At 71.4% G+C, this 55026-nt stretch carries 53 protein-coding genes and 2 pseudogenes (1 of these 55 running past the window's edge); 26 read left to right on the forward strand and 29 right to left on the reverse strand.

Annotated elements, in window-relative coordinates; all coding sequences use genetic code 11:
- Positions 1-330: the 3' end of a lactonase family protein gene (locus ACZ7OO_RS24670; RefSeq protein WP_471507679.1), read on the forward strand. The gene continues 702 nt to the left of window position 1, outside the view; only the last 330 of its 1032 coding nucleotides appear in the window; the start codon falls outside the window, past its left edge; its stop codon occupies positions 328-330.
- A 60-nt stretch (positions 331-390) separates the two neighbouring features.
- Here the strand turns inward: ACZ7OO_RS24670 and ACZ7OO_RS24675 are convergent, their stop codons facing one another.
- Together ACZ7OO_RS24675 and ACZ7OO_RS24680 are read right to left on the reverse strand one after the other, a co-directional pair.
- On the reverse strand, positions 391-1317 hold the full coding sequence (locus ACZ7OO_RS24675; protein WP_471507681.1) for a sirohydrochlorin chelatase: 927 nt from the start codon (positions 1315-1317) through the stop codon (positions 391-393).
- 142 nt (positions 1318-1459) lie between these two features.
- Positions 1460-2500 carry an N-acetylglucosamine kinase gene (locus tag ACZ7OO_RS24680; RefSeq protein WP_471507683.1) on the reverse strand — a complete coding sequence of 347 codons (1041 nt, stop codon included), beginning with the start codon at positions 2498-2500 and terminating at the stop codon, positions 1460-1462.
- 226 nt (positions 2501-2726) lie between these two features.
- Between ACZ7OO_RS24680 and ACZ7OO_RS24685 the strand changes: the two genes are divergently transcribed.
- The gene (locus ACZ7OO_RS24685; RefSeq protein ID WP_471507684.1) at positions 2727-3404 is read left to right on the forward strand and encodes a uracil-DNA glycosylase; all 678 of its coding nucleotides are present in this window, start codon (positions 2727-2729) and stop codon (positions 3402-3404) included.
- 586 nt (positions 3405-3990) lie between these two features.
- Here the strand turns inward: ACZ7OO_RS24685 and ACZ7OO_RS24690 are convergent.
- Positions 3991-5064, reverse strand: a complete 1074-nt coding sequence (locus ACZ7OO_RS24690) for an alkene reductase (RefSeq protein ID WP_471507686.1) — start codon at positions 5062-5064, stop codon at positions 3991-3993.
- A 113-nt stretch (positions 5065-5177) separates the two neighbouring features.
- On the opposite strand from ACZ7OO_RS24690, the gene ACZ7OO_RS24695 reads away from it, so the two are divergent.
- The gene (locus ACZ7OO_RS24695) at positions 5178-5555 is read left to right on the forward strand and encodes a MerR family transcriptional regulator (protein WP_471507688.1); all 378 of its coding nucleotides are present in this window, start codon (positions 5178-5180) and stop codon (positions 5553-5555) included.
- A 154-nt stretch (positions 5556-5709) separates the two neighbouring features.
- On the opposite strand, the gene ACZ7OO_RS24700 is transcribed toward ACZ7OO_RS24695, so the two are convergent.
- From ACZ7OO_RS24700 to ACZ7OO_RS24720, 5 genes are read right to left on the reverse strand one after another with little or no spacing between them, the layout of a single operon-like run.
- A complete protein-coding gene (locus ACZ7OO_RS24700; protein WP_471507690.1) occupies positions 5710-6891 on the reverse strand; it encodes an MFS transporter in 1182 nt (393 codons plus the stop codon).
- Positions 6891-7439 carry a GNAT family N-acetyltransferase gene (locus ACZ7OO_RS24705; RefSeq protein WP_471507692.1) on the reverse strand — a complete coding sequence of 183 codons (549 nt, stop codon included), beginning with the start codon at positions 7437-7439 and terminating at the stop codon, positions 6891-6893. Before ACZ7OO_RS24705 ends, ACZ7OO_RS24700 begins: the two co-directional genes overlap by 1 nt.
- Positions 7436-8605 carry a type III PLP-dependent enzyme gene (locus ACZ7OO_RS24710; RefSeq protein WP_471507694.1) on the reverse strand — a complete coding sequence of 390 codons (1170 nt, stop codon included), beginning with the start codon at positions 8603-8605 and terminating at the stop codon, positions 7436-7438. The genes ACZ7OO_RS24705 and ACZ7OO_RS24710 overlap by 4 nt, the downstream gene beginning before the upstream one ends.
- Positions 8602-9921 carry a DUF6271 family protein gene (locus tag ACZ7OO_RS24715; RefSeq protein WP_471507696.1) on the reverse strand — a complete coding sequence of 440 codons (1320 nt, stop codon included), beginning with the start codon at positions 9919-9921 and terminating at the stop codon, positions 8602-8604. The genes ACZ7OO_RS24710 and ACZ7OO_RS24715 overlap by 4 nt, the downstream gene beginning before the upstream one ends.
- Entirely contained in the window at positions 9903-11003 is a 1101-nt protein-coding gene (locus ACZ7OO_RS24720; RefSeq protein WP_471507698.1) for a phytanoyl-CoA dioxygenase family protein, read from the reverse strand. Before ACZ7OO_RS24720 ends, ACZ7OO_RS24715 begins: the two co-directional genes overlap by 19 nt.
- Before the next feature lie 282 nt (positions 11004-11285).
- On the opposite strand from ACZ7OO_RS24720, the gene ACZ7OO_RS24725 reads away from it, so the two are divergent.
- Positions 11286-12797, forward strand: coding sequence for a glycoside hydrolase family 3 protein (locus ACZ7OO_RS24725; RefSeq protein WP_471507700.1), 1512 nt, complete (start codon positions 11286-11288; stop codon positions 12795-12797).
- Between the two features lie 78 nt (positions 12798-12875).
- Positions 12876-13244, forward strand: a pseudogene (locus ACZ7OO_RS24730) (glycoside hydrolase family 76 protein); the annotation flags it as partial.
- A 152-nt stretch (positions 13245-13396) separates the two neighbouring features.
- Here the strand turns inward: ACZ7OO_RS24730 and ACZ7OO_RS24735 are convergent.
- Positions 13397-14482 carry a WD40/YVTN/BNR-like repeat-containing protein gene (locus tag ACZ7OO_RS24735; RefSeq protein WP_471507702.1) on the reverse strand — a complete coding sequence of 362 codons (1086 nt, stop codon included), beginning with the start codon at positions 14480-14482 and terminating at the stop codon, positions 13397-13399.
- A gap of 274 nt (positions 14483-14756) precedes the next feature.
- Between ACZ7OO_RS24735 and ACZ7OO_RS24740 the strand changes: the two genes are divergently transcribed.
- Together ACZ7OO_RS24740 and ACZ7OO_RS24745 are read left to right on the forward strand one after the other, a co-directional pair.
- Complete coding sequence (locus tag ACZ7OO_RS24740) at positions 14757-15350, forward strand: Rv1733c family protein (protein ID WP_471507704.1); 594 nt, start codon at positions 14757-14759, stop codon at positions 15348-15350.
- A 287-nt stretch (positions 15351-15637) separates the two neighbouring features.
- Complete coding sequence (locus tag ACZ7OO_RS24745) at positions 15638-16177, forward strand: GNAT family N-acetyltransferase (protein WP_471507706.1); 540 nt, start codon at positions 15638-15640, stop codon at positions 16175-16177.
- Positions 16178-16292: 115 nt separating this feature from the next.
- Here ACZ7OO_RS24745 and ACZ7OO_RS24750 read toward each other — a convergent pair whose 3' ends face one another.
- Both ACZ7OO_RS24750 and ACZ7OO_RS24755 read right to left on the reverse strand, forming a co-directional pair.
- Positions 16293-18272, reverse strand: a complete 1980-nt coding sequence (locus tag ACZ7OO_RS24750) for a HEAT repeat domain-containing protein (protein WP_471507708.1) — start codon at positions 18270-18272, stop codon at positions 16293-16295.
- A gap of 128 nt (positions 18273-18400) precedes the next feature.
- Positions 18401-20062 (reverse strand): acyl-CoA dehydrogenase family protein, encoded by a 1662-nt coding sequence (locus ACZ7OO_RS24755; protein ID WP_471507710.1) that lies wholly within the window; start codon positions 20060-20062, stop codon positions 18401-18403.
- 71 nt (positions 20063-20133) lie between these two features.
- Here ACZ7OO_RS24755 and ACZ7OO_RS24760 point away from each other — a divergent pair, with 71 nt between their 5' ends.
- A complete protein-coding gene (locus ACZ7OO_RS24760) occupies positions 20134-20889 on the forward strand; it encodes a PaaX family transcriptional regulator C-terminal domain-containing protein (RefSeq protein ID WP_471507712.1) in 756 nt (251 codons plus the stop codon).
- 662 nt (positions 20890-21551) lie between these two features.
- Here the strand turns inward: ACZ7OO_RS24760 and ACZ7OO_RS24765 are convergent.
- The gene (locus ACZ7OO_RS24765) at positions 21552-22346 is read right to left on the reverse strand and encodes a pectate lyase (RefSeq protein WP_471507714.1); all 795 of its coding nucleotides are present in this window, start codon (positions 22344-22346) and stop codon (positions 21552-21554) included.
- A 366-nt stretch (positions 22347-22712) separates the two neighbouring features.
- On the opposite strand from ACZ7OO_RS24765, the gene ACZ7OO_RS24770 reads away from it, so the two are divergent.
- A complete protein-coding gene (locus tag ACZ7OO_RS24770) occupies positions 22713-23417 on the forward strand; it encodes a GDSL-type esterase/lipase family protein (RefSeq protein ID WP_471507715.1) in 705 nt (234 codons plus the stop codon).
- On the opposite strand, the gene ACZ7OO_RS24775 is transcribed toward ACZ7OO_RS24770, so the two are convergent.
- Together ACZ7OO_RS24775 and ACZ7OO_RS24780 are read right to left on the reverse strand one after the other, a co-directional pair.
- Positions 23418-24773, reverse strand: coding sequence for a nucleobase:cation symporter-2 family protein (locus ACZ7OO_RS24775; protein ID WP_471507717.1), 1356 nt, complete (start codon positions 24771-24773; stop codon positions 23418-23420). It abuts the gene before it with no gap.
- A 127-nt stretch (positions 24774-24900) separates the two neighbouring features.
- Entirely contained in the window at positions 24901-26247 is a 1347-nt protein-coding gene (locus ACZ7OO_RS24780) for an FAD-dependent oxidoreductase (RefSeq protein ID WP_471507719.1), read from the reverse strand.
- 186 nt (positions 26248-26433) lie between these two features.
- On the opposite strand from ACZ7OO_RS24780, the gene ACZ7OO_RS24785 reads away from it, so the two are divergent.
- On the forward strand, positions 26434-26970 hold the full coding sequence (locus ACZ7OO_RS24785; protein ID WP_471507720.1) for a DUF6214 family protein: 537 nt from the start codon (positions 26434-26436) through the stop codon (positions 26968-26970).
- On the opposite strand, the gene ACZ7OO_RS24790 is transcribed toward ACZ7OO_RS24785, so the two are convergent.
- From ACZ7OO_RS24790 to ACZ7OO_RS24810, 5 genes are all read right to left on the reverse strand, one after another.
- Positions 26971-27654, reverse strand: coding sequence for a TetR/AcrR family transcriptional regulator (locus ACZ7OO_RS24790; protein WP_471507722.1), 684 nt, complete (start codon positions 27652-27654; stop codon positions 26971-26973).
- A gap of 136 nt (positions 27655-27790) precedes the next feature.
- Positions 27791-28513: an HAD family hydrolase gene (locus ACZ7OO_RS24795; protein ID WP_471507724.1), complete on the reverse strand. Its 723-nt coding sequence runs from the start codon at positions 28511-28513 to the stop codon at positions 27791-27793.
- 234 nt (positions 28514-28747) lie between these two features.
- Positions 28748-29416, reverse strand: a complete 669-nt coding sequence (locus ACZ7OO_RS24800) for a phosphatase PAP2 family protein (protein ID WP_471507726.1) — start codon at positions 29414-29416, stop codon at positions 28748-28750.
- 56 nt (positions 29417-29472) lie between these two features.
- Positions 29473-30408 carry a M56 family metallopeptidase gene (locus ACZ7OO_RS24805; protein ID WP_471507728.1) on the reverse strand — a complete coding sequence of 312 codons (936 nt, stop codon included), beginning with the start codon at positions 30406-30408 and terminating at the stop codon, positions 29473-29475.
- A gap of 95 nt (positions 30409-30503) precedes the next feature.
- The gene (locus ACZ7OO_RS24810; RefSeq protein WP_471507730.1) at positions 30504-31049 is read right to left on the reverse strand and encodes a DUF5134 domain-containing protein; all 546 of its coding nucleotides are present in this window, start codon (positions 31047-31049) and stop codon (positions 30504-30506) included.
- Positions 31050-31249: 200 nt separating this feature from the next.
- On the opposite strand from ACZ7OO_RS24810, the gene ACZ7OO_RS24815 reads away from it, so the two are divergent.
- On the forward strand, positions 31250-32905 hold the full coding sequence (locus ACZ7OO_RS24815) for an FUSC family protein (RefSeq protein ID WP_471507732.1): 1656 nt from the start codon (positions 31250-31252) through the stop codon (positions 32903-32905).
- The gene (locus tag ACZ7OO_RS24820) at positions 32902-33462 is read left to right on the forward strand and encodes a MarR family winged helix-turn-helix transcriptional regulator (RefSeq protein WP_471507734.1); all 561 of its coding nucleotides are present in this window, start codon (positions 32902-32904) and stop codon (positions 33460-33462) included. Before ACZ7OO_RS24815 ends, ACZ7OO_RS24820 begins: the two co-directional genes overlap by 4 nt.
- Before the next feature lie 36 nt (positions 33463-33498).
- On the opposite strand, the gene ACZ7OO_RS24825 is transcribed toward ACZ7OO_RS24820, so the two are convergent.
- Positions 33499-34263, reverse strand: a complete 765-nt coding sequence (locus tag ACZ7OO_RS24825; protein ID WP_471507736.1) for a VOC family protein — start codon at positions 34261-34263, stop codon at positions 33499-33501.
- Between the two features lie 78 nt (positions 34264-34341).
- Positions 34342-34734 (reverse strand): VOC family protein, encoded by a 393-nt coding sequence (locus tag ACZ7OO_RS24830; protein WP_471507738.1) that lies wholly within the window; start codon positions 34732-34734, stop codon positions 34342-34344.
- Positions 34735-34860: 126 nt separating this feature from the next.
- Here ACZ7OO_RS24830 and ACZ7OO_RS24835 point away from each other — a divergent pair, with 126 nt between their 5' ends.
- The gene (locus ACZ7OO_RS24835; RefSeq protein ID WP_471507740.1) at positions 34861-35400 is read left to right on the forward strand and encodes a GNAT family N-acetyltransferase; all 540 of its coding nucleotides are present in this window, start codon (positions 34861-34863) and stop codon (positions 35398-35400) included.
- 22 nt (positions 35401-35422) lie between these two features.
- On the opposite strand, the gene ACZ7OO_RS24840 is transcribed toward ACZ7OO_RS24835, so the two are convergent.
- A complete protein-coding gene (locus tag ACZ7OO_RS24840; protein WP_471507742.1) occupies positions 35423-36106 on the reverse strand; it encodes a glycerophosphodiester phosphodiesterase in 684 nt (227 codons plus the stop codon).
- A 413-nt stretch (positions 36107-36519) separates the two neighbouring features.
- On the opposite strand from ACZ7OO_RS24840, the gene ACZ7OO_RS24845 reads away from it, so the two are divergent.
- The 5 genes from ACZ7OO_RS24845 to ACZ7OO_RS24865 all read left to right on the forward strand — a co-directional run bounded on the left by ACZ7OO_RS24845 (position 36520) and on the right by ACZ7OO_RS24865 (position 41172).
- Positions 36520-37917 carry a DUF6421 family protein gene (locus ACZ7OO_RS24845; RefSeq protein ID WP_471507744.1) on the forward strand — a complete coding sequence of 466 codons (1398 nt, stop codon included), beginning with the start codon at positions 36520-36522 and terminating at the stop codon, positions 37915-37917.
- 38 nt (positions 37918-37955) lie between these two features.
- Positions 37956-38714, forward strand: a complete 759-nt coding sequence (locus ACZ7OO_RS24850) for an SDR family NAD(P)-dependent oxidoreductase (protein ID WP_471507746.1) — start codon at positions 37956-37958, stop codon at positions 38712-38714.
- On the forward strand, positions 38711-39781 hold the full coding sequence (locus ACZ7OO_RS24855; protein WP_471507748.1) for a threonine aldolase family protein: 1071 nt from the start codon (positions 38711-38713) through the stop codon (positions 39779-39781). Before ACZ7OO_RS24850 ends, ACZ7OO_RS24855 begins: the two co-directional genes overlap by 4 nt.
- 85 nt (positions 39782-39866) lie before the next feature.
- The gene (locus tag ACZ7OO_RS24860; RefSeq protein ID WP_471507750.1) at positions 39867-40460 is read left to right on the forward strand and encodes a transglutaminase-like domain-containing protein; all 594 of its coding nucleotides are present in this window, start codon (positions 39867-39869) and stop codon (positions 40458-40460) included.
- Positions 40461-40470: 10 nt separating this feature from the next.
- Entirely contained in the window at positions 40471-41172 is a 702-nt protein-coding gene (locus ACZ7OO_RS24865) for a B3/B4 domain-containing protein (protein WP_471507752.1), read from the forward strand.
- A 3-nt stretch (positions 41173-41175) separates the two neighbouring features.
- Here the strand turns inward: ACZ7OO_RS24865 and ACZ7OO_RS24870 are convergent, their stop codons facing one another.
- A complete protein-coding gene (locus tag ACZ7OO_RS24870) occupies positions 41176-41904 on the reverse strand; it encodes a lysophospholipid acyltransferase family protein (protein ID WP_471507754.1) in 729 nt (242 codons plus the stop codon).
- 185 nt (positions 41905-42089) lie between these two features.
- Positions 42090-42506, reverse strand: coding sequence for a DUF4395 domain-containing protein (locus ACZ7OO_RS24875; RefSeq protein WP_471507756.1), 417 nt, complete (start codon positions 42504-42506; stop codon positions 42090-42092).
- 105 nt (positions 42507-42611) lie between these two features.
- Between ACZ7OO_RS24875 and ACZ7OO_RS24880 the strand changes: the two genes are divergently transcribed.
- The 4 genes from ACZ7OO_RS24880 (at position 42612) to ACZ7OO_RS24895 (ending at position 45774) form a co-directional block, all read left to right on the forward strand.
- The gene (locus tag ACZ7OO_RS24880; protein ID WP_471507758.1) at positions 42612-43034 is read left to right on the forward strand and encodes a thioredoxin family protein; all 423 of its coding nucleotides are present in this window, start codon (positions 42612-42614) and stop codon (positions 43032-43034) included.
- Between the two features lie 208 nt (positions 43035-43242).
- Complete coding sequence (locus ACZ7OO_RS24885) at positions 43243-43752, forward strand: flavin reductase family protein (RefSeq protein WP_471507760.1); 510 nt, start codon at positions 43243-43245, stop codon at positions 43750-43752.
- A gap of 218 nt (positions 43753-43970) precedes the next feature.
- Positions 43971-44759 carry an electron transfer flavoprotein subunit beta/FixA family protein gene (locus ACZ7OO_RS24890; protein WP_352222822.1) on the forward strand — a complete coding sequence of 263 codons (789 nt, stop codon included), beginning with the start codon at positions 43971-43973 and terminating at the stop codon, positions 44757-44759.
- A 52-nt stretch (positions 44760-44811) separates the two neighbouring features.
- Positions 44812-45774 (forward strand): electron transfer flavoprotein subunit alpha/FixB family protein, encoded by a 963-nt coding sequence (locus tag ACZ7OO_RS24895; protein WP_352222823.1) that lies wholly within the window; start codon positions 44812-44814, stop codon positions 45772-45774.
- Positions 45775-45833: 59 nt separating this feature from the next.
- Here the strand turns inward: ACZ7OO_RS24895 and ACZ7OO_RS24900 are convergent, their stop codons facing one another.
- Positions 45834-46784 carry an endonuclease/exonuclease/phosphatase family protein gene (locus ACZ7OO_RS24900; protein ID WP_471507762.1) on the reverse strand — a complete coding sequence of 317 codons (951 nt, stop codon included), beginning with the start codon at positions 46782-46784 and terminating at the stop codon, positions 45834-45836.
- A gap of 210 nt (positions 46785-46994) precedes the next feature.
- On the opposite strand from ACZ7OO_RS24900, the gene ACZ7OO_RS24905 reads away from it, so the two are divergent.
- Complete coding sequence (locus ACZ7OO_RS24905) at positions 46995-48299, forward strand: DUF6986 family protein (protein ID WP_471507763.1); 1305 nt, start codon at positions 46995-46997, stop codon at positions 48297-48299.
- 277 nt (positions 48300-48576) lie between these two features.
- A pseudogene (locus ACZ7OO_RS24910) lies at positions 48577-48888 on the forward strand (serine/threonine protein kinase); the annotation flags it as partial.
- Here ACZ7OO_RS24910 and ACZ7OO_RS24915 read toward each other — a convergent pair.
- Together ACZ7OO_RS24915 and ACZ7OO_RS24920 are read right to left on the reverse strand one after the other, a co-directional pair.
- Positions 48834-49631, reverse strand: coding sequence for a hypothetical protein (locus ACZ7OO_RS24915; RefSeq protein ID WP_471507764.1), 798 nt, complete (start codon positions 49629-49631; stop codon positions 48834-48836). The pseudogene ACZ7OO_RS24910 and the gene ACZ7OO_RS24915 sit on opposite strands and share 55 nt — an antisense overlap.
- Before the next feature lie 7 nt (positions 49632-49638).
- Positions 49639-50688, reverse strand: a complete 1050-nt coding sequence (locus ACZ7OO_RS24920) for a LacI family DNA-binding transcriptional regulator (RefSeq protein ID WP_471507876.1) — start codon at positions 50686-50688, stop codon at positions 49639-49641.
- A 222-nt stretch (positions 50689-50910) separates the two neighbouring features.
- On the opposite strand from ACZ7OO_RS24920, the gene ACZ7OO_RS24925 reads away from it, so the two are divergent.
- Positions 50911-51867, forward strand: a complete 957-nt coding sequence (locus tag ACZ7OO_RS24925) for an ROK family protein (RefSeq protein WP_471507765.1) — start codon at positions 50911-50913, stop codon at positions 51865-51867.
- Positions 51868-51969: 102 nt separating this feature from the next.
- On the opposite strand, the gene ACZ7OO_RS24930 is transcribed toward ACZ7OO_RS24925, so the two are convergent.
- Complete coding sequence (locus tag ACZ7OO_RS24930; RefSeq protein ID WP_471507766.1) at positions 51970-53985, reverse strand: NPCBM/NEW2 domain-containing protein; 2016 nt, start codon at positions 53983-53985, stop codon at positions 51970-51972.
- Positions 53986-54272: 287 nt separating this feature from the next.
- Positions 54273-54626: a hypothetical protein gene (locus tag ACZ7OO_RS24935; RefSeq protein ID WP_471507767.1), complete on the reverse strand. Its 354-nt coding sequence runs from the start codon at positions 54624-54626 to the stop codon at positions 54273-54275.
- 153 nt (positions 54627-54779) lie between these two features.
- Here ACZ7OO_RS24935 and ACZ7OO_RS24940 point away from each other — a divergent pair, with 153 nt between their 5' ends.
- Complete coding sequence (locus ACZ7OO_RS24940; protein ID WP_471507769.1) at positions 54780-54971, forward strand: hypothetical protein; 192 nt, start codon at positions 54780-54782, stop codon at positions 54969-54971.
- Positions 54972-55026: the final 55 nt, after the last annotated feature.

Consider the following 55026-nt stretch of genomic DNA (forward strand, 5'->3'; position numbering starts at 1 on the left):
GAGACCCCGGTACTGCCCGGCGCCCCGGCCGGCGACGCCTACCCGTCGGGCATCGTCGTGTCGCCCGACGGCCGCTTCGTCTGGACGGCGACCCGGGGCGAGGACATCCTGACGACATTCGCGGTCGACGAGGACCAACTGCATCTCACGGCGACGGTCCCGTGCGGAGGCCACTGGCCGCGGGCGCTCATGGAGTCCGACGGCTTCCTGTACTCGGCGAACGAACGCTCCGGCGACATCACGTGGTTCGCCATCGACCAGGAGGCGGGCGTACCGCGTTACGACGGCTCGGTGGAGGTCCCGGCAGCGTCCTGCATCGTTTTCGACTGAGGCCGCGTGCGGCGACGGGCCCCTTCCAGGAAAGGACCCGTCAGGACACACACGCCGACCTCAGCGCACCGGCGCACCCTGTGCCTGCTGCGGAGCGATCCCCAGCGACGTCGTGTACTTGGCCAGCGCCAGCTTGCCGATCGCCGGATACGCCCCCAGCGGCTCCGCGGTGGCGCACCCCGCCTCCTCGGCGGCCGCTGCCAGCAGTCCACCGTCGATCTCGGGACCGATCAGATACGGCGCCAGTGCCAGCTGCTGCGACCCCGAGCCCCGCAGCTGCTCCGCCACGGAGGCGATCGAACCCTCCTGGTCCAGCGCCGCGGCCATCACCGGCACGGCCAGGCGCGCGGCGAGCAGCATGCCGGTGATTCCGGCGGCCTGCACGGCCTCCTCGCCGCCCACGGAGGCGAGTACGATGCCGTCGGCGGCCGTCGCCACGGTGAACAGGCGGGCGCGGTCGGCGCGGGCCAGGCCGGCCTCCGAGAGGCGCACGTGCAGCGCCTCGGCGAGCAGCGGGTGCGGGCCGAGGACATCGGTCAGATCGGCGGCGACCCGGCTCTCCATGACGGCCTGGCGGACCTGGCGCAGCAGTGCGCTGTCCGGACCGGCCAGCAGCGGTACGACGACCGCGACCGGGCCGTCGGGCGCCTTGACGCCCTCGACACCGGCGGCGACGGCCTGCTCGTAGCGGGCGGCGCGCCCCTCCGCGGCACCGGTGAGCACGGACTGGAGGGTGGGGAACTCCGCGTCGTCCCCGTCCAGGTACCCGATCCGGGCGTCCAGGCCGGGCAGCTCGGAGCGGGCGATGCTCACGACCTCCTCGGCGAGGCCGCGCGTGGCCGCGCTGGGCCTCCCCGGCACCGCGAGGACGAGCGCGGGCGCGTCGTCGGGAGCCACCAGCGGCTCGGGTCGGCGGTGCCGCCCGGGCTGGCGAGGTCGCGGCATTCGTACTGGCAGGCCGGACGCGGGCCCAGTGGGGGAGCTCATGGCGACGCATGTTACTGGCTTATTGGGCTCCCCTGTTCGGGGAGGGTGCAGGTGAGCGGTGTCCGTCCGGTTTTGTCTGATGAGTTGCGCATGATTCGGGGGTGATCCCGCCACCTGTCGAACACTTCATGCCCTAGTCGGATCAATCACCTTTTGTGCGCGCCACGCAGAGCAGCTTTGTGTCACCCGGAAGAGTGAGCCGTCCGGTGATCAGATCACTTGCGACGCGTACCGCTCCGTGCAGCGGATCGCCCTCTGCCGGAACCTGCCGCGCCTGCGGCAGCAGACTCGTCAACTCCTCGGCCAGCGGTACGACAAGCGGGTCGCCCAGCTGCAGGAGGCCACCGGTGAGGGCGACTCTGGGCTCACCGGCCGTCGGGCAGACGGCGGCGGCCGACTCGGCCATGTGCCGGGCCGCCGCGCGCAGGATCGCGGCCGCGACCGGGTCGTGTGCGGCGCAGTCCGCGACCTGCGGGGCGAAGGAGGCCAGTACGGCGGGCCGGTCGGCGCGCGGATAGAGCTGCCCGGGCAGTCCGGCCAGCGGCCCGAACCGCTCCTCGGCGCAGGCCCGTAGCGCGGCCGAGCCGCCGTCCCGCCCGTCGAAGGCGCGCAGTGCCGCCTCGAGGCCCGCCCGGCCGATCCAGGCGCCGCCGCCGCAGTCGCCCAGCAGATGCCCCCAGCCGTCCGCCCGCCGCCACCCGGTCAGATCGGTGCCGATCGCGATCAGCCCCGTACCGGCGGCGACCACCGCGCCCGGGCGCGGGCCCAGGGCGCCGACGTACGCCGTCACGGCGTCGGCGGCCAACGCGACGGTCCGCACGCCGAGCTCGCGGGCCAGCGCGCCCGGCAGTTCGGCCCGCAGAGCGTCACCGAGACTGGCCAGCCCGGCGGCACCGACGACGACCGTCGTCACCCCCTCCAGCCCGTTCTCACCGATCAATGCCCGTGCCATGGGCAGCAGTTGCTCCAGCAGATGCCCGGGATCGATACCCTTCGCACCCGTACGCACCGGCTCCCGGGACTCGCACGGCACCGACGGCGCCCGCCCGGGCAGGCCTACGACGGCCCGCAGCCCGGAGCCGCCGGAGTCGACGGCGAGAAAGCCGGCCTCGGAGCCGCCGGAATCGAGAGGGTCGAGGGCGAGACTCTCCGCGCCACGGCCGTCGCCGTCCTCTCCGCTCATGGCCGACGCCGGCAGGCCGACATGGGCGAGGGGCGACCGTGGCGGAGCGGCTTGGTCACTGGATCCAACGGGGCTCCCCTCCTTCCCGGTGACCGGCGACGCGATCTCCCTTGACCGGCTCGATGACCTTGATGAGGAGGAAGAGTAGCGCCGAGGACGGTGTCTGTGCGTGGGAGGCTTCCGCGGCTGTGCGGAAGCCCGGCGTGTGCCAGTAGGGTGACGCTCTGTGGCACCACGACCCTTGCATGAACTTGTTGAGGCAGGCTGGGCGAAGGCTCTTGAACCTGCGGCCGAACGTATCGCCGCGATGGGGAACTTCCTGCGGTCCGAGATAGCGGCCGGCCGGACCTACCTTCCGTCCGGAGCGAATGTCCTGCGGGCCTTCCAGCAGCCCTTCGACGACGTCCGTGTCCTGATCGTCGGCCAGGATCCCTATCCCACGCCGGGGATGGCCATCGGGCTGAGTTTCGCGGTCTCGCCCGAGGTGCGTTCGTTGCCGGGCAGCCTCGAAAACATCTTCCGGGAGCTGAACACCGACCTGGGGCTGCCCAGGCCGTCCAACGGCGACCTCACCCCCTGGATCCAGCAGGGTGTGCTCTTGCTGAACAGGGCACTCACCACGGCTCCGCGCAGTCCGGCCGCGCACCGGGGCAAGGGCTGGGAGGAGGTCACCGAGCAGGCCATCCGGGCGCTGGCGGCGCGTGGCAAGCCGCTGGTGTCCATCCTCTGGGGGCGTGATGCCCGAAATCTGCGGCCGTTGCTCGGGGATCTTCCGGCGATCGAGAGCGCTCATCCCTCGCCGATGTCGGCGGACCGCGGGTTCTTCGGTTCGCGTCCGTTCAGTCGGGCCAACGACCTGCTGGTGCGGCAAGGGGGGCAGCCGGTGGACTGGCGTCTGCCGTAAGCCGTGGTGCGTGTGATGGCCCGGAGGGCGGCGGCCGTTCGGCCCACTCCCGTCCGGCGCGGGCCTCGCGCGTACGGCCCCGCAGCCGGATCGGGGCGGTGACACCGGCTGCGCTGCCGAACTGGAGTCGCGGTACCGCCGGCGCCTGCCCTTGCGGTGCCCGCGGAGGGACCGGTGCGGAGTGCGTGTAAGACGGGATTTTCAGCAGTCCGCTTCTTCGGGAGCGATCAATTCTCGCTGAGCGGTCTGACCCCCGGCACCTTCAGCCCCGAGGACCTCGCCGCGTATGCGGCGTCCTACAGAGGGCGGGAGCGGCTCCGCGGTGGCTTCGAGCGCTACCGCACCCTCCTGGCCGGCCGGCCAGGCCACTGCCCATGCCCGTCCTGGCCATCGGCAGCGAACGCTCCGGCACGGCCGCCGCACAGGCCCTCGGTCCCACGCGGACAGCGTGCAGGGCAAGGTGGCACCGACGGGACACTTCGTCGCCGAAGAGGACCCGCACTGGTTCACCAAGACCGTCACCGACTTCCTGGCCTGACCCCCGAGCGCCACGACCGAGGCCAGAGACAGCGGGGAGCGGAGGTCGTCAGGCCGTGTACTGATAGGCCGGGTACGTCAGATATCCGGCGTCACCACCCTGGTAGTACGTGGCCTCCTCGACGGGAGCGATCGGGACACCGGTGCGCAGGCGCTCGACCAGGTCGGGGTTGGCGATGAAGCCGCGGCCGAAGCTGATGAGCTCGGCACCCAGCCCGAGCCAGTGGTCGGCGTCGGCCCGGCCGGCCTGCTTGGGACCCATGGGAAGCACCGGGTTCATGATGAGGGTGCCCGGCCAGGTACGGCGCAGGCCGACGAGTACGTCTTCGGGGGCGGTGGCCGTCAGATGGACATAGGCCACGTCGAGGCGGGCCAGTTCGGTCAGGAGGGCGGTGTAGAGCTCGGGGACATCGCCTTCCTCGACGCCCCAGAACGTGCCACCCGGGGAGAGACGGATGCCGGTCCTGGCCCCGCCGACCGCCTCGACGGTGGCCGCCACCGCCTCGACGGCGAACCGGATCCGGTTGGTCACCGAGCCGCCATAGCGGTCCGTGCGGAGATTGGCGTTGGAGGAGAGGAACTGTGAGATCAGATAGCCGTTGGCGCCGTGCAGTTCCACGCCGTCGAATCCGGCGTCGACGGCGTGCCGGGCCGCCTGGGCGTACGACCGGGCGTGCTCGGGCACTTCGGCGGTGTCCAGGGCGCGTGGCGTCGGCGCGGGCTGGGGTCCGGTCGGGGTGAACACCTCGCCGACGGCCGGGACGGCCGAGGGACCGACCGGCTGCGTTCCGGTCGTGTCGGGGTGCGAGACCCGTCCGCTGTGCATGATCTGGGCGAAGATCCGGCCGCCGTTGGCGTGTACGGCGGCGGTCACGGGGCGCCACGAGGCGACGTGCTCGTCGCTGTGCAGTCCTGGCGTACCCGGATTCGACTGCCCGACCAGACTCGGCTGCACCCCCTCGGTCACGATCAGCCCGGCCGTCGCCCGCTGGGCGTAGTACGTCGCCATCGACGGCGTGGCCAGTCCGCCGGCGGCGGCCCGGACCCGTGACATCGGGGCCATCACCACCCGGTTGGGCAGCGTCAGTTCGCCGAGCTGGTAACTGTCGAAAAGGGTCGTCACGTCAGGACTCCATCGCGATCCACCGTGCCCGGCTCTCGGGTACGGCAGTTACGCTAAAACCTCACATGGATGTCAGAGGCAAGTCCTGTGTCGCAGGTCACAGAGGAGGCGGTATGCGCATCGGAGAACTCGCGTCGCGAACGGGAGTCAGCGTCAGATCCCTGCGTTACTACGAGGACCAGGGGCTCCTCAGCAGCTCCCGCAGCGTCAGCGGGCAGCGGCACTACAGCGAGGAGGAGGTCGAGCGGGTGGCGTTCATCCAGCGGCTGTACGCCGCGGGCCTGTCCAGCCGCACCATCGCCCAACTGCTGCCGTGCGTCGACGCGCCCAGCGAGGAGAACTCGGACGCCGCACTGGAGCGGATGGCACAGGAACGCGACCGGCTCTCCGAGCACATCGCCGACCTCATACGCACCCGGGACACCCTCGACGCGGTGATGGGCTCGGCCCGAAAGCACCGGGAAGGACTGCGGCCGGCAGCGGCCCGGTGATCGAGCAGCGTCCGGGCCGGTCGTGGGAGGCTGGGCGGACGTGCCCGAGGCCTCGGGCACGGCTTCCGTGGATCGTCGGGGCAGAGATCGACGCAGTCGGTGCCGAGGCGCGTGAGCAGGTCCAAAGGTCGGTGTCCGATGACGCGGCCGCCGGTCAGCCCCCGGCCGGCGTCCAGCGGATGCGCGTACTGGCCAGCGAGACCACGAGCGCCGCTGCCGCGACGACCGCCAGTCCCCACACCAGGCTGCTCGAGTTCGCCACGAACCCGATGAGCGGTGGCCCGGCCAGCAGGCCCGTCGTACCCATCGCGGCGACCAGGGCCAGCGCATCCGAGCCCTGTTTCGCCGCGGCCACATAGACGCACGGGGTGACGGCCGCACAGCCCAGCCCGACGCAGGCGAACCCGACGAGGGCTGCCGCCACGCCCCCGCTCACCAGGGCGAAGGCCAGCCCTGCGGCGGCCAGCGCGCTGCCCGACAGGACGACCCGTCCGTCGCCCCAGCGGGTGCGCCAGCCGTCGGCGAAGAGACGGGCCACCACCATCATGCCCGACACCACGGCGATGCCCGTCGGCGCCAACTCTACGGAGGCGTTGGCGACTTCCCTCAGGTAGAGGGCGGACCAGTCGTTCATGGCGCCCTCGGTCACCGTGCCGAACGCCATGGCGCAGCACATCCAGAGCGTCATACGGGACGGCAGGCTCCATGCGCCGCCGCTCTTCCTCTCCTTGGCGGGCTTCCCCTCGGCGGACGCGGCGGACGCGTCCTCGTCGAGCAGACCGGTGCGCGCCACGGCGGCCAGCAGGACGAGCAACACGGCGGCCACACCGAAGTGCACCGCCACCGACGAGGTCGCCGCGTTCATGCCGGAGGCGAGTAGGGCCGCGAGGAGGGAGCCGGCGCTGAACGTCGCGTGCAGTCGGGCCATGGCGTTGCGTTCGTACCGGGTCTCCAGGGCCGCTCCCTGCGCGTTCATGGCCACGTTCAGGCATCCCACGAACACCCCGTCAGCCAGCATGACAAGCAGGGCGACGGGATAGTCCGGCGCCGCGGCCAGTGCTGCCAGCAGCACGGTCAGACAGAGGGCCGACAGCAGCGCCAGCCGTGCCGAGCCCAGCCTCTTCGTGAGCACCGGCACCAGCGGGAACGACGCCACGGCACCTATGCCCGCGGCCATCAGCAGCACCCCCACCTCGGCCGCGGTCAGACCGAGGTCCGCCTTGAGGGCGGGGATCCGCGAGGCCCACGTCGCGTACTGGAAACCGAGCGAACAGAACAGTGCGGCTATGGCCAACTGGGCGCGGAGGAAAGGATCATGGACACGGAACACGCACATCAACTCGCTTGGTCGACTCGGCCGTCGCCTCGGGCATGGAGACGGGACAGGGAGCGGGACATGTAGACGGCGTTCGCGCCGTAACCGCCCGGGGAGATCCCCGGGCAGGCGGTGAATCCGCGCGCCGACCAGAACGGCTCGCTACGGCCGACGGCGATCAGCGAGATCTGCTCGAACCCGCGCGAACAGGCGGTCAGCGTCAGGTGGTTCAGAAGCCGCTGGCCCAGTCCCCGGCCGCGCAGCCGCTCCGTGACCACGATGTCGTGCAGGTGCAGATTGCGCGCGGAACGCGAGGGGAGCGCGGCCACCTCCGTCCGTTCGAGGTCCGGGTATCCGAAAGGCGGATACGGCAGCGCCAGCAGGTACCCGGCCGGCTCCGAGTCGACGTCCAGGACGAAACAGGTGTCCGGCGAGGCGTCCGCCCGGGACCGCAGTGCCGCGCGCCCCTCCGACAGGCCGAGTGCCGTGTAGGCGCGGGACTCCATCGCGACGACGGCGTCCCAGTCGGCGTCGGTGATGGGGCGTATGTGTATCTGGTCGCCGCTCATGGCCGTCCCCCGCCCGTGCAGACGTACGGGAGCGGGTCGAAGCCGTTGAACCCCTGGGTCGTGTAGCTGATCGCGTAGGCGCCGCTGGACAGTACCCAGACCGGGTCTCCCGACGCCAGATCCACGGGGACCTGCACGAGACCGTGCTCATGGGGGTAGGCGTCGTCGCTGTCGCAGGTGGGACCCGCGACGACGGCCGGGACGGACCCGGCGTCACGGTGCGTGGGGAAGACGAGCCGGTACTGCAAGGCGTCCATCTCGTACAGGCCGTTGAACTTGCCGCAGCTCAGGTAGAGCCAGTACTGCGGCTCGCCGTCGGGCCGGCGCCGCTTCGACAGCCTCGCCACATGGGCCCGGATGACCCCGTGGTCGGCGACGAGGTGGCGCCCCGGTTCCATGACGAACCCGAGGTGCTCGCCATGGACATTCCTGAGGTGGCGCATGCCCTCGCGGATCACGGCGAAGATCTTGTCGAGCGGGGGGTCCAGAGGCGTGCCGTAGCGGTCGAGGTATCCGAGGGCCGGCAGACCGCCGCCGAGGTTGACGTGATCCAGCAGGATCCCGCGCCGGCCCAGCGCGGTCAGGACGTCCGCCAGGCGCTCGACGGCACTGTGCCAGGCGTCGGCCGTCATCTGCTGGGAGCCGACGTGCACGGACAGCCCGGCGGGGGTCAGTCCCTTCTCCCGCGCCGCCGCGAGGATCCGCACCGCATCCGCGGGCGCGCAGCCGAACTTGTCGCTGAGCCCCCACAGCGCCCCTTCGCCGCCGGTCGCCAGCCTGACGAACACCCGGGCTCCCGGAGCGTGGGCCGCGATCGCCGCCATGTCCTCCAGGCTGTCGGTGGCGAAGTCCCGGACCCCGAGCCGGTGGGCGGCGGCGATGTCCCGGTCCGACTTGACGGTGTTGCCGTAGTGCATCCGGTCGACGGGCACGCCCGCGCGCAGCGCCTGCTCCAGTTCGCGGGGGCTTGCCCCGTCGACTCCGGCGCCCTTCCCCGCGAGGCACGCGAGTACCTCGTCGACCGGGCAGGCCTTCATGGCGAAACGGACGTCGACGCCGGGCAGTTCACGCCGCAGCCGGTCGTAGCCGTCCTCGATTCCGGTCAGGTCGAAGACGATCCGGTCCTCGGTGGCGCCTTCCAGTACGGTGGTCAGGGGTGATCTCACCGCTGCTGCCCGGGCGTCGCAGGGACGGAGGTGAGTCTCGCCGCACGCACCAACGGTTCCCAAGCTTCCGTCAGCAGGGCGAAGTCCTCGATGTCGCGGCGCGCTTCGTCGAGGAGCCGTTCGCGGCGCCGCCACAGGAGATCGGCGAACTCGGCGTATCTGCCGCCCAGTTTCCGGTAGGCCGAGTCGAGGATGTCCAGCCGCCGGACGTTCTCACCCGGATCCAACCGCGCGCTCTCCCGCGCCAGCCGGACGACGGCGGACGCGCGCACCTGTCCGTGGTCGCCGACCAACCGCGCATCGGGGCGGGCCATTTCGGCGTAGATGAAGTTGAAGTAGAGCATGGACAGAAGGAACTTGACGAAACGCAGCTGGTACGCGATCAGACCCGAGTCGGTCCTGCGCTCACCGGTGTAGAAGTTGACGATGTTCCGGTTGTGCAGGACGCCCGGCAGTGCGGCGTCGTGGACCAGGTGGATCAGGAAGTAGTCGCTGCCGATCGTGTCGGTCGCGGGCGGCAACGGCACGCGTTCGTGTACTCCGTGGAAGCTGATGTTGCACATGTCCACGCGCATGGGATCGACCAGGGCCAGCGTGGAGTGATCCGCGGTGAAGGCGGCCGAGCCCGCGCCTCGGAAGGACTCGTCGACCAGTTGTCGCCTTTGCTCGTCGGACCACTCGCCGGGCGCCCACAGACCGACCACCTCGTGGTAGACGGCGGGGTCGGTCCGGAGTATCTCGCCGATGTCCACGGACAGTTCACCCACGAACGAGCTGCCCACCATCGCGACCCGCTTGCTCATGTGTTCGGCGGCCAGCGCGTTCTCGGTGACGACGTGCGCGGCGTCGGTCGCGCGCCTGCCGAGCGACAGGAGTTCGTGGTGGACGGGGAAAACGTTGTCGCCGTTCACGACCTGATAGCGGCTGTCGGAGTCCCTGCGGTGGACGGACTCGCAGCCGAGCGCGGCGGCGATGAGGAACGCGCGGTTGGTGCAGGCGCCGTAGGAGACGCCGGCCGGGAGCATCAGGTCCAGCAGCAGATCGGGCTTCATGACTTCGGCCCGCTCGATCAGCCGCCGGAGAAAGTCCCGCTGCCGGTCCTCGTCGAGATGGTGTACGACGATCCGCGGATCGCCAGGGATGCGGCGCACGGCCTCGGCGTGTTCCGCATGGACCGGTGGGGTGCAGGAGTCCAGGATCAGCAGGTGCACCTCTGTGTCGAAGCGCTCGGCCGCGTACGCCGCTTCCTCGGCAACGGCGGCGATCGTCGCGGAGCAGGCCCTGTTGGTGGGCAGGGTCAGACAGATTCGGCGCATGTCTCTTCTCCGACCGGTATCTCTCCTCCGACCGGCTCAGCCGGCTCGAGCGTCTCGTCGGGGTCCGTCCCGTGCCAGGACGTGCGGCCCAGCAACTTCGCCCCCAGGTCGGTGAGTTCGGCCCTGCCGTACCGCAAGGACTCGTGCCGGGTGGCGTCGCCGAGCAGCGTCGGGTTCCAGTCCGGCGTACTGAGCGTGCGCCATGACTCGATCCGGGAACGCCTGAGCGCCTGGTGCGACTCCAGCGCCGGCATCATCGACAGGTACTGGGCCGCACGCACCGCCCCGTCGGAGGTGTTGGGCGCCACGCCGTGCGCCAGCAGGCCGTTGAAGATCAGCAGATCGCCGGCCTCGAGTTCCGGTCGCACCACGGGGAACTCCGCACGGTCGATCCTGGGCCGGATCGGGTCGCGGTCGTCGGGCTGGAAGGCCTTCCACTGGTCGAACCGTTTGAACAGCTCGGGGCAGCACTGGAATCCGCCGAGTTCCGGCCGGGTGTCGGTCAGGGCGATGATTCCCTGGACCCGCTGCGGCAGCACCCCGAGGGTGGTGTCGACATCCCAGTGGAGCTCGATGTCGAACCCCTCCTGCGTGCTCGGGATCAGCGCCCGGTCGCGGTTCTTGATGTTCGGCGGGTTGAGGTTGAGCCGGTCGAGCGTCACCCACAGCTCTTCGCAGTTCCACACGTCGACGAACGCGTCGTAGACGCGCTGCGTCTGGCGGCTGTCCCACAGGAGCTGGTGGTGGTAGGCCTCGACGAAGCCGTAGATGTGCAGTTCCCGGTCCAGGTCCGAGCGGTATTCACGGTCCTCGTACCAGGTCTCCGGACGATCGGGGTCGAGACCCTGGAACTCCCAGGCGAAGTCAAGCAGCCGACGGGCCGACGAGGCGGGGATCGCCTCCTTCACCACGACGTATCCGTAGGTCTGCCAGAAGGCGAAGTCCTCGTCGGAGAGGACTCTGAGGGGGCGGGTCTTCTGCAGGTCCCGCAGGGGTGTCTGGGCGAGATAGGTCTCGCCGTCCGAACTGAAGTAGGGGAGGTTCGACGGGGCTCGATGGAGATAACGGTCAGTCGTGGGCATGCGGTGCTCCAGACCTCGATCTCAGGTGGCGGCGACCCCGACCGGGTCACCAGATGCGCGGAGCGAGGGCGGTGGTCGTTCCCGCAGGATCACTGCACCACGTGACACACCAGCCCCGGTTCGAACTCGCGCAGCCCTAACTTGGACTAGACCATCTCGCCGTGTCAAACATGGCAGTTGAGGGCGTGTTTTCGTCAAGAAGGCGGAAATCGAACCCACTTGACACGAGCGGTTAGCCTGAGCGGAGACTCATTGGTCTGTACCAACAGAAGGGCATGCGCGATGGTCTCCAGCGCACACGGCAAGGGCTTGCGACGACTTGCGCTCTCCGTTCTGCAGCCGGGGTTCGTGGGCACCAACGCGCCGGACTGGGTGCTGCGCGACATCGGTGACGGGCTGGCCTCGGTCGTGCTCTTCGCCCGGAACATCGTCTCGATCGACCAGGTCGCCCGGCTGACCGGCCGACTACGCGCGGAGAACCCCGAGTTGGTCATCGCGATCGACGAGGAGGCCGGCGACGTCACCCGGATCGAGTCCGCGACCGGCTCCACCCGGCCCGGCAACTTCGCCCTCGGCACCGTCGACGACACCGACCTCACCGAGGCCGTCGCCGCCGACCTGGGCCGACAGCTGCGCGCCGCCGGCATCAGCCTCGACTACGCGCCCAGCGCGGACGTCAACTCCAACCCCGACAACCCGATCATCGGGGTCAGGTCCTTCGGCGTCGACCCCAAGGTGGTGTCCCGGCACACCGGCGCATGGATCCGGGGCCTCCAGTCGGCCGGGGTCGCCGCCTGCGCCAAGCACTTCCCCGGCCACGGCGATGTCGCCGTCGACTCCCACCACGGCCTGCCCACCTACGGCGCCGACCGCGAACAGATCGCCGCCCAGGCCCTGCCGCCGTTCCGCGCCGCCCTGGAGGCCGGCGTGCGCGCGGTGATGACCGGCCATCTGCTGGTCCCCGCCTACGACACCGACCTGCCCGCCACGCTCAGCCGGCGCATCCTGGACGGACTGCTCCGGCAGGAGCTCGGGTTCGACGGCATGGTCGTCACCGACGCCATCGAGATGGGTGCCGTCGCCGACCGCTACGGCATCGGCGGGGCCACCGTCCGAGCCGTCGCCGCCGGTGCCGACGCCGTCTGCGTGGGCGGCGAGAACGCCGAGGAGGCCACCGTCGGCCTGCTCGCCGACACCCTGGCCGACGCCGTGGCGTCCGGGGACCTCACGGAGGCGCGGCTCGCCGAGGCGAGCGGTCGCGTGCGGGAGTTCGCGGCCTGGTCGGCAGGCCTGCGTCCGGCAGGCCCAGTCGACACGAACGGCAGCCGCATCGGCTTCGCGGCCGCCCGCAGGGCCATCCGGCTGACCGGTGCCGTGCAGGACACCGTACCCCTGTCCGCCGCGCCGCACGTGGTGGAGCTGGTGCCCACCACCAACCTGGCCATCGGCAAGGAGACGCCCTGGGGCGTGGCCGCCCCGCTGGTCGAGCGACTGCCCGGCACGACGTCCGTCCGGGTGCGCCATGAGGACCTGCGGTCACGCACCGCCACCCTGGAGACGCACGCCCTGACCCCCGCCGCGGGACGCCCCCTGGTCGTCGTCGTCAGGGACGCCTCCCGGCACGGATGGATGGCGCGCGCCCTCGCCGAACTCATCGCCGCGCGGCCCGACGCGATCGTCGTGGAGATGGGCCTGCCGGGCGCCCCCGTCCCCGCGGCCGCCCATATCTTCACCCACGGCGCCACCGCCGCCTCCGGAGTGGCCGCCGCGGAAGTCCTGGCGGGGGTCCGTTAGCGCCAGGCGCGGTTCAACTTCCGTACGCGCCCGCAACGTCGACGCGCGCTCGGCTCCTTCCTACCTTCTGGGAGCGCTCTCACATCCATGTACCAGGTCACCGGCGACGGCGGACTGCTCACCAGGGCAGGGCAGATCGCCGACGCCGCCACCACGACCACCCTGCTCCACACCTCCGACGGCATCCTGCGCGATCCGTGCGAGAGCGGCGACTGCGGAGGCGACGGGCCGTCCTTCAAGGGCGCCCACGTGCGCGGCCTCGGCAAACTCAACTCCGTGCTCCCGGACCACCCGTACACCGCCTACCTCAAACGCCAGGCCGACCGCGCCCACGCGAGCGACCGCAACGCCCTCGACCAGTACGGGCTGCGCTGGTACGGCCCGCTCGACCAGGTGGACGCCGCCCGTCAGCAGAGCGCCCTCGACCTGCTCAACACCGGGTCATGACCGGTCGACAACGTTATCCGGGTGCGACCACCCACACCTGCCCGAGCCGCCTCGCGGCCCGGGACGTTGTCCCGCGGTGATCTCCCCGGCCACGGGTTTGCAGGGCCTTTGCCCGGCCCGGACAGAATCCCCCTTCTCTCCGGGCCCTGGGCTCAGGCGACGACCGCCGCCCGGACGCACAGCACGTCCGGCAGATGGGAGGCCAACTGGCGCCAGCTGTCTCCGTCGTCGGCCGAGGCGAACACCTCGCCGTTGCGGTTGCCGAAGTACACCCCGGCCGGATCCGCGTCGTCGGTGCAGAGCGCGTCGCGCAGCACCGTGCCGTAGTGGTCCTCCACCGGGAGCCCCGCCGACAGCGGCTCCCAGGTGCCACCCGCGTCGGGGGTTCGGAAGACCCGGCAGCGGTGCTGGGCCGGCACCCGGTCGGCGTCGGCGTTGATCGGGAAGACGTACGCCGTCTCCGCACGGTGCGGATGGGCGGCCGCCGCGAACCCGAAGGTGGACGGCAGCCCCTCGCCGATGTCGGTCCAGTGCGCTCCCGCGTCGTCGCTTCGGTACACGCCCCAGTGGTTCTGCAGATACAGCCGGTCCGGACTGCCCGCGTCCTGGGCGATCTTGTGCACGCATTGGCCGAACTCCGGGTCGGGGTCCGGCAGGAACACCGCGGAGACGCCGGAGTTGGACGGCGTCCAGCTCGCGCCGCCGTCGGTGGTGCGGAACACCCCGGCCGTCGAGACGGCGACCGTCACCGCCTTGGGGTCGCGCTGGTCCGTGACGACGGTGTGCAGGCCCTCACCGCCGCCGCCCGGCACCCACTTGTCGCGCGTGGGGTGCTCCCACAGCGGCCGGACGAGGTCGAAGCTCTCCCCGCGGTCCTCGGAGCGGTACAGCGCGGCCGGTTCCGTACCCGCGTACACCACGTCCGGTTCGGCGGCCGCCGGGTGCAGCTGCCAGACCCGCTCCAGCGAGGCCCGGGTGTCCTTGGGGAACTTCACGGCGGGCCGGGCCGGTTCGGTCCAGGTGCGGCCCAGGTCGTCGGAGTGGAACACCGAAGGCCCCCAGTGCGTGCTGTCCCCGCCCGCCAGCAGCCGGGGCCGCTCGCCCCGGGTGTCGATGGCGACCGAATAGATCGCCTGTGCGTTGAAGTAGGGACTCTCGTCGAAGTCCCAGGTGCCACCTCGCCGCCGCCCCAGGAACAGGCCCTTGCGGGTCCCCACGGCGAGCAGTACCTCGGTCATGCCCATCACCTCCATGACGTCTGTGTCACAGCCGGCCCTCAGATATCGGCCAGTCTGCACCTCACCACTGACAACGACCTCTGGACCGTCCGTCTTCGCAGGTGGGAGTCGTCGTGTCGGCCCGGTTGAACAGGGTGACGGGACTCGTTCCGGAAGACGCCTGCGCAAGCGGGGTCAGTCGTGCGACCGTCGAGTAGGAGGTTCGCCGTGAGCAACGGGGCGGCCTCTCCCGTATGGGAGGGCGGTCCGGGCTGTCCGTGCGCGCGTGAGGAGGATGCCTTTGAAGGCGTTCCGTGGTCCGAAGGTCTGGTTGTGGCGCTGGCGGCGCAACCCGCTGAAGCGTCGCGCCGACACGCTGGAGGCCTGGGTGCTGCTCGGCGCCTGGCTGTTCACCGTCCTGGCCGGGGTGCTCGGCGGGCTCGCGGCGGCCCGGTCGGTCGAGGACAGCCTGGCCCGCGAGCGCGTGGAATGGCACCCGGTCGTGGCCCATGTCATGGACAGGGCCCCAGGAGGGTCCGGGCCGAAGTCCGAGTCCTCCGGCGGTGAACGGGTCTGGGCGAGGGTGGGCTGGACCGTCGCCGACGGCTCCGCGCACACCGGCCAGGCCCGGGTCGCGGCCGGCAGCAAGGTCGGCACCCCGGTCACCGTCTGGTCGGACCCCCAGGGCCATCTCGTCACCCGGCCCGTCACCGCGTCCGAGGCCCACTTCCGCTCCGCGCTGATCGGCGGTCTGGTCGGGCTGAGCGCGGCCGCCGTCCCCTTCGTCGCCGGGCTCGTCCTGCGCGGCCGGCTGGAGCGGCGGCGGATGGACCGCTGGGACGCTGAGTGGTCGCGGCTCGGGCCGCAATGGGGCCGGACGACAGGCTGAGGCGTCGGGGGGAGGCGTCCGGCAGATCATGCCGGCGCCGCGGGCCTTGGGGCACGCACTCCCTCGGAGGGACCACCCCCCAGCCGCGTTGTCGTCACCCGCAGACGTCCCCCAGCCCTGGGGGCGCCTCCACCGCGGTAGCGGCTGACTGTCCACGCATCCTCCGCCTTGCGGTTGCACGCTCGAACAAGCTCGGGCGGGGGCACTCCCATCGCCCCCGCTCGGCTCGACCGAGAAGTAGAAGAGTTTCCTTTTCGGTTGGGTTGACCACCTGTTAGCGTGCGCGGATGGAAGATCTGGGGTCCGTGGCCTGGCCGCCCGAGCCGATCAGGACCGAGAGGCTCGTGCTCCGTGAGCCCGAGACCCGGGACCGAGCGGCGTTCATCGAGCTGCTCGCCTCGCCAGAGGTGCACACCTACCTCGGCGGCCCGCGGCCGCGTGACGAACTTGAGCGCGAGATGCCCGGGGTGCCCGAGCGGTGGCCCGGGAGCTTCGTCGTTGATCTCGACGGGTCGATGATCGGCCAGATCCTGCTCAGAAGAGCAACGGGGCACCGTCGCCCGGCTGCCGCCGGGAAGGCCGATCTCGGCTATCTGTTCCTGCCGCGGGCGTGGGGATTCGGGTACGCAGCCGAGGCGTGCGCGGCGGCACTCGGCTGGCTCGCCGGCGCGCTTCCCGGCGAGCCGGTGGTGCTCACCACCCAGACCGCCAACGCCGGCTCGATGCGTCTCGCGGCGAAGCTGGGGTTCACCGAGGTAGAGCGGTTCGAGGCCTGGGGCGCCGAGCAGTGGCTCGGCATGTGGTCCCCGGTCACGCCGTCCAGGTGACTGACCGGCAGCGGTTGGCGGGATGTACCGGAGGTGGTGATCATGTGGTTGAGGTGAGGAGCTTTACTCACATGATCGAGCCGCGGAGCTCCCGGTCCGCTCCGGGGCTCCGAGGTCAGTGACTCGCCAGCGCCGTACGGCAGTTGGCGAGCAGCCGCTCGTCCTGGGCGATGTCGTGGCTGCCGTACCCGCCCGGCCGTGCCGTGTGCCGTCGGGCGGTGGCGAGTTCGGCCGTCACCAGGTCGTGCAGCGGTGCGCCCGCCGGGCCCATCGCGGCCAGGCACTCGGCGATCGCGCCGCGGGCGTACGGATTCTCCGACCAGGCGGCCCGGAACACCGGCAGTACGGGATCCGCATCCCCGTCGATCCGCCACAGCGCCTGCGCCCCCGCGGTCCGTTCCCGCACCCGGCCGGATCCGGCCAGGGCGCGCAGCGCGGGCAGCGCGTCCCGTGCGGCGGTGCCGAGCCGCCCCAGCTGCTCGGCCGCCGTACGGGCACTGCGGCTGCGACCGTGTGTCAACTCCCGCAGCAGCGCGGGGAGTACGGCGTCCGCGTCGCCTTCCGCCGACCACAGGGCCCCCGCCGCCAGGGCCGCGTGCCGGGTGTCGAGGAGCCCGCGCAGCACCGGCGCCGCCGCCCGGGAGGCCGTACCCAGGGCGTCGAGCGCCCGTACCGTCTGCCCGACGAGGGCCTCCCGGGTCCCGAGCCCGTCCGGTGCGCCGCGCAGCAGCCGCAGCACCTCCGGCACCGCCGCCGGGTCCTTGAGTGCGGTGAGCGCCGCCAGCAGTGGAGCGGCCAGCTCGGCGGCCTCGGGCGAGTCCAGCGGGACCTGGCCGAGCCGGTGCCGCAGCGCGGGGGCGAGCGGAGCCGCCGCCGGGCCCAGATGCACCACCTCGAAGCCCAGACCGGCGGGAACCACCGGGCCCGCCAGTAACTGCGCCAGGACCGGGACCGCGCGCCGGTCCCCGCTCCTGGCCAGTCCCTTGAGCGGCCCGCCCAGCGAGGGTCTGCCGCGCTCCCAGGTATGCACCCACAGGTCGGGCCGTGCGATCACCAGCGCGTGCAGCTCGTCGGCGGCGGGCGCGGCCAGCCCGAACAGCTCCGCGAGCACCGAGCCGGCCGCATCACGCAACTGGTCCTCCTGGCAGCCCAGTTGGGCGCCGATCAATGAGACGGGCGCGCTGAAGTCCGCCCGCCACTCACGGAACAGCCCGGCCGACATCCGCACCGCGTTGCACCGGTCCATCGCGTCCGGACAGCTCAACTGGCCCACGAGCAGGGCGATCCGGTCGGCCACCCGGTCGTCCAGCGCCCGGTGGAGGGTGCGCAGCAGATACGAACCCTCTTCGTCCGACGGCCGCAGCCGCCGTATCCGGCCGACGAGCGTGTCCGGGTCCACCCGGTCCGGACCCGTCGCGCGCCGCTCGGACCGCTCCCTGAGCAGCCGGACCGCCGTCGGCACCACATCGGCGGGCAGCCGCTCCGGCGCGCCCAGCGCCAGCTGGCCGAGCGCGGCGAGCCGCATCCCCGGGGAGTGCGGCGGTTCGCTCTGCGTGCCCAGCAGCTCCACCGCCCCGGCCGCATGGGCGGGATGGCGCCGTACGAACAGGCCGAGAGCCGCGGCCAGGGTCGGCAGCACCTGCTCGTCGCGCTCCATCGTGATCCGCCGGCGCAGCAACTCCAGCACCCGGGCGGGTTCGTCGAGGAACCGGACCAGCGCCCCCGCGGCCGCCCGCCGCACCCCGGGGCACGGGTCGTCGGCCAGCGGCACAAAGGCCTCCGCACCCGCGCGCACGGCGGCCTGAGCGGGCGGACCGGCGCTCTCCGCCCCGATGCTGACCAGCAGTTCGACTATGGCGCCACGGTCCCGCACCTCCGCGCGGGAAGCGAGCGCGAAGAGGAACGGGACACAGGCGAGCGTCGAGTCGTACACGTTCCCCTGGTGGTGCACCGAGCCGTACATCCCGTCGAGCGCGACCTCCCGTTCGGCCGCGTCCGCCGAGGCCAGTCCGCGCAGCAGACCGGGCACGTCCTCCGCGCTGCCGTACGCGTGCCGCAGCGAGGCCCAGTCGACCTCGTCGATCCCCGTGAACACGTTGTCCTCCCCAGGCGAGTACCACCTGATCAGGAGTCTGCACCACGGCACTGACAACGATGCGGAATCGGACGACGACTGTGTGCGATCCGTCGACGCTCACCGGCCAACGACACCCCGCGGAGGGATCAGTTCCCGTCAGGCAGCGCCCGCTCCAGGATCGCGTCCAGCCCGGCCCCGGCGGGCAGCGTGCCGAACGCGTGCCCCCAGTCGCCGCCGAGCCGGGTCGCGCAGAAGGCGTCCGCTACGGCGGCGGGGGAGTACCGGACCAGCAGGGAGGCCTGGAGGGCGAGCGCCATCCGCTCGACCAGCCGGCGGGCGCCCACCTGATCGGTTTCCGCCCATTCGGTCTTCAGCCGGCTCACGGTGGCGTCCAGCCGCGCGTCCGCTCCGCGCGCGTGGGCGAGCTCCCCGAACAGGGCGTCGGCGGCGCCGGCTTCGCGGGTGAGGGCCCGCAGCACGTCGAGCGCGTTGACGTTCCCGGAGCCCTCCCAGATCGACAGCAGGGGCGCCTCGCGGTAGTGGCGGGGCATACCGGAGTCCTCTACGTAGCCGTTGCCGCCCAGGCACTCCAGGGCCTCGGCCGTGAACGCCGGGCCGCGCTTGGTGACCCAGTACTTGCCGACGGCGGTCGCGATCCGCCGGAAGGCCCGCTCCTGTTCGTCCCCGCGCACCGCGCGGTCGGCGGCCCCGGCCAGCCGCAGCGTGAGGGCGGTCGCGGCCTCCGACTCCAGGGCCAGGTCGGCGAGAACGTTGCGCATCAGCGGCTGGTCGACGAGCCGCGCGCCGAACGCGCTGCGGTGCCGCACATGATGACCGGCCTCGACGAGTGTCTTGCGCATCAGGGTCGCCGAGTTCATCACACAGTCCAGCCGGGTGCAGTTGACCATCTCGATGATGGTCTTCACACCCCGTCCCTCGGGCCCGACGAGCCAGGCCATGGTTCCGTCGAACTCCGGCTCGGAGGACGCGTTCGACCGGTTGCCGAGTTTGTCCTTGAGCCGCTGGATGCGGAACGTGTTGCGGCTGCCGTCCGGCAGCACGCGCGGGAGAAGGAAGCAGGACAGCCCGCCCGGGGCCTGCGCCAGCACCAGGAAGACGTCGCACATGGGCGCCGACGTGAACCACTTGTGCCCGCGCAGGGTGTAGACGCCCGGCTCGGCGGTGGGCGTGGCGGCCGTCGTGTTCGTCCGTACGTCGGAGCCGCCCTGCTTCTCGGTCATCCCCATCCCCGCGAGCAGCCCCGGCTTCTCGGTCGGCACGCGCAGCTCCGGGTCGTACTCCCGGCTGGTCAGCAGCGGTTCGTACACCTTGGCCAGTTCCGGGGTGGCGCGCAGCGCGGGGACGGCCGCATAGGTCATCGAGGTGGGACAACCGTGGCCGGATTCGGTGTGCCCCCACACCAGCCCGCCGGCCGACCGCGCCACGTGGGCTCCGGGCCGGTCGTCCGCCCAGGCGGCCCCCGCCAGCCCCTCGGCCACGGCCGTCCGCATCAGCTGATGCCAGCTGGGGTGGAAGTCGATTTCGTCGATCCGGTTGCCGTACCGGTCGTGGCTGCGCAGCTCCGGCTCGTGCCGGTTGGCCAGCTCGCCCCACTCCTGGGCCTCCGCGCTCCCGGCCCGCACCCCGAGCCGCCGGATCCCCTCCTCGGCCCATTCGGCGCCCTCCCGGCGCAGCCCCTCAAGGAGGGCCGGGTCGTCGGAGGCGTCGTACGGGGCGAGCGGCGGCGCCTGATTGGTGACGTCGTGAGTGGCGTACTGCGGCTGCGGAAACGCGGCGGTCGAGTCCATGCCTCCATGTTGCACTCTCGCTACGGCTGTAGCAATGATGCAATAATGAGCCGCACGTACAGTACGTGACCATGCGCATGAACGTGTCCGCCGAGCCAGTCGGCGTCGACCTGCGGCCGATGTCCGCCCGGTCGGTCGTGCTGAGCCTGCTGCTGGGCACGCATCCGCCACAGCTGCCGGTGAAGGACCTGCTCCGCCTCGTGGAGCCGTTCGGCGTCGGCGGCTCCGCACTCCGGGCCGCGCTCAGCCGTATGACGGCGGCCGGTGACCTGCGTCGCACCGACGACGCCGTCTACGGCCTCAGCGACCGGCTCCTTGCCCGCCAGCGCCGCCAGGACGAGGCGGTACGGCCCCGCACGCGCGTGTGGCACGGCGACTGGGAGATGCTGATCATCACGGCCACGGGCCGCGGCCCCGCCGAACGCGCCGACCTGCGCACCCGTTTGACCTCCCTCCGCCTGGCAGAACTCCGCGAGGGCGTCTGGCTCCGCCCGGCGAACCTGGCCAGGCCCCTCCCGGGTGACGTGCTGGCGATCGCCGAGCCCTGCACGGCGCGTCCGTCCCGTCCCGCCCAGGAACTGGCGTCCGCACTCTGGCCGTTGACGACCTGGGCCACCACCGCCCGCACCCTCCTGACCCACGCGGCCCAATCCCGCCGCCCACCCGACCGCTTCACGGTCTTCGCGGCGGCCGTACGCCACCTGCTGACGGACCCTGTCCTGCCGCCGGAACTCCTGCCCCCCGACTGGCCGGGCGACGAACTGCGCACCGCTTACGCGGCCTACCGGACGGAACTGGGGGAGCCGAGAGGGGACCCGGCCGACTGACGTCACCGGAACACGCCACCTCAGCCAACGCGGCCGAATCAGCCAGTTCAGCCAGTGAAGAGCTTCGGGACCGGGCAGGGCCCCAAACCGCCGTACAACTCGTCCGACCACCGCCACCAGACATGTCGGCTGTCGCAGGCCGAGACCACCCGGCAGACGCGCCGGCCGTCCTCCTTGCGCCTGCAGAGCGCCATGGCGGCAGCCGTGAGGTGCCCATCGCACGGGGGACAGGTCAGCGGTTCTCGTCCGGCATGGCGCGCAGCGTACCGGCCGATCCGGTGCGCGGCGGCGGATATCGCGGCGGGAGTGCCTTCGCCCCCTGGGCGGGTCCGGAAGATCATGCGAGAGTGGGCCCATGACGGCACCACAGGCCACGGTTGCGGCGGTCGGCGAGGTCGAGGGACTCGCGGTGGACGGGCTGCGGTGGCTGGCCGAGTCCGCGCGAGAGACCTCCGCAGGAGGGCTCGCCTGGACGCCCCGGCGCTCCGACGACGAACTCGACCCCATTTTCTCGTTCGGCCCCGGACAGGGACTGTTGTCCGTAGTGCCGAACGACAGCCCTGCCCTACCACCGCACACCGGGGAGGGTCCCCGCCCTGGAGGAGACGCGAACCCTCTGGGGTGGGGCCGTCCCAGTCCGGCGACGGCCCCACCGCTCAGGCTCACTTGTAGGTGATGTCCGAGCTTGCGTACTTGCAGTAAGTCCCGTCTGGCCCGCTTCCGTTCGTGGGAGGCTCCGCGCCCGTGTTGTTGCCGATGTACTTCTGGCACGGCACGATCTTCTTGCCGCTGTCCCCGACGATCGTGATGTTCTTCAGGGTCGCGCTGTCGCCGTAGTTGGTGTTGATCCCGACGAGCGCGCTGCCCTTGTAGGTGGCCTCGATGGTGTTGAGGTTGATCGTGCGCTTGTACTGCGTGGAGCAGTTGCCGCACGAGCGGACCAGCTTGCCGAAGTTCTGCACGGCGAAGTTGGACACGTTGAGCGTCCCGGCGCCGTTGAACTGGAACACCTTGTCGCTGGCTTCCCTCGCACCACCGCCGGAGACGGTGTAGACGTTGGACGACGAGGAGCCGCGGAAGGTCGCCGCGTCCTCGCCGACGTCCTCCCACCACACGTTCTGCAGGGTGCAGCTGCCCTCGCAGTGGATGCCGTCGGCGGCGGGCGCGCCGATGATGACGTTCTTCAGGACCGTGCCGGCCGCCAGGTCGAGGATCGGGTCCTGGTCCTCGTTCTGGCCGCCGCTGCCGAGGGCGCCGCTGCCGTACAGGCGCAGCATCCCGTAGTCCTTCGTGCCCGACAGCTTGATGGTCGCGGTGACGGCCTGGCTGCCGCTCGCGGTCGGCCAGGTGGCCGCGTTCGCCCGGGTCTCATCGATCATGGTCATGCCAAGCGAGAGGCCGAGGGCCGCCAGCCCGCCCGCCAGTGCGCGCGTACTGGTCAGTGCTCGTGAGGTCATGTCTCGTATGCCTTCTGCCGAGGTGGGGGGTCCTTGCGCGGGTTCAGCAGTTAGACGTACATGTGAACAACGTCCAATCTGCAAAACCGAAAATGCCGACACCGGTCCGAATGGGCGCTGTCGCGTCCCAGCGGTCACGCTGCTGAACGGAACGTAGGATGCAAGCGCTTTCTAGTCAACGCCTCGCGCAACATCCGTTGTCGCCGAATCCTGGGTCGGCAAAGTCGTGTGGGAGCGCTTCCATGACCGCCATGTCCATGCCACGATGCCGGACCAGTGCGTCCCTCACCGCGTACACCCCAACGGCACCACCTGCGCGGTCAGTTGACGACGGTCCCACCGTCGCCCCTCGTCAGGAAGGCCCCCGTGAAGCCGCAGCCCAGCAGAACGCCGATCGCCGCGCTCCTCAGCGCCTGCGTCCTCGCTCTCGCCCTGGTCGTGACCGCCACGGCCCTCACCGCGCTGGTCCGCAGCCCCCGGCAGGCCACCGCGCAGCCGGACCGGGGCGGCCACTGGGTGAACACCTGGACCGGGATGCCGCAGCTCACCGAGGTCGGCAATCTGCCGCCCGCGCCCTTCACGGGGGAGAAGTCGGTGCTGGCCGACACCACCCTGCGCCAGACCGTCCGCGTCACCACCGGCGGCCATCGCCTGCGACTGCGCTTCTCCAACGCCTACGGCGACACCCCGCTCCCGCTGACCTCGGTGACCGCAGCCGCCACCCCGGACGCCCAACGCGCCGTCGCCGACGATCTGATCGCCGCCTACCGGCAGATCGTCGTCCGCGCCCATGCCCAGGACATCCGGGTCTACGGCGCCACCCTGCTGCCCTTCGGCGGCAACGCGTACGACGACGGAGCGGGCGTGCGCGAGGCGGCCCGGCAGCGCGTCAACGCCTGGATCCGCGGTCACTTCGACGCCGTGATCGACTTCGACCGGGTGGTACGGGATCCGGCCGATCCGAGCCGACTGCGGGCCGAGCTCCAGGTGGGGGACTGGCTGCACCTCAACCCGGCCGGGTACGGGGCGCTGGCCGGGGCGGTGCCGACGAGGCTCTTCGGCCAGAGGTGATCAGGCGGACTCGGCTGCGGTCACGCTCTCCGGGGCCGGACCAGCCTTCGCCGGAAGGTGGTTGAAGAGCAGGTTCAGGACGATCGCCGTCAGACAGCCCGCGCTGATACCGCTGTTCATCACCGTCTGGAACCAGTCGGGGAACTTCTCGTAGACCGTCGGCACACCCACCGGAAGCACCCCGACCGCCACCGAGACGGCCACCACCGTCAGGTTGTTGTTGCGCTTGAACTCGACGGTCGCGAGGGTGCGCAGGCCGCTCGCCGCGACCGTTCCGAACATCACCAGGCCAGCGCCGCCGAGCACCGGCGCCGGAATCGCCGCGACCACCGCGCCCAGCTTGGGCAGCAGGCCGAGCAGCACCAGGATGCCGCCGGCCGCCGCGACCACCCAGCGGCTGCGCACCCGGGTCATGCCGACCAGGCCCACGTTCTGCGCGTACGCCGTGTACGGGAACGTGTTGAAGACACCGCCCAGGACGGTCGAGAGGCCGTCGGCGCGCAGACCGTCGGAGAGGGAGCGCGGCTCGACCTTGCGGCCGGTCATCTCGCCGACCGCGATCAGGTCACCGGTCGTCTCCGTCATGGTGACCAGGGCCACCACCAGCATGGAGACGATCGCGGACGCCTTGAACGTCGGCGCGCCGAAGTGGAACGGTGTGCTGATGCCCAGCCAGTCGGCGTCGCCGACCCCGCCGAAGTCCGTGAACCCGAAGGGGACCGCCACGGCCACGCCGACCGCGATGCCGATCAGGACCGCGATCCGGGCGAGGTAGGCCGGGGCGAACCGCTGCACGCCTGTCACCACCGCCAGCACGAAGGCCGCCAGCGCCAGGTTCTTCGGCTCCCCGAAGTCCTTCGCACCTGCGCCGCCCGCGGCCCAGTTGCCCGCGACCGGCAGCAGCGAGACCCCGATGATCAGGATCACCGTGCCGGTGACCAGCGGCGGGAAGAAGCGCAGCAGCCTTCCGAAGACCGGGGCCAGGAGCATGATCGCCAGACCCGCGACGATCACCGAGCCGTAGATCGCGGGCAGTCCGCCGCCCGTCGTACCGATGAGGACCATCGGCGACACCGCCGCGAACGTGCAACCCTGCATGATCGGCAGTCGGACACCGAAGCGCCAGAAGCCGACGCACTGGATGAGCGTCGCGATCCCGCACACCAACAGGTCGGCGGTGATCAGATACGCCAGGTCGGCGGGCGACAGCTTCATCGCGCCGCCCACGATCAGCGGGACGGCGACGGCACCCGCGTACATCGCGAGCACGTGTTGCAGGCCGAAGGCGGCCAGCTGCCGTACGGGTGGGACCTCGTCGACGGGATGGACGGGGACGGGGGCGGTGGTCGTGGACACGGGAACTCCAGAGCGGCGGCGGGGGACGACATCCGGTCAGGACGAGACCGTAAGCGGATTGAACAGTTTGTTGATTTCCGCGGTGTTGCCGCTGCGTGTCCTGCCCACCTGGTCGCGGTCGACTCCGCTACGACCCTGATCGCGCCGCCGTCAGCAGGGCGTCCCAGTCGGCCAGCTTGACCACACTGCGGCCCAGCCGGGCGCCGAGCGCCGCCTCGGCCCGCTCGATCGCCTGCCAGCCCGACCACTCGACCGGCTGGATGCCCAGCGAGCGCAGCGCGGTGACCGGGTCGTCCGGCACTTCCCTGCCCAGCAGCGTGGGCGCGTCCGCCAGGAGGGACGTCACCGTCTCCTTGGCGTCGGGACGGTTGGTGCCGATGACGCCGGTCGGGCCGCGTTTGATCCAGCCGGCCACGTAGTCGCCCGGCACCTGGGCTTGACCGTGCAGGACACGGCCGGCCGCGTGGGGCACGGTGCCGGTCTCGGGGTCGAACGGGAGGCCGGCCAGCGGTACTCCGCGATAGCCCACCGAACGCAGTACCAGCTGGGCGTCGAGGGTCTCGTACCGGCCGGTGCCCCGCACCCCGCCGCGCTCGTCCGGCTCCGTCCGCTCGAAGCGCACCGCGCCCACCCGCCCGCCGTCCGCGAGCAGTTCGACCGGGCGCAGGAAGAACCGCAGCCAGATGGCGCGCTCCGCGCCACGGGCGCCGGCCTCGCTCCAGCCGCGCAGCACCTCCACGTTGCGGCGCTGGGCGGCGGGCAGCGCGGATGGGTCGGCGTAGGCCGGGTCGAGTGCCAACTCGGCCGGATCGACGCGGACCTCGGTGTCTGGCAGGGCGCCCAGCTCCCGCAGTTCCTTGGTGGTGAAGCGGGCCTGGGACGGGCCGCGCCGGCCCACCACGTGGACCGCTCTTATCCGGCTCGCCGCCAGCGCGGTCAGCGCCGCCTGCGGCATGTCGGTCGGGCTCAGCTCGGCCACGCCGCGGGCCAGCATCCGGGCCACGTCCACCGCGACGTTGCCGACGCCGATGACCACCGCCGAGCGGGCGTCGCGCACGAATCCGGTGTCGATCGCGTCCGGATGGGCGCTGTACCAGGACACGAACTCGGTCGCCGACCAGCTGCCCGGCAGCTCCTCGCCCGGGATGCCGAGCCGCCGGTCGCCGGCGGCACCCACGCAGTACACCACCGCGTGGTACAGCTGGCGCAGTCGCTCCACCGGGAGCTCGCCGGGACCGCCGCCGATCCGGACCCCGCCGAGGAACCGCACCCGCTCGTGTTCGAGGACCGTGCGCAGATTGCCCTGCAGCGACTTGATCTTCTCGTGGTCCGGGGCGACTCCGTACCGCACCAGTCCGTACGGGCACGGCAGCCGGTCCAGGACGTCCACGACCACTGTGGGGTCGAGCTGGACGAGGCTCTGGGCGGTGTAGCACCCGCTCGGCCCGGAGCCGACGACGGCGACACGCAACACGGGGTGACTCCTTGCCCGAGGGGCTGGTGTCTCCAGCATCCCACCGGCATGGCCGCCTCGACAGGGGCCGCTGGGGTGAAGCGGACGCGTGTCCCTTCGCAGGGAGTGTGATCATGCGGTTACGTTGCGTGTGTGCTAGAAGCATCCTTTCTTAATCTTTCTGATCGGCGCGCGGAGGACGGCACGGTGTCCGTGACGCCGGCCTGGGAGGTGCAGGAGCACACCGGGGCCACGTCGTGGTTCCAGGTCAGCCTCTCCTTCGGGGACGGCGCGCAGGTCGACGCGCTCGCCGTGGTGGCCGAGGGGCGGGTGTCGATCGAGGACGTCAAGGCGCGGCCCGCGCTGTCCCTGGCCGATCTGACGGCGCTCGCCGACTGGATCGAGGAGCCGCTGTTCAGGGCGTGCGGGATGGAGTCGTACGCGGACGAGGAGCCCGCCGGGGAGGATCCCGAAGACGACGCCGAGGGCACGCAGGGCGCCGAGTGCGCCGAAGGCGCTGAGGGTGCGGAGGCCGTCGGATCGCGGCGCGCCCGGGCCGCCTGGCCGCGGGGCATCGAGGGGCGGTGGCTGGTCGCCCAGAACTACCGGGCCGCGCAGGAGAAGGGCATCGACCCCGTCCTCGCCGTCATGTGGGCGACCGGGCACAGCCGCCGGCGATCGCTGCGGCTCATCGCGCAGGCGCGCGACGCGGGCTTTCTGACACCCCGTCACGCACGCCGCTGACTACGACGGGCCGGCCCCGGTCCGGTCCTCCGTCGCGAAGAACCGGGACAGGTCCTGCTGCCCGGCCGCGGCCGCGGCCGCGGACTCCGGGGACTCCGGGGGGACGCCCAGCTCCCAGTCGAGCCCGTAGCGCTCGAACAGCTCCGCCCGCAGCACCGGGACCGGCATCGGTACCCCGGGCACCAGTGCCGCGTACACCGCCCCCATCAGCAGGGCGCGCAGCATCGGGTAGTCGGCCGTCACGTTCTGCGAGCCGTAGCGGGCGACGGTGTCACCCAGCAGCTCCGACAGCCGGCGCTGCTCCGGGCACTGCACGAAGCCCTCCGCCTGGAGCAGGCCCGCCATGTGCTGGCGCATCAGCACCGGCCGGTCGCGTGCGAGACCCAGGATCGCGTCGATGGCCCGGGCCAGCCGCTCCCGGCCGTCCTCCGTGCGCGGCTCGCGCTCCAGGCCCTCCTCCAGCGTGCGGTGCATCAGCCGGTGCACCGCGGACTGGACCAGCTGGCGCTTGCCGGGAAAGTAGTACGACACCAGTCCGCGCGCCGACCCGGCCCGGTCGGCGATGGCACCCAGCGTGGTGGCCTCGAAACCGTGCTCGTCGACCAGCTCGACCGCGGCCTGCAGAAGCCGCTCCCGGGAACGCCTCCGCAACTCTTCATTGACCGAGGCGCTGCGAGGGGACATGCTGGAACTCCTGCGTTGACTGGCTGCCAGCCAACTATAATGGACGCAGCGGGCACCGCCTTGCGCGGGGCCTGTTCAGGGCTGCCGTCCGTCCGGGGCGACACGGGGGAGCGTCTCGGGCGGACGGCGCAGCAGGTCAGGCCTGCGTGGGCGTGGCCGGTCGGCGGGCCACGCCCACCAGGTCGAGCACCGGCAGCAGCGCGTCGGGCCGTTCGGTCACCGGCAGATGGTCCACGAAGTGCACCCGGCAGCCCAGCGCCGCCGCCCCGCCGTCGGCGGGCCTGCTGTCCCCGACCATCAGCGTTTCGGCGGGCGCGGCCCCGAGCACCTCCAGGGCGACCGTGAAGAGCCGCGGATCCGGCTTCTGCACGCCGTGTTCGTACGACAGGACGTACGCGTCCACATACGCGTCGAGCCCGTGGGTGCGGAACACCGGGCGCAGATCCCAGCCGATGTTGCTGATCACACCGACCCCGATGCCCTGCGCGCGCAGCGTTCGCAGCACCTCCGCGGCGTCCGGGTACGGCGTCCAGGCGGCGGGGGCCATGTGCCGCTCGTACAGCGCGTCGTGCAGTGCCGGGTGAGGCAGCGGCACCCGGCGGGACAGCCCGGTGTAGGCGGCCCGGTGCAGCTCCGCGCTCTCGTCGCGCACCGCCCACACGCCGGCCAGGTCATCGGGCAGTTCCACCGGGTTCGCCCCGCCGGGCTGGGCCCCGGCCACCTCCAGCGCCCGCGCGGCCGCCGCCAGTTCCGCCTCGGCGAGCTTCGCCTCGGAGTCGGCGAGCACGGCCCGCAGCCAGGATTCGGTGGACTCGATACGGAAGAGGGTCCCGGAGAAGTCGAAGAGCACGGCAGCCATGCGCTGGACCTTACCCGGGGGTCTGTCCGCGTACGGCTGCCGTCGTGGGATGTCAGTTCAGCTGGGCCGGCGGCGGTGCACGCACTCTCGCCGCACCGGGCGCCGACCCAAGTACGTCCAGTAGGAGGGCCTACGCCAGGCACTCCCCAAGCCTCCGGCCGGGGGGACCCCAGAGCACGCGCCTGACGCCGCGAGGCGGCCCTCCGGGCGACGACGGGAATCGTCACACAGGCCCTAGTGAGGGTGCCCCCGGCCGCCGCGCTCCCACTCGTACGCCACCACCGCCAGCGCTACCACCAGGGCCCCGAGCAGCCAGCCGCCCAGTACGTCCGAGGGCCAGTGGACGCCGAGCCACACCCGGGTCAGGCCGACGCCGAGGACCGACACCCCGGCCGCGATCAGCGCCGTCCGCCGCAGTGCGCGGCCGGTGCCGCAGCGGTGCAGCAGCCACAGCAGGAGGCCGCAGACCACGGTGGCCGTCATGGTGTGCCCGGAGGGGAAGGCGGCGTAGCGGGCGGGGTCGACCGGGTCGGGCCACTCCGGGCGCGGGCGGCCGACGGCGGCCTTCAGGGTCTGCTGCGCGACCGTGCCGAGCGCGCAGGTCAGGGCCAGCCACAGGGCGGTCCACCACGCCGAGTGCCGCCACACCAGCCACACCGCGACAGCCGCGCACAACAGGCGCATGGCCAGCGGGTCCCAGACCCGGTCCGTCAGGATGCCCAGGACACGGGTGGTGCCGTGGTGTGCGACGGCCCAGCCGTGGGCGGTGTCGGCGATGTCCTCGTCCAGTGCGACCAGGGGAGGCCACTCGCCGGCGACGAGGGCGAGCAGCAGCGCCGAGGACAGGGCGAGGACGGCGGTCACGAGAAGCGGAGCAGGACGGTCGCTGGACGGGGGGCGCATGACGTGATCTTTGCCGAATCATTGCCCGAAGGCCAATTCCGCTGACGGGTACGGCTTTACCCGAGCGCGCGCAGTCCCGGCACGAGCGCCACCAGGACCGGGATCACGGGGACCAGCGCGGCGGTCGCGGTCAGCCGCAGCCGGTGCCGGGCGGGGAGCCGGTCCGGCGCGGTGAGCAACCGGTGCACGCGCTGCGGAACATGGGCGTGCGGGGCCGGTCCAGGGCCGAACACGCCGCGGTCCTCGTTGAGTTCGACCAGGGCGAGCGCGGTGGTGAGGCGCCCGTGGCGCCGGGAGGCCATGTCGTCGGCAGCCAGTTCGACCAGCCGGTGCATCTCGTCCCGGAACGCGGCGAACACCGGGATCTGCGGAAATCCCCCGGCCAGTGCGGCCGAGCAGTGCAGCAGCCAGTCGTGCCGGGCCTGGGCGTGCCCCTGTTCATGGGCGAGGACCGCGTCCAGCTGACGCCCCTTCAGCCGACGCAACGCGGCGGTGGTCACGACGAGTCGGGGTGCCGCGCCGGGCAGCCACCAGGCGTCGGGGCGCTCGCCCTCAAGGACCACGAGGCGGTCGGCGGACCTCTCCTCGCCGGGCAACAGAGGTGCGCGGACCAGCAGTTCGGTCCGCCGCTGCCGGCGCCGGGCCCTGGCCCGTGCGATCTCGCGCACCAGCATCGCCCCGCTCCACAGCCCGGCGCAGGCGAGGGTCACCGCCGTCGTCGCCGCCCAAGGGCCGGTCGTGGCGAGCGGATAGGCGTCAGCCACCCCGCTCGGGGCGGTCGCGAACAGATGCCCCCGCGCCGCCTGCCAGGCCGCCGCCGCGCTCAGTGTCATCGACAGTGCACAGCACAGCAGTACGGCAGCCACCACGCACTGCCACACCCACAGGGCGACCACCGGCTCGCGGTCCGTCCAGTCGGCCCGGGCGAGCAGCCGGGGACCGGCCACGGCCGTCAGGGTGGCGAGCAGCAGCAGTGCCACGGGGACCATCATGGCCAGCACCCTATGAGCGGGAAAGCGCTCAGGGGTACAGCCCATTGCGCCAAAGTGACGCAAGCAACGTGTGCGCCGCGCGTGCCGTCATCCGCTCACAGCGCCAGCAGCATCGCCACCATGCCGATCCCCATCGACAGCCGGCACGCCCGCGCCAGCTCGGGCCGGTCGGCCCATCCGGCCGTTCCGGTCCCGGTCGCCGCCATCGCGACCGGAACCAGACGTGCACCGGACAGCAGGACGTAGCCGGTGAAGTAGAGGAGCAGCAGCCCGGTCACCGGCGGGACCCCGGCGCCGCCGTGGTGGTGGCCGCCGGGGGAGGCAGCCATGACCACGGCCATGTAGACCATCGCGGTCGCCCCTACCAGGTGGTGCAGATGGTGCATGCCGGCGCGGGCGCTCCACAGCGCACGCAGCGCGGCCGCGCCGAACACCGCCGCGTACAGCGGCCATGTCCAGGCCGGCGGGGTGAAGACGGTCGCGGGCACGGCCATCGCGGCCATGCCGAACCCCATCAGCGCCTCGCCGCCCGCGGCGCGCCGCTGTTCCTCGACGCCGCTGCGCAGGCGCAGCAGACAGTAGGCCCCGGTCGCCGCGCACAGCGCGACCAGCAGCCACCCGGGCGAAGCCGGTCCGTGCACGCGCACCTCCCCGCTCGACGACGCGTCGATGGATGCGATGCCCCGCCCGCACGGCGCGCACGCGAGCGCAAGGGTGTACACGGGGAGCACTCGGCGGAGTACAGCAGGTGAGAGGACCTGTTTCCGACGGTGGCCGACAGGTGGCCGGGCGGCGCGTTCGCAATTGCTTTACGAGTAAAACACATGCTAAATTGATGACTATGAGCACCGCGACCCCGACCACCCGCCGTCTGCCCCTCGCCGGTGCGTTGCGCCTCGGCCGGCCCTCCGACATCTGGTTCAAGCCCGCGCTCAGCGCGGTCGCCGCGGTCGCCCCGCCCAACCTGACCCTGCTGGCCCTCGGCCGCCTCGACCTGGCGATGTACACGATGGCCGGATCGCTGTGCGCCCTCTACGGCCACAACCGTCCCTACCCCGCCCGCGCGCGCACCCTGGCCCGGGTCGTGCTCGGCATGACCGGCGGTCTGGCCGTCGCCCTGCTCGCCGCCTCGCTCACCACGAACGCGGTCGCCCTGGTCACCGTCGGCGCCCTGATGGCCGCCGCGCAGAAGGTGCTGTGCGATGCCACCCGGGTCGGCCCGCCCGGGAACGTGGTCCTCACCTTCATCAGCTCCGCCTCCCTGTTCGCCCCGCAGACCCTCGGTCAGGTCCCCGGCCATGTCGGACTGGCCCTGCTCGCGGGTGCCTGGGCCTGGCTGGTCGGCATGGCACCCGGGCTGCTGCGCCCATACGGCCCGGAGCGCCGGGCCACCGCCCAGGCCCTGAACGCCACCGCCGCCTACGCCGGCGTCCGGGGCGCCGGGGAGGGCCAGGCCCGGCCCCGGGCCGCCGCGGCCGCCGCCGTACAGGCCGCCTGGCAGTCCCTGCTCGCCACCGGCGCCCGCACCGACCGCACCCGCCGCGCCCTCGAACACCTCGTCGTCCGCGCCGAGGTCGCCCTCGCCGCCCCCGCCGACGCCGACCCCGAGCGGCTGCGCGGCTGGGCGCGGGAGCTGCGCGGCACCGGACGCGTCCCACGGGTGGCCGGGGCCGACGACGAACTCCTCGGCGTAGACGCCGAACGCGCCGTACCGCACCGCCCGCTGTGGCGCCGGCTCGGCCCGCTCGCCCCGCTGGCCGCCCGCACCGCGCTCGGCTGCGCCCTCGCCGGATACGCCTCCCTGGCCCTCGGCGTCGGCCGCCCCTACTGGGCGCTGGTCACCGCCGCATCCCTCTACCAGGCCAACGTCACCCTCACCTGGAGCCGGGGCGTCCAGCGCGTCGTGGGCAACCTTCTCGGCGTCCTGGTCTTCGCCGCCGTAGTGCCGCTCGCCCATCTGCACCCGGCTGTCCTGGTGCTGAGCTGCCTCGTCTTCAACTTCGGCGCAGAGGCGCTGATCAGCCGCAACTACTGGCTCGGCAGCGTCTGTGTCACCCCGATGGCCCTGCTCATCACCGAGTTCGCCCGCACCCAGGACTCCGGGCAGCTGATCACCGAACGGGTCCTGGACACCCTGGTCGGCGCACTCGTCGGCTTCGTCGCCGCCGTCGTGGTCACCAACCGCCGGGCCGGCGATCGCATCGAAAACGCCCTGGCCGCCGTGGAGCGGGCCAGGGAGGAGGCCGCCCGGCTGCTGGCCGAGCCGCACCCGGCTCCGCGTGCCCTGGAGACGGCCCGACGCACCCTGTCCGCCGCCCTCGCCGAACTGCGCGCCACGGCCGACGCCGCGTCCGGCGAGTGGTGGCAGCGCGCACTGCCCCAGGAGCGGGTCGTGCTCGCCGAGCAGTCCGGACACCGTACGCTCGCCGCGACGGTGCGACGCCAGGGACCGCACTCCTGGGGCGGCACGAGGACTACGGAGGACGTACGGCCATGACGGCGACCAACGGACGACCGGCGGCCGACAGCGACGCGGGCAGAGACGCGGGCAGGGACGACACGGTCGCCGCCGTCGTGCGGCAGTGGCAGGCCGTCCATCCCGAGCTGGACACCGGGCCCATGGAGGTCATCGGCCGGATCAACCGCTGCGCCGCCCTGCTCCAGCAGGCCGAGGACACCCCGCTGCGCCGGGCGGGCCTCAGCCGCCCCGAGTTCGACCTGCTCGGCGCGCTGCGACGCACCGGCCACGAGCTGACCCCGAGCGAGCTCGCCAAGGAGACCTTCTCCTCCGGCGCCGCCGTCACCAAGCGCCTCAAGCAGCTGACCGAGCGGGGCCTGGTCGAACGGCGCGGCGACGCCCGGGACCGGCGGGTCGCCCACCTCCGCCTCACCGACGCGGGCCGCGACCTGGTCGACGGCATCCTGCCCGAGCAACTCGCCCACGAGACGGCGGTACTGTCCGTCCTCGCTCCCGACGGGCAGAGCCAACTCGCCGGTCTCCTCGCCGAGTTGCTGGGGCGGCTGGAGGGCAGGATGGGCGCACTGCGGGCCTGACCGCGGGAGGCCGTGGACGGTACGGTGATCCCCGGCTCAGCCCTTCTCGTCCGCCCGGAAGACGCCGAACACCGCGCCCTGCGGGTCGGCCAGTACGGCGATACGCGGGCCGTCCGGCACCGTCATCGGCTCCGCCCGCACGGCACCGCCCGCCGCGACCGCCACCTCGGCCGTCGCGTCCACGTCCTCGACCGCGAAGTACGGCAGCCAGTGCGGCGGCGCCTCGGGCGGGAACCGGTCGCCCATCTCGGCCATCCCCCCGAACTCCTGCCCGCCGACGGCGAACTCCGTGTACCACTCGGAGGCCTCGGCACTCCAGCCGAAGACCGTGGTGTAGAAGCCCCTGGCCCGGCCGGTGTCCCGGGTCGCCAGCTCCACCCAGCCCAGCGCACCCGGTGCGTTGAGCAGCCCGGCGCCCGGGAAGGCCCCCGCCTCCCACAGCTGGAAGGCGGCGCCGGTGGGGTCGAGGGCGACCGAGAAGCGGCCCACGTCGAAGATGTCCATCGGGCCGACCACCACCGTGCCGCCGGCCTCCTCCACCAGCCGCGCGGTCGCGTCGGCGTCCGTCACCGCGAACGACACGTTCCACGCGACCGGTTGGGACTCCTGGTACCGCGGGGTGATGGCCGCGACCGCCGCGTCCCCGAGATGCGCCACGGTGTAGCCGCCGGCCTCCTGCCGGGGATCCGTCTCCGGACGCCAGCCGAACAACTCCGCGTAGAACCGCTTGGCGCCCTCCAGGTCGTCGGTCCCCAGCTCCGTCCAGCAGGGGCCGCCCGTCACCGGCTTGTCGAACTCCATGGCCACTCCTCCAGGGGGATCTCTCCTCCGAACGCTAGACCCCGCCACTGACAGCGGCCATCGGACGCTCCCGCGTCCTCAGATCCCCGGCCGGTACCGCATCGGATGGTCGGCCGGCACCTCCACCAGCACGATCCTGATGCCGTCCGGATCCGCGATCCACATCTCGACCAGACCCCACGGCTCCTTCACCGGCGGACGCACGATCTCGACGCCGTTCGCCACCAGCTCCTCGTGCGCCGCGCCGGCGTCCGCGACCTGCAGCCACAGCTGCACGGAGGGGGAAGCGGGAGCGTCCGTGCGCCCAGAGACCTCCAGGAAACCGCCGCCCAGGAAGTAGACCGTGCCGCGCTCGGGGCCCGTACCGAACTCGCGGTAGACGGGGAGGCCGAGTTGCTCGCCGTAGAAGGCGCGGGAGCGCTCGGGGTCGGTGGGGTGGACAAGGGTACGACTGCTCAGTACGTGCACCATGCGGCCGGAGCGTAGTGCCACCCGGAGCAGGAACCCCGCACCCCCGGACCACCGGTCGACCGGCGTCCGACCGGCGGCGATAGGGTCGTGCCCGGCTCAGCCTGCCCGAGATCGGAGAACCCGCCCATGGAGAACGCCGCAGCCGGACTGACCTTCCGCGACGCCACCGACGCCGACGTGGACGTACTGGTCGCGCTGATCGAGTCGGCGTACCGGGGCGATGCCAGCCGGGTCGGCTGGACCACCGAGGCGGACATCCTGGAGGGTCAGCGGACCGACCCCGAGGGCGTCCTCGACGTCATCAAGGCGCCGGACGGCAAGCTGCTCACCGTCGAGCGGGACGGCCGGGTCGTCGCCTGCTGCCAGCTGGAACACCGCGGTACCCACGCCTACTTCGGCATGTTCGCGGTCAGCCCCGACCTCCAGGGCGCCGGGCTCGGCAAGGTCGTCATCGCCGAGGCGGAGCGCCGGGCCCGGCAGGACTGGGGCGCCACGGAGATGCACATGACGGTGATCTCCGTGCGCGACGACCTGATCGCCTGGTACGAGCGACGCGGCTACCGCCGTACGGGAAAGATGACCCCGTTCCCGTACGGCGACGAGCGCTTCGGTATCCCGCAACGCGCCGACCTGCAGTTCGAGCTGCTGGTCAAGCCGCTGGTGTGACACACACCGCCGGGATGACGGCTCATGCGGTGAAGCGGGCGGTGCGCTTGATCTCCGGGTAGTCGGTCGTCGCGCCGTCCAGCTGGAGGGCGCGCACCAGCCGCAGGTGGTCCTGGGTGTTCACCACCCACCCGATCACCCTGAGGTCCGCCTTGCGGGCGTGCTCGACGACCTCCAGGGTCAGCCGCCGGATGTTGAGGCAGAGGGTCGCCGCCCCCGCCTCCTGGGCCCGCTCCACCACGTCGGTGCCGTAGCGGCTGGCGATCAGCGCGGTGCGCACCCCCGGCACCAGCCGGCCGATCTCGGCGACGGCCTCGTCATGGAACGAGGACACCTCCACCCGGGACACCAGGTCCCGCCGCTGCATCAGCCCGGCCAGTGCGCGGGCCGCCGCCACGTCCTTGATCTCGGCCTGCAGCGGCGTCCGTACCGCGTCCAGGACTTCCTCGAACACCGGCACCCGCTCACCGCGGCCCGCGTCCAGGGTGCGCAACTCCTCCAGGGTCTTCTCGGCGATCGGGCCGGTGCCGTCGGTCGTGCGGTCCACCTCCGCGTCGTGCATGACGACCAGGGCGCCGTCCTTGCTGAGGTGCAGATCGAGTTCGATCAGGTCGAGGCCGGCCTGCTGGGCGGCGACGAAGGAACGGAGGGTGTTCTCGGGCTCGACGCCCATGACTCCGCGGTGACCGATGGTAAGGAAGTTCAAGATTCAACTCGCTTCCGTCGACGGCGGCGGTGGCTGCACGCGCGCGGACCGTACGACGGGACGTCGCTGTCCACGCGGCTGGGCGCAGCCTAATGGCCGTTCGTCGCGATGAACCCGTACGTACACCGAGGATTGGCGCGCCGGGCGCGCGGTGTCTGGCTCGTGCCCCCGTCGGCGGTCACCCGGGGGTGGGCGCGTCCCGCCGCGTATTGACCGGCCGGATCCATGCGCCGCCCCGGAGCTGACACTTCATTATCGGTCGCAGTGAATGTGAGCGCCCTCACGGTTTCAGACGGGAAAAAACGCGGTGAAGGAAGGGGGTCGCAGGATAATTTCCCGAAGTCCCCCTTGCTGGGAGAAAGCTCGTATGCATACGGTGTCCTAACGCGAGGTTCTCCCGTGAAGGATGGGTCATGACGGAAATTCTTGTGCAGCTGGGTTCGGAGGAACAGGTTCCTCCCGTGACCAGGGTGGTGGAGCACCCGGCATGGCCCGTGCTCAAGGATGGCGTGGAGCGAATCCGGCCATGGCAGTCCAAGGACGGGTCGATCGACTTCGACGCCGAGGGCGCCCCGGCACGTGCCGACGCCGGGCGGGCCGTCGACGCGGTGATCGCCGCCGTCGAGGAGCTGGCCCCGCTGCTCCCGCACGACGCCGACTACCACCGCGCGCTGGTGACCGACCTGCGGCGCTGGGCCGTCGGCGGCTTCCAGGTGCCCGACTTCCTCGACTCGCTGCTGGCCTTCCAGCCCGCCGCGAGCCGCGCGGACGGCCTCCAGCACCTGGTCGTCTTCCCGATGTACACCCAGAACGGCAACCCGGACCGCAACCTGGAGGCGGTCGTGCTGCGCATGGTCTGGCCCGACTGGCTGGCCGAGCTGGAGCGCACCCGCTACGACAACCCGCTGTTCTGCGGTATCACGTTCGAGGACTTCACGGCCGGCTACGACACCAACTCCGCCGTCCTCTTCCCCGAGACCATCGCCGTACGCCAGGCGCCGGAACGATTCTCCTGGGGCGGTATCTTCTGCGACCGCGAGGCCGCCCGCTTCCGCCGGGTCACCGACGCGGCCGTGGACCTCCTCGGCCTCGAACTTCCCGAGGACATCGCGGCGATGGTCCATGACCAGAAGCGCTGCGAGGAGGCCTTCGTGCTGTGGGACATGGTCCACGACCGCACCCACAGCCACGGCGACCTGCCGTTCGACCCGTTCATGATCAAGCAGCGCCAGCCGTTCTGGATGTACGGCCTGGAGGAGCTGCGCTGTGACCTCACCGCCTTCAAGGAGGCCGTGAAGCTGGCGTCCGACGGCGTCCCGCAGGCCCGTGACGTGCAGTACGCGGTCCTCTTCGACCGCATGTTCCGCTTCCCGGTCACCGGCGACCGCGTCCGCAACTACGACGGGCTCGGCGGCCAGCTGCTCTTCGCCTACCTGCACAAGCACGACGTGGTCCGCTGGACCGACAACAGGCTCTCCATCGACTGGGAGCGCGCCCCGCAGGTCACCAACCAGCTGTGCGCCGAGATCGAGAAGCTCTACCGCGACGGCATCGACCGCCCGAAGCTCGTCCACTGGTTCGCCGGCTACGAACTGGTCGCCACCTACCTCGCCCCGCACCCCGGCTCCAAGTGGGCCAAGGGTGCGGACGCCCTCGACCTGACCCTGCCGCCGCGCAAACTCGTGGACGACGTGCTTCCGGACGAGTTTCCGCTGAGCATGTTCTATGAGGCCCTGTCCAAGAAACTGAAGAACGTGATCGCCGCAACCAAGGGCATCACGGCGGACAGCGCCGAGCCGGTCGCCGCGTGAGCGACAGTCTCCGGAACACTGCTCAAGAGGGGAAGCACATGGCGCACAACGGGTCTCTCAGTGGTGCGGTGATCGCGGTGGCCGGGGCGGGCGGACCCGCCGGGCGGGCCACGCTGTTGCGACTGGCCGAGGCCGGCGCGACCGTCGTCGGGGCGGACAACGATCCGCAGCGGCTGTCGGAGGCGGTGGACGCGGCTCGCTACGCGTCCGGTGGCGCGTCGGTCACCGGTGACACGGTGGATCTGCTTGACCTGCAGTCCACCCGGGACTGGGCCACCCACATCGAGAAGGGCTTCGGTCGCGTCGACGGTCTCGTCCACCTGGTCGGCGGCTGGCGCGGCAGCGAGACCTTCGCCAAGACCAGCCTGGACGACTGGGACTTCCTGGAGCTGCTGCTGGTCAAGACCGTGCAGCACACCTCCCTCGCCTTCCACGAGGCGCTGCAGCGCAGCGACCGCGGTCGGTACGTTCTGATCAGTGCCGCCGGTGCTTCCCAGCCGACCGCCGGTAACGCCGCCTACGCCGCGGCCAAGGCCGCCGCCGAGGCATGGACGCTTGCCATGGCCGACTACTTCCGCAAGGCCGGGATCTCCGACGGCGCCGAGGGCCCCACCTCCGCGGCTACGATCCTGGTGGTGAAGGCGTTGGTGCACGACGCGATGCGCGCCGAGCGACCCAACGCGAAGTTCGCGGGCTTCACGGACGTCAAGGACCTGGCCGAGGCCGTCGAGGGCGTCTGGAGCAAGTCCGCCGCCGAAGTGAACGGAAACCGTCTGTGGCTGACCGAGAAGCCGTGAACCCTCCGAAGACCGACGCGCGTCGCCACCACGACCCGGAGGTCCGCGGTTTCGCCAGTGACAACTACGCCGGAGCCCACCCCGAGGTACTGGCCGCCCTGGCCCTCGCCAACGGCGGCCACCAGGTGGCGTACGGCGAGGACGAGTACACCGAGAACCTCCAGCGGATCGTCCGCAGCCACTTCGGCGCGACCGCGGAGGCCTTCCCGGTCTTCAACGGCACCGGCGCCAACGTCGTCGCGCTCCAGGCGGTCACCGACCGCTGGGGCGCGGTGATCTGCGCCGAGAGCGCGCACATCAACGTCGACGAGGGTGGCGCCCCCGAGCGCATGGGCGGGCTCAAGCTGCTCACCGTGCCCACGCCCGACGGCAAGCTCACCCCGGAACTCATCGACCGGCAGGCGTACGGCTGGGAGGACGAGCACCGTGCGATGCCGCAGGTCGTCTCGATCACCCAGAGCACCGAGCTGGGCACCCTCTACACACCCGACGAGATCCGCGCGATCTGCGAACACGCCCATGAGCACGGCATGAAGGTGCACCTGGACGGCTCCCGGATAGCCAACGCGGCGGCCTCCCTGAACGTCCCGATGCGCACGTTCACCAACGCCGTCGGCGTCGACATCCTCTCCCTGGGCGGCACCAAGAACGGTGCCGTGTTCGGCGAGGCGGTCGTGGTGATCAACCAGGACGCCGTCAGTCATATGAAGCACCTGCGCAAGCTGTCCATGCAGCTCGCCTCCAAGATGCGCTTCGTGTCGGTCCAGCTGGAGGCCCTGCTCGCCAAGGACCTGTGGCTGCGCAACGCCCGGCACGCCAACGAGATGGCTCAGCGGCTCGCCGAGGGCGTCCGTGCAGTGCACGGCGTGGAGATCCTCCACCCGGTGCAGGCCAACGGCGTCTTCGCTCGGCTCCCGCACGAGGTGAGCCTGCGCCTGCAGAAGCGCTTCAGGTTCTACTTCTGGGACGAGGCCGCCGGAGACGTGCGCTGGATGTGCGCCTTCGACACCACCGAGGAGGACGTGGACGCGTTCGTGGCGGCCCTCAAGGAGGAGATGGCGCGCTGAGCGTCCAGCATCAGCTGTGCATAGATATGCGGCCACCTGGAAAGTCATTGACTCCCGGGTGGTCGCATTTCTATGCTCTGCAGCCATGGAACTGATCCAGAACACCGCTGACCTGTCCGCGTACTTGGCCGCTGACGAGGCCATCGACCACCACCATCCGGTGGTCCGGGAGACGGCCGCCCGGCTGACAGCGGGAGCCGAGGACTCGTATGCCTATGCGCGGGCCGCGTATGAATTCGTACGGGACGCCATCCCGCACTCCGCCGATGTCGGCGATCCCCGTGTCACCTGGCGGGCCTCGGACGTGCTGGAGCAGCGCACCGGCATCTGCTACGCCAAGGCCCACGCCCTCGCCGCTCTGCTGCGCGCCGAGGACATCCCCACGGCCCTTTGCTACCAGCGACTGGCGGACGACGACGGAGCCGGTCACGCCGTGCACGGACTGGTCGCCGTCCGCTTCGACGGAGCCTGGCACCGGCAGGACCCGCGAGGCAACAAGCCCGGCGTCGACGCCGCGTTCTCCCTCGACGGTGAGCGGCTGGCCTGGGTCCCCGACCCGGAGTCCAATGAGATGGACTATCCGGTCCTGTACGCTGAACCTCACCCGGTCGTGCTCGGCGTGCTGAAAGCGGCACCCGACCGCCCGTACCTGTGGAAGACGCTCCCCACCGCACTCTGAGGCAAGGCAGATGACTCTCACGCTCACCGTGTCCGACGAGGTGCGCGCCCTCGCACCCGGCTTCACGCACCTCGCGATCGAGGCCCATGGACTGGTCAACGGGCCCAGCACCGGGGCGAGTTCGGTCCTCCTCGACGACGCGGCACGGCGTCTCGCCGTACGCCTCGACGGGCACGCCCCGCACGAGGACCCCCACATGGTGGCCTGGCGCGCGGCCTACACGGCGTTCGGCTCCAAGCCGTCCCGCACCCGGAACTCCGCCGAGGCGCTGGCCAAGCGGGCCCTCGCGGACGGCGGACTGCCCCGCATCAACCTGCTCGTGGACCTCTACAACGCCATCAGCGTCGCCCATCTGATCCCCGTCGGCGGCGAGGACCTCGACCTCATCCAGGGCGGGATGCGCCTTGTGCGCGCCACGGGCGAGGAGGACTTCGTGACGGTCGCGGGCGGAGAGGAGGCCGTCGAGCACCCGGACGCCGGCGAGGTCGTGTGGTGCGACGAAGCGGGCGTCACCTGCCGGCGCTGGAACTGGCGCCAGGGTCCCCGCACCCGTCTGACCGAGCGGACGACCTCGGCCGTGTTCCTCCTGGAGAGCCTCGCCCCGATGTCGGTGGCCGAGGTCGAGTCGGCGGGGACTGAACTCGCCGAACTGCTGGAGAAGTTCAGCCCCGGGGCGCGAATCGAGATGCGGGCACCCGAGTCGGCGGGCTGAGGCTCAGATCGCCTCCGCCGCCTTCAACTGCTCCTGCGTGGGCGCCGTACCGCCGAGATGGGTCGGGAGCCACCAGGTGTCGGTCGTGTCCTTCGGGCGGGCGGGGTAGGCGCGCTGGGCCGCGTCCAGCAGGTCCTGGACGCAGTCGCGCAGGCGGCGGGTGATGGCGCCCGCGTACTGGTCGCGCGGGGCCTCGACCGGCTCGCCCACCCGGATGGTGACGGGGATGTGGCTGCGCTTGAAGTTGCGCGGCTGGCCCTTGGTCCACAGCCGCTGCGTGCCCCACAGGGCCATCGGGATCAGCGGGACGCCGGCCTCCTGGGCCAGGCGCGCCGCGCCCGACTTGAAGCTCTTCAGCGTGAAGGACTGGGAGATGGTGGCCTCCGGGAAGACCCCTACGATCTCACCGGACTTGAGCGAGTTCAGCGCGTGCTGGTAGGCCGCCTCGCCCTGCTGGCGGTCCACCGGGATGTGCTTCATCCCGCGCATCAGCGGACCGGAGATCCGGTGCCGGAAGACCGACTCCTTCGCCATGAAGCGCACCAGGCGCTTCTGCGGGAGAGCCGCCAGACCGTCGAAGACGAAGTCCAGATAGCTGATGTGATTGCTCACCAGCACTGCGCCGCCCGAGCGCGGGATGTTCTCCGACCCCTGGCAGTCGATCTTGAGGTCCCAGACCTTGAACAGCGTCTTGGCGAAACCGATGACGGGATGGTAGACCAACTCGGCCATGGGCGGGGCGGACCCTTTCTGCTCTGCCTGGGAAAGGGGTTCCCGGCGGGAAGTTACGCAGCCGTAGGTTTACGGCGTATCGCAGATCGTGCCCGAAGAACGGACGGCGAGCCAGCCCTGGTGCCCCGGAGTGGCGAGATCCTCGTCACGTCGGCCTATGATCCACCTCGGATTTTTACCTTCCTTTACTCCGCGCGTACTGTGAATCGGCGGACGAGCAGGAACATCTCGCACCCCAGGCAGTACCCGAACGCCGCGTTCAGGAAGGCCGCGGCGAGCGCGATTCCGGTCGCCGCGAGACCCAGCCAGCCGGGACCCAGCGCGAAACCGACCAGACCGAGTCCCGCGAACACCAGTCCCACCGCCTGGGCGAACCGCGGGGGTTCCGGTGGTTCGAACTCCGTAGGGGGAGTGAGCCGCGGTCGTACGACCGTCCGGAACGCCCGGCCGTACGGCGAACGGCTCACGCCTCCGGCCGCGCCGAGCGCGAACGCCAGGGTCTGCCAGGCGAGGATCCAGGGGCTACGGGTGATCAGCGCGGCGGCCAGCACGACCGTCGTCACCGCCGCCGCAAAACGCGGCCCACGTGCGTCGATGTCCATGAACCAAGGATTCCGTCCCGAAGGCCGATACGGGAGGCGGGAATCTTTGCAGTCTCGTGAACGCTGGTCCCAGTGGCGAGCAGCGTCGTGAAAGCTGGTGCGGTGATGACCGGACTGGTGATGTGCGTGGCGGTGCTCGCGGCGGCGAGCGTCTACGGAGTGCTGCACAAGCGGCGGAGCGGGAGGGTACGAGTGCGCGGGCGGGACGACGGCAAACGGCTCGGAGCGGCTGACCTCGGTGAACTGGGCGGCGAACTCGGCGGGCGGGCAACGCTGGTGCAGTTTTCCAGCGCCTTCTGCGCCCCCTGCCGGGCCACCCGGCGGGTGCTGGGCGAGGTCGCCGCCATGGTCCCCGGGGTCACCCACGTCGAGATCGACGCCGAGGCCCACCTGGACCTGGTACGCGAACTGCAGATCCTCAAGACGCCCACCGTGCTGGTGCTCGACGCGGACGGCCGGGTGGTGCGCCGGGCCACCGGACAGCCCAGGAAGGCGGACGTCATCGCGGCGCTGGGAGAGGCGGTCTGACGGACGTGCCGATGACGGTGAGGCAGCTCCCATATCCCAGAACGTACTTGACTGGATGTACCACCTATCGTCAGCCTGACCGTATGTCTCATGAACTCCTTCTCCTCGGGCGGGTCCACGTCGACCTGGCCCGCACCGCGAGCGCGCGCTGTCCGGGTCGCTGAACAGACCAGGACCTGAACGCCGCCTCCCCCAGAAGGACAACCCCATGACGGCCACGCCCGGCCTCGGTACCCCTCAGCTCGCCTCTCCCGACCTGCTCCGCTCCGCCTTCCGGCGGCACGCCGCCGGAGTCGCGGTGATCACCGCCCGCGGTGCCGGCGGCCCGGTCGGCTTCACCGCCACCTCCCTCACCTCCGTCTCCGCCGAGCCCCCGATGCTCTCCTTCGGCGTCGGTACGGGCGCCTCCAGCTGGCCCGCGATATCCGCCGCCGAGCACATCGGCGTCCACATCCTCGGCGAGCACCAGGCCGAACTCGCCGCCACCTTCGCCCGCAGCGGCGCCGACCGGTTCGGGGCGCCCACCGGTTGGCGCGAGGGCCACGCGGGGGTCCCGGTCCTCGACGACGTGCTGGTCTGGCTGGTGTGCCGGATCGTCGCACGGGTGCCGGCCGGCGACCATCGCATCGTGCTCGCCGAGGTGGTCGTGGGAGATCCCTCCCGCGCCGGCCGCCCGCTCCTGTACCACCAGGGCGGTTTCAACGGACTGCGCGACTGATCACACGCCCCTCATTCTGCGCAGGCGTCGAGTTCCGATTACGCTGCGTTGCGAAGCTCACAGTTCAAAGCGCTTGCTTAGCGGGAGAGAACTGGGTGTACTGGCGAGTAATATTTCGTTCGGAGCGCGCGGTCGCCCCGACCGGGATGAGCCGCTTGGGGCGCCTATGCTGCCTTCAAGAGGCAGCCCAGAAGAGACGATGCAGTAGGAGAGCCGGCGTGAGTCTGAGGATCGTTGTCACTGTCAAGTACGTGCCCGACGCCACTGGCGACCGGCACTTCGCCGATGACCTGACCGTCGACCGTGACGACGTGGACGGTCTGCTCTCCGAGCTGGACGAGTACGCGGTCGAGCAGGCGCTGCAGATCTCCGAGAACTCCGACGACGACGTCGAGGTCACCGTCCTCACCGTCGGTCCGGAGGACGCCAAGGACGCGCTGCGCAAGGCGCTGTCGATGGGCGCGGACAAGGCGATCCACGTCGAGGACGACGACCTGCACGGCACCGACGCCATCGGTACCTCCCTGGTGCTGGCCAAGGCGATCGAGAAGGCCGGCTTCGACCTGGTGGTCTCCGGTATGGCCTCCACCGACGGCACCGCCGGTGTGGTCCCGGCGCTGCTGGCCGAGCGGCTGGGCGTTCCGCAGGTCACCCTGCTCTCCGAGGTTTCCGTCGAGGACGGGGTGGTGAAGGGGCGTCGTGACGGCGATGCCGCGTCCGAGCAGCTGGAGGCCTCCCTGCCGGCGGTCGTCTCGGTGACCGACCAGTCGGGTGAGGCCCGCTACCCGTCCTTCAAGGGCATTATGGCCGCGAAGAAGAAGCCGGTTCAGTCCTGGGACCTGTCCGACCTCGACATCGAGGCCGAGGAGGTCGGCCTGGAGGGCGCCTGGACCAAGGTCGAGGCCGCCACCGAGCGCCCGGCCCGCACGGCCGGCACGATCGTCAAGGACGAGGGCGAGGGCGGCAAGCAGCTCGCTGAGTTCCTGGCGGGCCAGAAGTTCATCTGAGCCCAGCAGTCGCTGACCGCCCCTCAACTTTCGCAAGCAGGAGAGCATTCCCATGGCTGAAGTCCTCGTCTACGTCGACCACGTGGACGGTGCCGTCCGCAAGCCCACCCTCGAGCTGCTGACCCTGGCCCGCCGGATCGGTGAGCCCGTCGCCGTCGCGCTGGGCAACGGCGCGGCCGACACCGCCGCCACCCTCGCCGAGCACGGCGCGGTGAAGGTCCTCACCCACGACGCGTCCGAGTACGCCGACTACCTGGTCGTTCCCAAGGTGGATGCGCTGCAGGCCGCCTTCGAGCAGGTGTCCCCGGCCGCCGTGCTGGTCCCCTCCTCCGCCGAGGGCAAGGAGATCGCCGCCCGTCTGGCGCTGCGCATCGGCTCCGGCATCATCACCGACGCCGTCGACCTGGAGGCCGGCGACGAGGGCCCGGTGGCCACCCAGTCGGTGTTCGCCGCGTCCTTCACCACCAAGTCCCGTGTCGCCAAGGGCACCCCGGTCATCACGGTCAAGCCCAACAGCGCCGCCGTCGAGGCCGCCCCGGCCGCCGGCAGCGTCGAGGCCCTGAACGTCACCTTCTCCGACAAGGCGACGGGTACGAAGGTCACCGGCCGGACCCCGCGTGAGTCGACCGGGCGTCCGGAGCTGACCGAGGCCGCGATCGTGGTCTCCGGCGGCCGTGGCGTCAACGGCGCCGAGAACTTCGCGATCATCGAGGCGCTCGCCGACTCCCTCGGCGCCGCTGTGGGCGCCTCGCGTGCCGCGGTCGACGCCGGTTGGTACCCGCACACCAACCAGGTCGGCCAGACCGGCAAGTCCGTCTCCCCGCAGCTGTACATCGCCAACGGCATCTCCGGTGCGATCCAGCACCGCGCGGGTATGCAGACCTCCAAGACGATCGTCGCGGTCAACAAGGACGCCGAAGCCCCGATCTTCGAGCTGGTCGACTTCGGTGTGGTCGGCGACCTCTTCGACGTCGTCCCCCAGCTCACGGAGGAGATCAACACCCGCAAGGGCTGATCGCCGCAGGACTGTCCGAGGCCCCCGTGATCGACACCGGTCACGGGGGCCTCGTGGTGTCAGCGCAGGCTCAGTGAGGCCTGCACCGGGAGATGGTCGCTGGGGAACTGACCGTGCATCGAGAAGGTGTTGATCGTCGCCTGGTGCGTGGTCGCACCCGGCGAGGTCAGGATCCAGTCGATACGGTCGCCGTCCCGCTGGAGCCTGTGGTAGCCGTGGAAGGTGCCGTACAGGGTGCTGCGCCGCTCCGCCGCCTCCCAGGTGTCCAGGAGCCCGGAGCCCACGAGGGTGTCGTAGGCCGGGTTCTTGTGCGCGGCGGCGTTGAAGTCGCCGGTCACCACGACCGGCAGCGCGGGGTCGAACTCCGCGATCCGCTGGGTGAGCAGGGTCGCGCTGCGCTCGCGGGCGTACTGGCTCCGCTGGTCGAAGTGGGTGTTGGCGACGTAGAACTCCCGGCCGCCGTCGGCGAGATCGCGGAAGCGGACCCAGGTGACGATGCGGGGGAAGGCGGCGTTCCAGGTGTTGGAGCGGATGACCTCCGGGGTGTCGGAGAGCCAGAAGGTGTAGTGCTCCACAGGGGCCAGGCGCCGGATGTCGTAGTAGATCGCCGTGGACTCGTCCCGGCTGCCGCCCTCGCGGCCGGTGCCGATCCAGTCGTAGTGCGGTCCGAGGTCGGCGTCGATGTCGCGCAGCTGCTGGTAGAGGCCTTCCTGGGTGCCGATGACCTGGGGGTGCGCGCGGTGCAACAGCTCGCGCATCACGGGTCGGCGGTCGGCCCAGCTGTTGGGTTCGGCGGTGCTCGCGTACCGCAGGTTGAAGGTCATGACGTCGAGCCGTGGTGCGCGCCGCGGCGGGGCCGATGGCGTCGCCCGGCCGGCCCGCAGGGTCGCGAACGGCACGGAGGAGGCGGACGAGGCGGAGATCGCGGCGCTGGAGAGGGGCACGGTGACCGCCGCAGCCAAAAGGACCTTCAGGCCCAGACGGCGGGTGACTCGGCGCTGGTTCGGCACGGGGGCTCCTTCGGTGGCGAGGGCCGGACGAGGCGTGCGTAAGGCGAGTCCTGCGCAGAGAGTGTGCTACCCAGGTGTGAGTCGAGCGTGAACATGCCCAGATGGGGGCGTGTCGCCCCGTGGACATGGTGTTGACCATCCCGAAGGCGCCCGGATAACTTCATTCAACGGATTGTTGATTCCGTACAGTGGAAAACAGGAGGGTGTGGGATGGGTCAGGGCCAGCAGCAGAAGGTGGCGACGAGTCTCGCGGGCGCCGTCAGCGAGGAGATCAGCGCCTCCCTCGCGCCGGTCGACGCCGAACTGGAGCGCCGCTACCCGGGCGACCCCGGCACCCGCCAGCCCGTGCACACCGTGTACGTCCCGGGCGACGCCTTCGCCGCGGACACCGTCCGCTCCTGGGGCGACCGGGCGCTCGCCGCCCTGGACGAACACGCCCCCGACGCCGCCTCCTTCGCCGCCGTCCTCGGCCTGTCCGGCGAACTCGCCGAGCCCGTCCACTCCCGGGTCCGCGCCAAGCTGGAGCGCGAGCCGATCGAAGACCTGCGCGTCGACTTCGAGGACGGCTACGGGCCCCGCCCCGACGCCGAGGAGGACGAGACGGCGGCCCGGGCGGCGCGGCTGATCGCCGAGGCGTACGCCGACGGCACGGCGGCGCCGTACATGGGCATCCGGATGAAGTGCATGGAGGCCGCGGTGCGCGACCGGGGCATCCGCACCCTCGACATCTTCCTCACCGGGCTGATGGCGGCCGGCGGCCTGCCCGCGGGCCTGGTGCTGACCCTGCCCAAGGTGACCTACCCCGAGCAGGTCACCGCGATGGTCCGGCTCCTGGAGGCCTTCGAGAAGGCGCACGGCCTGGAGCCGGGCCGGATCGGGTTCGAGATCCAGATCGAGACCAGCCAGTCCATCCTCGCCACCGACGGCACCGCCACCGTCGCCCGGATGATCCAGGCCGCCGAGGGCCGCGCCACCGGACTGCACTACGGCACCTTCGACTACAGCGCCTGCCTCGGCGTCTCCGCCGCCTACCAGGCCAGCGACCACCCGGCCGCAGACCATGCCAAGGCGGTCATGCAGGTCGCGGCCGCCGGTACGGGCGTACGCGTGTCGGACGGTTCCACCAATGTGCTGCCGGTCGGGCCCACGGCGAAGGTGCACGACGCCTGGCGGCTGCACTACGGGCTCACCCGGCGTGCCCTGGCCCGCGCCTACTACCAGGGCTGGGACATGCACCCCGGCCACATCCCCACCCGGTACGCGGCCGTGTTCGCGTTCTACCGCGAGGGCTTCGAGCAGGCCGCCGCCCGGCTCGCCCGGTACGCCAACCGCACCGGCGGTGACGTCATGGACGAGCCCGCCACCGCCAAGGCCCTCAGCGGCTATCTGCTGCGCGGCCTGGACTGCGGCGCCCTCGACATCGCCGAGGTGGCCCGGCTGACCGGTCTGACCCGGGCCGATCTAAAGGGCTTCGCGGCGCCCCGGCGCGGCGATCTGACGGCCTCCGGCAAGTAGCGGCCCTGTCACAGCCGCCCCCGGGCGACTTGAGCTGTCGGCGCCGCCCCGTACGCTGGACGCGGTTCACGGACGTGTCTGAGGAACGGGGCGGCGGTGTCTTCGGGTACCTGGCCCCCGAGCGGGCCAAGGACCCGGACCCACGGGCCAGGGCGAGGAGAGGACCACCGCTCCCACCGGCAGCGCCCCGCCCGCCGAGGCCGGCAAGCCGACGGACCGCCCCTTGGCCACCCCCTCGGCCAAGCCTTCCCAGAGCACTCGTCCGTCCCGGAGTTCGGGCACCGGCGGCGGGACGGCCACCCCCACCCCGGCCTGTCAGTCCATCGGCGGCGGCAAGTACAACTGCCAGGTCTGGCGGACCGCCACCTCCTACCCCGCCTCCGGCGCCGAGGCCGGCGTGCTCAACGCGGGCACCGACTATTTCAACTGCCAGGCGCATCTGGGCCGCCGGGAGACCTACGGCAGGTGGACCAACGTCTGGTGGGCGAGGACGGACGACCACAGCGGCAACACCAGTGTCTGCGTCAGCGATGTCTACATCAAGGGCGGCGACAACGACTCCCCGGTCCCCGGACTTCCCGTCTGCTGAGTGCGGACGTACCGCTCCAGGCCCGACGCGACCGCCCACTTCCGCTCGGCGAACAGCCGGGTGCCCCGCCGGCACAGTTCGGCGTCGGCCCGCGCACGCGCGCAGAACTCCTCGGGTGTCACACCGAACAGCTCCCTCAACTCGGCTGCTTCGCCCAGAAGTTCCGTGAGGAGGGTGTGCTCACCTGGGTGGCGGCGGGGCGTGCCGGTGCCGTCGTGCAGGACGCCGTGCCGGTTGACGTAGGCGTGGACGCCGGGCAGCGTCGTGCCGTCCGCGAGGCCGACGCGTACGTCCGGGGCGGGCAGCCAGGCCCGGCCGAAGTTGCCGCCCGGCAGCGGTACGCCCTCGCTCGCGTCGATCACCTCCAGTTGCCGTCCGTTCAGCCAGAGGACGAACGACTGCCTTACCGTCGTGGGGGATTGGACCGGGGACGCCGAGACATAGCCGAGGCGGCTGACGTGCGCGGAGACGCCCACGTCGAGGCCGGTCACTCGGGAGCGCACCATGGGGATCGGCTCGGTCACCCCGGACTCGGCCATCTTGTGCTGGAGTTGGGCGGGAGAGGCGTTGGAGCCGACCGCGAGCACCGGTACCCGGCCGTCGTCGTACACCAGCCGATCCAGCGGCAACAGCCGGTCGCCGTCGAGGAGTCCGGAGTCGGCGGGCCAGACGCCGGGATAGGTCAGCGGGTGGTCGCGCGGTGCCTGGTCGAGGCCCAGTTCCGTGAGCGTACGGCCGGTCATGCGCGGCTCACTCCGAGGGCGGCAGCTCGCCCGAGCCGCGGGTGACCAGCCGGGTCGGCAGCTCGATCCGCTCCGGTGCCAGAAGGGTGCCGTCCAGTTGGCGGAAGAGCCGCTCGGCAGCCGTACGGCCGAGCAGGGCCGCGTCCTGGGCGACGACCGTGAGGCCCGGATGCAGCAGATCGGCCAGCTCGATGTCGTCGAAGCCGACGAGTGCGACCGGACGGGTCCGCTCGGCGAGAACCCGGATCACGGTGACGGTCACCCGGTTGTTGCCCGTGAAGATCGCGGTGACCGGGGCGGGCCCGGACAGCATCTCCTCGGCGGCCCGGCGCACCCGCTCCGGGTCCGTCACACCGAGGGAGGTCCACGCCGGCTCGACGGATATCCCGGCGTCCTCCATCGCGGCCCGGTAGCCGCGCAGCCGCTCGGCCGCGGTGTGGATGCGGGGCATGTCACCGATGAAGCCGATCCGGTGGTGGCCGTGCGCGATGAGATGGGTGACGCCGTCACGGGCCCCGCCGTAGCTGTCGGACAGCACCACGTCGGCGTCGATCCTCCCGGCCGGGCGGTCCACGAACACCGTGGCCACACCCGCCCTGATCTCCGGCTCCAGATAACGGTGGTCGTCCCCGGCCGGGATCACCACCAGCCCGTCCACCCGCCGTGCGCACAGCGCGAGCGCCAACTCCTGCTCGCGGTCCGGGTCCTCGGCACTGGACCCGTTGATCAGCAGCGCGCCATGGGCCCGGGCCACCTCCTCGACCGCCCGGCTCAGCGGACCGTAGAACGGGTCGGCGAGGTCCTCAAGGACGAGACCGATACTCGCGGTACGGCCCTTGCGCAGCACCCGCGCGCTGTCGTTGCGGCGGAAGCCGAGCGCGTCGATCGCCTCCTGGACCCGGCGCTCGGTGTCCGGGGTGACCCCGGGCTCGCCGTTGACCACCCGGGACACCGTCTTGAGGCCGACACCGGCGCGCGCAGCCACGTCCTTCATCGTCGGCCGGGTCCCGTAACGGGAGCCTGGGAGACGGTCTGCGCGGCGGGAGGTCTCGGGCACGATGCGGCGTCCTGTCCTGTCGTCCACGGTGGTGATTCCTGTTGTCCACGGGGGATGCACAGGTCCATGGGTTTGTATGAGGATGTGGCGTCGAGCATAGAGCCTGGACAACGTTGTCAGATGCGAGGGAGACTGTCCACCGCAAACTCCGGCCCGCGCCCCCACCGCTGGACGGCTGCCTTTCACTCGGTTACTCATGGTTGACGGGGAGATCTGACTCTGATGCACACCGACCTCGTGGCGGCCCTCGACATCGGCGGCACAAAGATCGCCGGCGCACTGGTGGACGGTCACGGACGGATCCAGGCACGCTCCCAGCGCGCGACGCCCGCCCAGCAGGACGGCGAGACGGTCATGGGCGCCGTCGAGGAGGTGGTCGGCGAACTCGCCGGTTCACCCCTGTGGGGGCGGGCCGGCTCGCTCGGGATCGGCAGCGCGGGCCCCGTGGACGCCTCCGCCGGCACCGTGAGTCCGGTCAACGTGCCGGGCTGGCGGGACTTCCCGCTCGTCGAGCGGGTGCGCGCGGCCGCCGGCGGACTGCCGGTCGAGCTGATCGGTGACGGTGTCGCCATCACGGCAGCCGAACACTGGCAGGGTGCGGCCCGCGGCCATGACAACGCGCTGTGCATGGTGGTGTCGACGGGCGTCGGCGGCGGCCTGGTGCTCGGCGGCAAGCTGCACCCCGGGCCGACCGGCAACGCGGGCCATATCGGCCACATCAGCGTCGACCTCGACGGGGACCCCTGCCCGTGCGGGTCGCGCGGCTGCGTGGAACGCATCGCGAGCGGCCCCAACATCGCCCGGCGCGCGCTTGAGGGCGGCTGGCGGCCGGGTCCCGACGGCGACACCTCGGCGGCCGCGGTCGCGGCCGCCGCCCGGACCGGCGACCCGGTCGCGGTGGCGTCCTTCGAGCGGGCCGCACAGGCGCTGGCGGCCGGGATCGCGGCCACCGCGACCCTTGTCGAGATCGACATCGCGGTGATCGGCGGCGGCGTGGGCAAGGCGGGGGAGATCCTCTTCACACCGCTGCGCAAGGCCCTCACCGACTACGCGACCCTCTCCTTCGTGCAGCGTCTGGCGGTCGTCCCGGCCCAGATGGGCACGGACGCGGGGCTGGTGGGCGCCGCGGCGGCCGCGCTGGCCCGGATGGGCACGGACGCGACGGCGGCAGGCGTCTGAGGCGGCCGCGGGACTCAGCAGGAACGTTCAGGCCCGGTCGGCCGGTGTTCAGGTCCGGCCGACCGGGCCGTCAGCGGTGTCTGACGTGCGGGTCGTGGGGCGTCAGCAGGTGATCCGCGCGTCCGCCCAGTCGCCGTGGTCGGAGGTGACGCCGTTCCCGCCGTCGGTGACGACGAGGCTGATCACCTCGGCACCGGTGACGTCGGCGGTGAGCGGCTGGGCCGGCATGTCCGTGGTCAGTACGCCGGTCGCGGCGACCTTCGTGCCGTCCGCCCAGACCTCGAAGGAGACGCTTCCGTTGGCGGCTTCCTCGTCGTCCACGCCGACGTCGGCGGTGACCTTCTCGCACGCCTTCCCGGTGTAGTAGTCGATCTGGCTCTGGGCATGGGTGCCGAGACCCTTGGCATACACCACCCCGTCGACGGTGATCGGATGCCCGTCGCCGGCGGCGGTCTCCCCGTTGCTGCTGTCGCGCTCCACGGGCCCCCAGCCGTTGCCGGCCGACAACCAGGGAAGGTCGCTGAGGTAGGAGCTTCCGGCGGGCGGCGGGTCCGCGACGGTCATCGTGATCGTCATCGTGCTCTCGGTGCGCACTCCGGCCGGTGACCGGTAACTCGCCCTGAGCCCGAGGTCGTACGACCCCTTCGGCGTCCCTGCTGGAGCGGTCACCTTCCAGCCGGTGTGCAGGGCGCGGCCCGTCGCCAGTGCCCTGGTCCTGGTCGGCGAGGTCGGGGTGAGGGTCCAGCCACGGGGGCCGGTGAGCGAGACGGAGACCTTGCGGGCCGTGGTGCGGCCGAGGTCGGTGACGGACGTGGTGAGCGCGGCCTGGCTGCCAGGCTCGATGAACGGGCTGCCGTTCAGGCCGAGTTCGACGGCCGGCGGGTGCGCCGCCCAGCGCCGGTCGGTGGCGACCCGGACCAGAACCGTGCCGTGTGCCGGGACGACCGCGGAGATGGTCCCCGCGGTGTTGTAGCTGCGGTGCTGCCACAGGTCGCGCAGGGTGTAGGCGGGCGCGTTCGAGAGGCCGGCTGCCTGTGCGGTGGTCGCGATGCGCTGGGGGGAGTTGGACTCGTTGAAGAGGGCGACCGCGCGGCTGCCGTCCTTCATGTCCTTGGCGACGACCCAGCGCCCGCCCGCCGAGGAGATCACCGTGCCCTGCTTGCCCAGCGGGTCCTGGTCGACGGCGATGACCTCCTTGTTGTCCAGGATGTCGAAGGTCGCCCGGGAGGCCTTGCGCAGGTCGGTGCCGATCAGCAGCGGGGCGGCCATCACCGACCACATCGAGAAGTGCGAGCGGTACTCGGTGTCGGTCATACCGCCGTTGCCGACCTCCAGCATGTCGGGATCGTTCCAGTGCCCGGGGCTCGCGTAGGGCGCGAGCGGCAGGTTCTGCTTGAGGATCGACACCATCGAGCCCCAGCTGTCGCTGATGTCCCCGGTCGTGCGCCACAGCTGGCCCACGTCCGACGCCCACTCCCAGGGCTTGTTCTCGCCCCACTCGCAGATGCTGTAGACGATGGGCCGCCCGGTCGCCCTCAGCGCGTCCCGCATGGTGAGGTAGCGCTGCCTGGCGTCCACACCCTGGTTGTTGCAGTTGTCGTACTTGAGATAGTCGACGCCCCAGTCGGCGAACTGCTGGGCATCGCTGTACTCGTGCCCGAGGGCACCCGGGAAGCCGGCGTCGTTGCAGGTCTTGGTGCCCGCGCTGGTGTAGATGCCGAGCTTGAGGCCCTTGGAGTGGACGTAGTCGGCGACCGCCTTGATCCCGTGGGGGAACCGGGCCGGATCCGGGACCAGCCTGCCGTCCGCGTCGCGGCTCGGCAGCGCCCAGCAGTCGTCCAGGTTGACGTACCGGTAGCCGGCGTCCTTGAGGCCCTTCGCCACGAAGAGGTCCGCGATGCCCTCGACCATGGCCTCGTTGAAGTCCGTGCCGCAGTGGGTGGAGTTCCAGTTGTTGAAGCCCATCGGCGGGGTGAGGGCGAGACCGTCGGCGGGGGTGGGCGAGCCGGTTGCCCCGCCTGCGGCGGCGGGTGCGGCGAGGCCCGCCGTGCACAGCAGTGCCGCGGTCAGTGCTCCGACCACTCTTCGGCGGGTTGTGCGGGTGTGAGGGTGACGCATCGTTACGCTCCTCCGACTCGCAAAAGGTGGGATGACTGCATGTATGCGTCATCGGTGCGCGCTTATGGTAGGAGCTGTTCGGCTGTGTTGGAAGGGGGAGCGTCGAAGCTTGCGCCGGTTCCCCTGTCGACCTGGCTGTGGGACCAATTGAGAGGGAGGCGCAGCCATGTGTGTTGGGTTGTGTTGCCTGGTGACGCCTGGAGACCCTACGAGATGCCTGGGTCTCGCCTGTGAGAGGTTCCGGTCAGGACATCCGATGTCCTGTAACGAGGATGGCCCGGGGAGCCTCACCGGAACTCGTGGACTACGTCGATCGTGCCGACGAGGTGCGCGTTGAACTCGTCCAGCTCCTCGGTCGGCACCCACAGCTCCAGGGTCGTGCTGCCGCCCACCTGCTGGACGGGGTAGCGGCGGACGAACTCGGTGTCGACCTCGAAGCGGGTCACGAAGCCGGCGCCGTCGTGCTTGACGTTCCAGTCCCGGGCGATCCTGATCGCGTAGTCCTCGTCGAGCACCGGGTAGAAGATCGGCTGCTCGGGCAGCCTGGGCGGCCGGGCGCGCCACTCCGGCTCCCGGACCAGTTCGAGCCTCACGGGACCGGTCGGGCGCCAGAGGATCGTGGTCGGTCGCGGGCTGGTCATGGCGTACGGCTTCCTGTGCGAGCGGGGTTCGGGCTCCCCGACGTCAGCCGCGCCGTGATCCTTCCGACCACCCGGTTTCCGTGCCGACGTGCCGTGTTGCTCCCCTCGTGGGTTCGCCCGTGACCCCGGGCCGCCCGCACAGTTGAGACGGGCATGAAGAAGCGCAGCATGCTCGCCATCGCCAGCCTGGCCACCGGATTCGTCGTGGCCGCCATCACCCCGTCCCACGCCGCCGCCGACGGTCCGTTCGACGACCTGCCCGTCGCGGACACCCTGGAGCACGTCGGACACCTCGTGGGCGACGACAGCTTCGAGACCGACGGGGATCTCCTGGGCCAGGAGTAGTCCGGCCGGGCTGGAGCGAACGACGGTGCCGGTGTTCCGCGGAGGGAGCACCGGC

It is taken from the genome of Streptomyces sp. NPDC111744 (assembly GCF_055634995.1).

What these genes read in the sequence shown, in the direction of transcription:
- ACZ7OO_RS24865 (WP_471507752.1), top strand. Translation starts at nt 40,471, where the DNA reads ATGACTCTCACGCTCACCGTGTCCGACGAGGTGCGCGCCCTCGCACCC.
- ACZ7OO_RS24790 (WP_471507722.1), bottom strand. Translation starts at nt 27,654, where the DNA reads ATGTCCCCTCGCAGCGCCTCGGTCAATGAAGAGTTGCGGAGGCGTTCC.
- ACZ7OO_RS24860 (WP_471507750.1), top strand. Translation starts at nt 39,867, where the DNA reads ATGGAACTGATCCAGAACACCGCTGACCTGTCCGCGTACTTGGCCGCT.
- ACZ7OO_RS24835 (WP_471507740.1), top strand. Translation starts at nt 34,861, where the DNA reads ATGGAGAACGCCGCAGCCGGACTGACCTTCCGCGACGCCACCGACGCC.
- ACZ7OO_RS24755 (WP_471507710.1), bottom strand. Translation starts at nt 20,062, where the DNA reads ATGGACTCGACCGCCGCGTTTCCGCAGCCGCAGTACGCCACTCACGAC.
- ACZ7OO_RS24880 (WP_471507758.1), top strand. Translation starts at nt 42,612, where the DNA reads ATGACCGGACTGGTGATGTGCGTGGCGGTGCTCGCGGCGGCGAGCGTC.
- ACZ7OO_RS24740 (WP_471507704.1), top strand. Translation starts at nt 14,757, where the DNA reads ATGCCTTTGAAGGCGTTCCGTGGTCCGAAGGTCTGGTTGTGGCGCTGG.
- ACZ7OO_RS24940 (WP_471507769.1), top strand. Translation starts at nt 54,780, where the DNA reads ATGAAGAAGCGCAGCATGCTCGCCATCGCCAGCCTGGCCACCGGATTC.
- ACZ7OO_RS24935 (WP_471507767.1), bottom strand. Translation starts at nt 54,626, where the DNA reads ATGACCAGCCCGCGACCGACCACGATCCTCTGGCGCCCGACCGGTCCC.
- ACZ7OO_RS24675 (WP_471507681.1), bottom strand. Translation starts at nt 1,317, where the DNA reads ATGAGCTCCCCCACTGGGCCCGCGTCCGGCCTGCCAGTACGAATGCCG.
- ACZ7OO_RS24680 (WP_471507683.1), bottom strand. Translation starts at nt 2,500, where the DNA reads ATGAGCGGAGAGGACGGCGACGGCCGTGGCGCGGAGAGTCTCGCCCTC.
- ACZ7OO_RS24930 (WP_471507766.1), bottom strand. Translation starts at nt 53,985, where the DNA reads ATGCGTCACCCTCACACCCGCACAACCCGCCGAAGAGTGGTCGGAGCA.
- ACZ7OO_RS24905 (WP_471507763.1), top strand. Translation starts at nt 46,995, where the DNA reads ATGGGTCAGGGCCAGCAGCAGAAGGTGGCGACGAGTCTCGCGGGCGCC.
- ACZ7OO_RS24715 (WP_471507696.1), bottom strand. Translation starts at nt 9,921, where the DNA reads ATGCGCCGAATCTGTCTGACCCTGCCCACCAACAGGGCCTGCTCCGCG.
- ACZ7OO_RS24820 (WP_471507734.1), top strand. Translation starts at nt 32,902, where the DNA reads ATGACGGCGACCAACGGACGACCGGCGGCCGACAGCGACGCGGGCAGA.
- ACZ7OO_RS24870 (WP_471507754.1), bottom strand. Translation starts at nt 41,904, where the DNA reads ATGGCCGAGTTGGTCTACCATCCCGTCATCGGTTTCGCCAAGACGCTG.
- ACZ7OO_RS24700 (WP_471507690.1), bottom strand. Translation starts at nt 6,891, where the DNA reads ATGTGCGTGTTCCGTGTCCATGATCCTTTCCTCCGCGCCCAGTTGGCC.
- ACZ7OO_RS24695 (WP_471507688.1), top strand. Translation starts at nt 5,178, where the DNA reads ATGCGCATCGGAGAACTCGCGTCGCGAACGGGAGTCAGCGTCAGATCC.
- ACZ7OO_RS24815 (WP_471507732.1), top strand. Translation starts at nt 31,250, where the DNA reads ATGAGCACCGCGACCCCGACCACCCGCCGTCTGCCCCTCGCCGGTGCG.
- ACZ7OO_RS24760 (WP_471507712.1), top strand. Translation starts at nt 20,134, where the DNA reads ATGCGCATGAACGTGTCCGCCGAGCCAGTCGGCGTCGACCTGCGGCCG.
- ACZ7OO_RS24885 (WP_471507760.1), top strand. Translation starts at nt 43,243, where the DNA reads ATGACGGCCACGCCCGGCCTCGGTACCCCTCAGCTCGCCTCTCCCGAC.
- ACZ7OO_RS24745 (WP_471507706.1), top strand. Translation starts at nt 15,638, where the DNA reads ATGGAAGATCTGGGGTCCGTGGCCTGGCCGCCCGAGCCGATCAGGACC.
- ACZ7OO_RS24765 (WP_471507714.1), bottom strand. Translation starts at nt 22,346, where the DNA reads ATGACCTCACGAGCACTGACCAGTACGCGCGCACTGGCGGGCGGGCTG.
- ACZ7OO_RS24725 (WP_471507700.1), top strand. Translation starts at nt 11,286, where the DNA reads ATGGTCTCCAGCGCACACGGCAAGGGCTTGCGACGACTTGCGCTCTCC.
- ACZ7OO_RS24720 (WP_471507698.1), bottom strand. Translation starts at nt 11,003, where the DNA reads ATGCCCACGACTGACCGTTATCTCCATCGAGCCCCGTCGAACCTCCCC.
- ACZ7OO_RS24705 (WP_471507692.1), bottom strand. Translation starts at nt 7,439, where the DNA reads ATGAGCGGCGACCAGATACACATACGCCCCATCACCGACGCCGACTGG.
- ACZ7OO_RS24845 (WP_471507744.1), top strand. Translation starts at nt 36,520, where the DNA reads ATGACGGAAATTCTTGTGCAGCTGGGTTCGGAGGAACAGGTTCCTCCC.
- ACZ7OO_RS24915 (WP_471507764.1), bottom strand. Translation starts at nt 49,631, where the DNA reads ATGACCGGCCGTACGCTCACGGAACTGGGCCTCGACCAGGCACCGCGC.
- ACZ7OO_RS24825 (WP_471507736.1), bottom strand. Translation starts at nt 34,263, where the DNA reads ATGGAGTTCGACAAGCCGGTGACGGGCGGCCCCTGCTGGACGGAGCTG.
- ACZ7OO_RS24850 (WP_471507746.1), top strand. Translation starts at nt 37,956, where the DNA reads ATGGCGCACAACGGGTCTCTCAGTGGTGCGGTGATCGCGGTGGCCGGG.
- ACZ7OO_RS24805 (WP_471507728.1), bottom strand. Translation starts at nt 30,408, where the DNA reads ATGATGGTCCCCGTGGCACTGCTGCTGCTCGCCACCCTGACGGCCGTG.
- ACZ7OO_RS24895 (WP_352222823.1), top strand. Translation starts at nt 44,812, where the DNA reads ATGGCTGAAGTCCTCGTCTACGTCGACCACGTGGACGGTGCCGTCCGC.
- ACZ7OO_RS24795 (WP_471507724.1), bottom strand. Translation starts at nt 28,513, where the DNA reads ATGGCTGCCGTGCTCTTCGACTTCTCCGGGACCCTCTTCCGTATCGAG.
- ACZ7OO_RS24800 (WP_471507726.1), bottom strand. Translation starts at nt 29,416, where the DNA reads ATGCGCCCCCCGTCCAGCGACCGTCCTGCTCCGCTTCTCGTGACCGCC.
- ACZ7OO_RS24830 (WP_471507738.1), bottom strand. Translation starts at nt 34,734, where the DNA reads ATGGTGCACGTACTGAGCAGTCGTACCCTTGTCCACCCCACCGACCCC.
- ACZ7OO_RS24875 (WP_471507756.1), bottom strand. Translation starts at nt 42,506, where the DNA reads ATGGACATCGACGCACGTGGGCCGCGTTTTGCGGCGGCGGTGACGACG.
- ACZ7OO_RS24925 (WP_471507765.1), top strand. Translation starts at nt 50,911, where the DNA reads ATGCACACCGACCTCGTGGCGGCCCTCGACATCGGCGGCACAAAGATC.
- ACZ7OO_RS24735 (WP_471507702.1), bottom strand. Translation starts at nt 14,482, where the DNA reads ATGACCGAGGTACTGCTCGCCGTGGGGACCCGCAAGGGCCTGTTCCTG.